Origin of the sequence: Paraburkholderia sp. RL17-368-BIF-A (assembly GCF_046054045.1) — a bacterium.
GTDB lineage: Bacteria > Pseudomonadota > Gammaproteobacteria > Burkholderiales > Burkholderiaceae > Paraburkholderia > Paraburkholderia graminis.
In genome coordinates this window covers 1-55,889 of record NZ_JARESN010000019.1, presented here as the reverse complement: position 1 = coordinate 55,889, position 55,889 = coordinate 1, and the positions used below count along the sequence as shown (strand labels likewise).

The 55,889-nt window shown below is 63.1% G+C and carries 51 protein-coding genes and 1 pseudogene; 28 read left to right on the top strand and 24 right to left on the bottom strand.

What is annotated here, in order from left to right:
- Positions 1–83: 83 nt before the first annotated feature.
- On the top strand, positions 84–467 hold the full coding sequence (locus P0D87_RS26375; RefSeq protein WP_029967247.1) for a hypothetical protein: 384 nt from the start codon (positions 84–86) through the stop codon (positions 465–467).
- 183 nt (positions 468–650) lie between these two features.
- On the opposite strand, the gene P0D87_RS26370 is transcribed toward P0D87_RS26375, so the two are convergent.
- Positions 651–1,364 carry a Crp/Fnr family transcriptional regulator gene (locus tag P0D87_RS26370; protein ID WP_053859778.1) on the bottom strand — a complete coding sequence of 238 codons (714 nt, stop codon included), beginning with the start codon at positions 1,362–1,364 and terminating at the stop codon, positions 651–653.
- Between the two features lie 110 nt (positions 1,365–1,474).
- Between P0D87_RS26370 and P0D87_RS26365 the strand changes: the two genes are divergently transcribed.
- On the top strand, positions 1,475–2,014 hold the full coding sequence (locus tag P0D87_RS26365) for an Mpo1 family 2-hydroxy fatty acid dioxygenase (RefSeq protein ID WP_053859777.1): 540 nt from the start codon (positions 1,475–1,477) through the stop codon (positions 2,012–2,014).
- A gap of 49 nt (positions 2,015–2,063) precedes the next feature.
- Here P0D87_RS26365 and rarD read toward each other — a convergent pair whose 3' ends face one another.
- On the bottom strand, positions 2,064–2,954 hold the full coding sequence (gene rarD, locus P0D87_RS26360) for an EamA family transporter RarD (protein ID WP_006047431.1): 891 nt from the start codon (positions 2,952–2,954) through the stop codon (positions 2,064–2,066).
- Between the two features lie 465 nt (positions 2,955–3,419).
- On the opposite strand from rarD, the gene egtD reads away from it, so the two are divergent.
- Complete coding sequence (gene egtD, locus P0D87_RS26355) at positions 3,420–4,400, top strand: L-histidine N(alpha)-methyltransferase (protein ID WP_006047432.1); 981 nt, start codon at positions 3,420–3,422, stop codon at positions 4,398–4,400.
- Between the two features lie 133 nt (positions 4,401–4,533).
- On the opposite strand, the gene P0D87_RS26350 is transcribed toward egtD, so the two are convergent.
- Complete coding sequence (locus P0D87_RS26350; RefSeq protein WP_006047433.1) at positions 4,534–4,827, bottom strand: acylphosphatase; 294 nt, start codon at positions 4,825–4,827, stop codon at positions 4,534–4,536.
- A gap of 125 nt (positions 4,828–4,952) precedes the next feature.
- Here P0D87_RS26350 and hpnA point away from each other — a divergent pair, with 125 nt between their 5' ends.
- Both hpnA and P0D87_RS26340 read left to right on the top strand, forming a co-directional pair.
- Positions 4,953–5,963: a hopanoid-associated sugar epimerase gene (hpnA, locus tag P0D87_RS26345; protein WP_053859776.1), complete on the top strand. Its 1,011-nt coding sequence runs from the start codon at positions 4,953–4,955 to the stop codon at positions 5,961–5,963.
- A 93-nt stretch (positions 5,964–6,056) separates the two neighbouring features.
- Positions 6,057–6,578, top strand: a complete 522-nt coding sequence (locus P0D87_RS26340; RefSeq protein WP_053859775.1) for a hypothetical protein — start codon at positions 6,057–6,059, stop codon at positions 6,576–6,578.
- 81 nt (positions 6,579–6,659) lie between these two features.
- Here the strand turns inward: P0D87_RS26340 and P0D87_RS26335 are convergent, their stop codons facing one another.
- Positions 6,660–7,841 carry a glycosyltransferase gene (locus tag P0D87_RS26335; RefSeq protein WP_053859774.1) on the bottom strand — a complete coding sequence of 394 codons (1,182 nt, stop codon included), beginning with the start codon at positions 7,839–7,841 and terminating at the stop codon, positions 6,660–6,662.
- Between the two features lie 341 nt (positions 7,842–8,182).
- Here P0D87_RS26335 and ispH point away from each other — a divergent pair, with 341 nt between their 5' ends.
- Together ispH and hpnH are read left to right on the top strand one after the other, a co-directional pair.
- The gene (ispH, locus tag P0D87_RS26330; RefSeq protein ID WP_006047437.1) at positions 8,183–9,127 is read left to right on the top strand and encodes a 4-hydroxy-3-methylbut-2-enyl diphosphate reductase; all 945 of its coding nucleotides are present in this window, start codon (positions 8,183–8,185) and stop codon (positions 9,125–9,127) included.
- A gap of 10 nt (positions 9,128–9,137) precedes the next feature.
- Positions 9,138–10,292, top strand: coding sequence for an adenosyl-hopene transferase HpnH (gene hpnH, locus P0D87_RS26325; protein ID WP_006047438.1), 1,155 nt, complete (start codon positions 9,138–9,140; stop codon positions 10,290–10,292).
- A 77-nt stretch (positions 10,293–10,369) separates the two neighbouring features.
- Here hpnH and P0D87_RS26320 read toward each other — a convergent pair whose 3' ends face one another.
- Complete coding sequence (locus P0D87_RS26320) at positions 10,370–10,975, bottom strand: MlaC/ttg2D family ABC transporter substrate-binding protein (protein WP_006047439.1); 606 nt, start codon at positions 10,973–10,975, stop codon at positions 10,370–10,372.
- A gap of 349 nt (positions 10,976–11,324) precedes the next feature.
- Between P0D87_RS26320 and hpnN the strand changes: the two genes are divergently transcribed.
- Both hpnN and P0D87_RS26310 read left to right on the top strand, forming a co-directional pair.
- Positions 11,325–13,940 carry a hopanoid transporter HpnN gene (gene hpnN, locus P0D87_RS26315; RefSeq protein WP_053859773.1) on the top strand — a complete coding sequence of 872 codons (2,616 nt, stop codon included), beginning with the start codon at positions 11,325–11,327 and terminating at the stop codon, positions 13,938–13,940.
- 2 nt (positions 13,941–13,942) lie between these two features.
- Entirely contained in the window at positions 13,943–14,986 is a 1,044-nt protein-coding gene (locus P0D87_RS26310) for an MlaA family lipoprotein (RefSeq protein ID WP_053859772.1), read from the top strand.
- Positions 14,987–15,341: 355 nt separating this feature from the next.
- Here the strand turns inward: P0D87_RS26310 and P0D87_RS26305 are convergent, their stop codons facing one another.
- From P0D87_RS26305 to P0D87_RS26275, 7 genes are all read right to left on the bottom strand, one after another.
- Positions 15,342–16,091 (bottom strand): phosphorylase, encoded by a 750-nt coding sequence (locus P0D87_RS26305; RefSeq protein WP_053859771.1) that lies wholly within the window; start codon positions 16,089–16,091, stop codon positions 15,342–15,344.
- 3 nt (positions 16,092–16,094) lie between these two features.
- Complete coding sequence (shc, locus tag P0D87_RS26300; RefSeq protein ID WP_053859770.1) at positions 16,095–18,146, bottom strand: squalene--hopene cyclase; 2,052 nt, start codon at positions 18,144–18,146, stop codon at positions 16,095–16,097.
- Positions 18,146–19,441: a hydroxysqualene dehydroxylase HpnE gene (hpnE, locus tag P0D87_RS26295; protein ID WP_053859769.1), complete on the bottom strand. Its 1,296-nt coding sequence runs from the start codon at positions 19,439–19,441 to the stop codon at positions 18,146–18,148. Before hpnE ends, shc begins: the two co-directional genes overlap by 1 nt.
- A 4-nt stretch (positions 19,442–19,445) precedes the next feature.
- Positions 19,446–20,294 (bottom strand): presqualene diphosphate synthase HpnD, encoded by an 849-nt coding sequence (gene hpnD, locus P0D87_RS26290; RefSeq protein ID WP_029967266.1) that lies wholly within the window; start codon positions 20,292–20,294, stop codon positions 19,446–19,448.
- Positions 20,295–20,504: 210 nt separating this feature from the next.
- On the bottom strand, positions 20,505–21,443 hold the full coding sequence (locus tag P0D87_RS26285; protein WP_006047446.1) for a sensor domain-containing diguanylate cyclase: 939 nt from the start codon (positions 21,441–21,443) through the stop codon (positions 20,505–20,507).
- Complete coding sequence (locus P0D87_RS26280) at positions 21,440–22,063, bottom strand: chemotaxis protein CheC (RefSeq protein WP_006047447.1); 624 nt, start codon at positions 22,061–22,063, stop codon at positions 21,440–21,442. Before P0D87_RS26280 ends, P0D87_RS26285 begins: the two co-directional genes overlap by 4 nt.
- The gene (locus P0D87_RS26275) at positions 22,056–22,424 is read right to left on the bottom strand and encodes a response regulator (RefSeq protein ID WP_006047448.1); all 369 of its coding nucleotides are present in this window, start codon (positions 22,422–22,424) and stop codon (positions 22,056–22,058) included. Before P0D87_RS26275 ends, P0D87_RS26280 begins: the two co-directional genes overlap by 8 nt.
- A gap of 675 nt (positions 22,425–23,099) precedes the next feature.
- Here P0D87_RS26275 and P0D87_RS26270 point away from each other — a divergent pair.
- Together P0D87_RS26270 and P0D87_RS26265 are read left to right on the top strand one after the other, a co-directional pair.
- Positions 23,100–25,382, top strand: a complete 2,283-nt coding sequence (locus tag P0D87_RS26270) for a hybrid sensor histidine kinase/response regulator family protein (RefSeq protein WP_053859768.1) — start codon at positions 23,100–23,102, stop codon at positions 25,380–25,382.
- 218 nt (positions 25,383–25,600) lie between these two features.
- Positions 25,601–26,710 carry a hypothetical protein gene (locus P0D87_RS26265; RefSeq protein ID WP_053860786.1) on the top strand — a complete coding sequence of 370 codons (1,110 nt, stop codon included), beginning with the start codon at positions 25,601–25,603 and terminating at the stop codon, positions 26,708–26,710.
- Between the two features lie 94 nt (positions 26,711–26,804).
- Here P0D87_RS26265 and P0D87_RS26260 read toward each other — a convergent pair whose 3' ends face one another.
- A complete protein-coding gene (locus P0D87_RS26260) occupies positions 26,805–27,359 on the bottom strand; it encodes an NADPH-dependent FMN reductase (protein WP_053859767.1) in 555 nt (184 codons plus the stop codon).
- Between the two features lie 279 nt (positions 27,360–27,638).
- Between P0D87_RS26260 and P0D87_RS26255 the strand changes: the two genes are divergently transcribed.
- Positions 27,639–27,845 (top strand): hypothetical protein, encoded by a 207-nt coding sequence (locus tag P0D87_RS26255; RefSeq protein WP_408637078.1) that lies wholly within the window; start codon positions 27,639–27,641, stop codon positions 27,843–27,845.
- A gap of 130 nt (positions 27,846–27,975) precedes the next feature.
- Here P0D87_RS26255 and P0D87_RS26250 read toward each other — a convergent pair whose 3' ends face one another.
- Positions 27,976–28,107, bottom strand: a complete 132-nt coding sequence (locus tag P0D87_RS26250) for a hypothetical protein (protein ID WP_006047453.1) — start codon at positions 28,105–28,107, stop codon at positions 27,976–27,978.
- Positions 28,108–28,559: 452 nt separating this feature from the next.
- Between P0D87_RS26250 and P0D87_RS26245 the strand changes: the two genes are divergently transcribed.
- Together P0D87_RS26245 and P0D87_RS26240 are read left to right on the top strand one after the other, a co-directional pair.
- Positions 28,560–29,168: an RNA polymerase factor sigma-70 gene (locus P0D87_RS26245; protein ID WP_029967272.1), complete on the top strand. Its 609-nt coding sequence runs from the start codon at positions 28,560–28,562 to the stop codon at positions 29,166–29,168.
- Positions 29,155–29,358, top strand: coding sequence for a zf-HC2 domain-containing protein (locus tag P0D87_RS26240; protein ID WP_029967274.1), 204 nt, complete (start codon positions 29,155–29,157; stop codon positions 29,356–29,358). Before P0D87_RS26245 ends, P0D87_RS26240 begins: the two co-directional genes overlap by 14 nt.
- A 64-nt stretch (positions 29,359–29,422) precedes the next feature.
- Here P0D87_RS26240 and P0D87_RS26235 read toward each other — a convergent pair whose 3' ends face one another.
- Entirely contained in the window at positions 29,423–29,713 is a 291-nt protein-coding gene (locus P0D87_RS26235) for a DUF1272 domain-containing protein (RefSeq protein ID WP_006047456.1), read from the bottom strand.
- Between the two features lie 186 nt (positions 29,714–29,899).
- Positions 29,900–30,259 carry an arsenate reductase (glutaredoxin) gene (arsC, locus tag P0D87_RS26230; protein ID WP_053859766.1) on the bottom strand — a complete coding sequence of 120 codons (360 nt, stop codon included), beginning with the start codon at positions 30,257–30,259 and terminating at the stop codon, positions 29,900–29,902.
- A gap of 1,171 nt (positions 30,260–31,430) precedes the next feature.
- Between arsC and parA the strand changes: the two genes are divergently transcribed.
- On the top strand, positions 31,431–32,093 hold the full coding sequence (parA, locus tag P0D87_RS26225) for a ParA family partition ATPase (protein ID WP_006047459.1): 663 nt from the start codon (positions 31,431–31,433) through the stop codon (positions 32,091–32,093).
- Between the two features lie 25 nt (positions 32,094–32,118).
- Positions 32,119–33,177: a ParB/RepB/Spo0J family partition protein gene (locus tag P0D87_RS26220; RefSeq protein WP_029967283.1), complete on the top strand. Its 1,059-nt coding sequence runs from the start codon at positions 32,119–32,121 to the stop codon at positions 33,175–33,177.
- Positions 33,178–33,274: 97 nt separating this feature from the next.
- Here P0D87_RS26220 and P0D87_RS26215 read toward each other — a convergent pair whose 3' ends face one another.
- Complete coding sequence (locus P0D87_RS26215; protein ID WP_006047461.1) at positions 33,275–34,624, bottom strand: replication initiation protein; 1,350 nt, start codon at positions 34,622–34,624, stop codon at positions 33,275–33,277.
- A 1,839-nt stretch (positions 34,625–36,463) separates the two neighbouring features.
- On the opposite strand from P0D87_RS26215, the gene P0D87_RS26210 reads away from it, so the two are divergent.
- Entirely contained in the window at positions 36,464–37,669 is a 1,206-nt protein-coding gene (locus P0D87_RS26210; protein ID WP_053859765.1) for a DNA-binding protein, read from the top strand.
- 68 nt (positions 37,670–37,737) lie between these two features.
- On the opposite strand, the gene P0D87_RS26205 is transcribed toward P0D87_RS26210, so the two are convergent.
- The 3 genes from P0D87_RS26205 to P0D87_RS26195 form a co-directional block, all read right to left on the bottom strand.
- Positions 37,738–38,820: a tyrosine-type recombinase/integrase gene (locus tag P0D87_RS26205; RefSeq protein WP_053859764.1), complete on the bottom strand. Its 1,083-nt coding sequence runs from the start codon at positions 38,818–38,820 to the stop codon at positions 37,738–37,740.
- Positions 38,821–38,875: 55 nt separating this feature from the next.
- Positions 38,876–39,277, bottom strand: coding sequence for a DUF2471 family protein (locus P0D87_RS26200; RefSeq protein ID WP_029967289.1), 402 nt, complete (start codon positions 39,275–39,277; stop codon positions 38,876–38,878).
- A gap of 102 nt (positions 39,278–39,379) precedes the next feature.
- The gene (locus P0D87_RS26195) at positions 39,380–40,018 is read right to left on the bottom strand and encodes a helix-turn-helix domain-containing protein (RefSeq protein WP_029967291.1); all 639 of its coding nucleotides are present in this window, start codon (positions 40,016–40,018) and stop codon (positions 39,380–39,382) included.
- Positions 40,019–40,148: 130 nt separating this feature from the next.
- Between P0D87_RS26195 and P0D87_RS26190 the strand changes: the two genes are divergently transcribed.
- Both P0D87_RS26190 and tdh read left to right on the top strand, forming a co-directional pair.
- A complete protein-coding gene (locus P0D87_RS26190; protein ID WP_053859763.1) occupies positions 40,149–41,363 on the top strand; it encodes a glycine C-acetyltransferase in 1,215 nt (404 codons plus the stop codon).
- Positions 41,360–42,391: an L-threonine 3-dehydrogenase gene (gene tdh, locus P0D87_RS26185; protein ID WP_006047467.1), complete on the top strand. Its 1,032-nt coding sequence runs from the start codon at positions 41,360–41,362 to the stop codon at positions 42,389–42,391. The genes P0D87_RS26190 and tdh overlap by 4 nt, the downstream gene beginning before the upstream one ends.
- Positions 42,392–42,432: 41 nt before the next feature.
- Here the strand turns inward: tdh and P0D87_RS26180 are convergent, their stop codons facing one another.
- Complete coding sequence (locus tag P0D87_RS26180; protein ID WP_029967296.1) at positions 42,433–43,083, bottom strand: YceI family protein; 651 nt, start codon at positions 43,081–43,083, stop codon at positions 42,433–42,435.
- Between the two features lie 108 nt (positions 43,084–43,191).
- Here P0D87_RS26180 and P0D87_RS26175 point away from each other — a divergent pair, with 108 nt between their 5' ends.
- The 3 genes from P0D87_RS26175 (at position 43,192) to P0D87_RS26165 (ending at position 45,223) form a co-directional block, all read left to right on the top strand.
- Positions 43,192–43,884 (top strand): TetR/AcrR family transcriptional regulator, encoded by a 693-nt coding sequence (locus P0D87_RS26175; protein WP_053859762.1) that lies wholly within the window; start codon positions 43,192–43,194, stop codon positions 43,882–43,884.
- 30 nt (positions 43,885–43,914) lie between these two features.
- Positions 43,915–44,394, top strand: a complete 480-nt coding sequence (locus P0D87_RS26170; protein WP_053859761.1) for a nuclear transport factor 2 family protein — start codon at positions 43,915–43,917, stop codon at positions 44,392–44,394.
- Positions 44,395–44,623: 229 nt separating this feature from the next.
- Positions 44,624–45,223 (top strand): hypothetical protein, encoded by a 600-nt coding sequence (locus P0D87_RS26165; RefSeq protein ID WP_321175881.1) that lies wholly within the window; start codon positions 44,624–44,626, stop codon positions 45,221–45,223.
- Between the two features lie 14 nt (positions 45,224–45,237).
- Here the strand turns inward: P0D87_RS26165 and P0D87_RS26160 are convergent, their stop codons facing one another.
- Positions 45,238–46,038, bottom strand: a complete 801-nt coding sequence (locus P0D87_RS26160) for a YkgJ family cysteine cluster protein (RefSeq protein WP_053859760.1) — start codon at positions 46,036–46,038, stop codon at positions 45,238–45,240.
- Between the two features lie 250 nt (positions 46,039–46,288).
- On the opposite strand from P0D87_RS26160, the gene P0D87_RS26155 reads away from it, so the two are divergent.
- The gene (locus P0D87_RS26155) at positions 46,289–47,506 is read left to right on the top strand and encodes a diguanylate cyclase domain-containing protein (protein ID WP_053859759.1); all 1,218 of its coding nucleotides are present in this window, start codon (positions 46,289–46,291) and stop codon (positions 47,504–47,506) included.
- Between the two features lie 244 nt (positions 47,507–47,750).
- Positions 47,751–48,074: pseudogene (locus P0D87_RS26150) on the top strand (response regulator).
- A gap of 692 nt (positions 48,075–48,766) precedes the next feature.
- On the opposite strand, the gene P0D87_RS26145 reads toward P0D87_RS26150, so the two are convergent.
- The gene (locus P0D87_RS26145; RefSeq protein ID WP_053859758.1) at positions 48,767–49,525 is read right to left on the bottom strand and encodes an SDR family oxidoreductase; all 759 of its coding nucleotides are present in this window, start codon (positions 49,523–49,525) and stop codon (positions 48,767–48,769) included.
- An 81-nt stretch (positions 49,526–49,606) separates the two neighbouring features.
- On the bottom strand, positions 49,607–50,569 hold the full coding sequence (locus tag P0D87_RS26140) for a GlxA family transcriptional regulator (RefSeq protein ID WP_029967308.1): 963 nt from the start codon (positions 50,567–50,569) through the stop codon (positions 49,607–49,609).
- 228 nt (positions 50,570–50,797) lie between these two features.
- On the opposite strand from P0D87_RS26140, the gene P0D87_RS26135 reads away from it, so the two are divergent.
- The 4 genes from P0D87_RS26135 to P0D87_RS26120 all read left to right on the top strand — a co-directional run bounded on the left by P0D87_RS26135 (position 50,798) and on the right by P0D87_RS26120 (position 55,427).
- Positions 50,798–51,736, top strand: coding sequence for a LysR family transcriptional regulator (locus P0D87_RS26135; RefSeq protein WP_053859757.1), 939 nt, complete (start codon positions 50,798–50,800; stop codon positions 51,734–51,736).
- A 119-nt stretch (positions 51,737–51,855) separates the two neighbouring features.
- Entirely contained in the window at positions 51,856–53,049 is a 1,194-nt protein-coding gene (locus tag P0D87_RS26130) for a CaiB/BaiF CoA transferase family protein (RefSeq protein ID WP_053859756.1), read from the top strand.
- Positions 53,046–54,035 carry a hydroxymethylglutaryl-CoA lyase gene (locus P0D87_RS26125; protein ID WP_244231044.1) on the top strand — a complete coding sequence of 330 codons (990 nt, stop codon included), beginning with the start codon at positions 53,046–53,048 and terminating at the stop codon, positions 54,033–54,035. The genes P0D87_RS26130 and P0D87_RS26125 overlap by 4 nt, the downstream gene beginning before the upstream one ends.
- Positions 54,036–54,095: 60 nt before the next feature.
- The gene (locus P0D87_RS26120) at positions 54,096–55,427 is read left to right on the top strand and encodes an MFS transporter (protein ID WP_053859755.1); all 1,332 of its coding nucleotides are present in this window, start codon (positions 54,096–54,098) and stop codon (positions 55,425–55,427) included.
- The last annotated feature ends 462 nt before the right edge of the window (positions 55,428–55,889 follow it).

The window sequence follows — 55,889 nt, the reverse complement described above, 5'->3', positions numbered from 1 at the left end:
GCGTTAAACCGGCAGCGCTGAACAATTCAGCCGCGATCAGGAATCCAAACAGGAATCCACCGGTTCAACAAGGAGTCAAAACCATGAAGACGCTTTTCGCCGCTCTCGCTTCCGCTCTGCTCGTGTCGACCGCTTTCGCTCAAACGGCGGCACCCGCAGCGTCTCAATCCGCGCAGCCCGCGCAAACGCAGCCCGCCGGCCAGGCGAATCTGAAGGCAAGCACCGCCGTGCAAACCGGCGCGTCGGACGACAGCGCGGCCACGGCCAAAGCGCCTTCGGCAACGACCGCGAAGTCGCATGTGAAGACGTCCTCGAAGCACGTCACGAAGAAGCATAAAGCCGTGAAGAAGACGCCGGCCGATTCGAGCGCTGCGAAAGCGAAAACGAAAACGGACGGCACGCAGCAGACCAGCACCGCGCCGGTGAACGCCGACGGCGCAAAGACCGGCACGACCAAAACGCAATAACACGTGTACGGTTTCGGCGCGCACCGGCCACGCATGTATTAAAAGCTAGAAGCAGATAATCGAAGCCGGGCGAAGCCGTTCAGGGAGGGGCGAATCGTATGATTCGCCCTTTTTTCGTGGCGTTTTTCAGCGGGGCAATGGTTGTGTGGCAATCGCGCTATGCCTGCACATGCGCGCACGCCATTAACCCTGTTTCGTGTTCGACTGCGCAAACTCGGCAAGCCTGCGTGCATCGACGATTTCTATTTCCGCGTAGCCAAGCCTCAACGCGCCCTGCGTTTCAAACTGCTTCAGCACCTGATTGATCGTTTGCCGCGACAGCGCGAGCATCATCGCGAGATCTTCCTGCGGCACGCCGATAACACGCCGCATGACGCCCGCGTCGCCATAGCCGCCCGCCATCAGCAGCAAGCGCCGCGCGACGCGTTGCGCGGCCGGCAGCAACGCGGCTTCTTCTATTGCATCGAAGGCGAGACGCAGCTTTTGCGTGAGCAGCAAGCCGAACGTGTGCCAATAGGCAGGCTTGCGTTCGAGCAGCGCGGCGAGTGCGGCGCGCGGCACATGAAACAGTTCGGTTTCGCGCTCGGCATACGCGTCGTGCGTTCGCGGACGATCATCGAACAGCGCGATCTCGCCGAACCAGTTCACTGGCTCGATGACAGCAAGCAGCGCTTCCTTGCCGCTCACACTCGCGGCGCCGATCCGCATCAGACCGCTCAGCACGCAATAGAGGCCGTCGTCGGCATCGCCGCGCGTGAAAAGACGCTCGCCGGCTGCGAGGCGCTCGACTCGTCCGCCGTCGGTCAATTGCGTCTGCAACGCGGCCGGCGCCGAGCGGAACCATGCGCTGCGTGCGAGCCGCGTGGCGAGCTGAGTCGGAGGAAGAGCTTCGGTCATTGAATGTGAATCGCGCCTGTGCCGATTGTCGATTGCCGATTGTCGGCTACCCGATGGTTTCAAATTTCGATCGCCGCGATTATGCTGACTTTGACCGAGGAGCGGCATCCATGAGAACGCTGACGCAACAGCTTACGCAGTATGCGGCTTACCATCGCGACCGGCGCAACATCGCCACGCATTTCATCGGCATTCCGCTGATCGTGCTGGCGTTGGCGGTGCTGCTGAGCCGTCCGTCGTTTGTGCCGGGCGGGTGGCCGTTCGCGTTATCGGCGGCGTGGCTGTTGTTCGTCGCGGCCACGCTCTATTACCTCGTGCTCGACGTGCCGCTCGGTTTGATGATGGCCGTGGTGTCCGCGCTGTGCATCGCATTCGGCGAGTGGATCGCCGCGCAGTCCACGTTGGCCTGGCTCGCAACGGGTGTTGGGCTTTTCGTGATCGGCTGGGTGTTCCAGTTTATCGGGCACGTTGCCTACGAGCATCGCAAGCCGGCTTTTATCGACGATGTAATTGGCCTCCTGATCGGGCCGCTGTTTGTGTTGGCCGAAGCACTGTTCGGCATCGGCTGGCGGCCTGCATTGCGTGAGGCGATAGAACGCGAGGTGGGGCCGACGCGCATCAACGAAGACCGCGCCGCGGCACACCGATAACACGCGCCGCCTTGCCTCATGAACCGTGCGGCTTCAGTCTTTTAATCTTTCAGCCGAAGCGCAAGAACCGCATGCTATGCAGTGCCGTCAGCGCGACGGCGATCCATATCGGCACATACGTGGCCAGTTGCGCGGCGCTCAACGTTTCGCCGAGCAGCGTGATCGACACCAGCACCAGCAACACCGGCTCCACGTAGCCGAGAATCCCAAACAACGCGACCGGCAACAGACGGCTTGCCGTCAGATACGAAGCCAACGCGAGCGTGCTCAGCAGGCCAAGCCCCGGCAGCAGCAGCAACCACATGTCGATGCGCCCGGAGATAAGCGGCAACGATCCTCCGCTGACGACAAACGCGACCGCGGCCGGCAGCAACAAGATCATTTCGACGGTGAACACCGCAAGCGAATCGTATTGGATTTTGCGGCGCAACACGAAGTACGGCGGATAGCCGAGCGCGACCAGCAGCGTCGGCCACGAGAATGCGCCCGTCACCCACAATTCGTGACCGACGCCGACGGCCGCGCTGACGACAGCGGCCCACTGCAAGCCGTCGAGGCGCTCGCGATAGTAGAAGCGCCCGACCAGCACCATTACGAGCGGCAAGAGGAAATAGCCGAGCGACACTTCGAGCATGCGCCCATGCAGCGGCGCCCACAGAAAGACCCATAGCTGCGCGCCGAGCAGCGCGGCGGCCGCGATCATCGCGAGGCCGAGCGTGGGTTGCGTCACCATCCGGTAAAGAAGCTGCCGCAGAATCGGCATGCGTTTGCGCAACGCGACGAGCAACAACGCGCCAGGCACGGTCCACACGATACGCCACGCGAAAATGTCGAGGCCGCTAAGCGGCGCGAGCAGCGTCGCGTATGCCGACAGCAACGCGAACATCGCACACGCGCTAATCGATAAGGCAATGCCGCGCTTCGGCGAATAGGCGTTCATTGCGCGGCCCGTCGCGCGGGATGGCGGCGCATCGCTATAGTTGTTGTCATTCGATGTGAAAGTCGGTGAGCGGCAGCGCTTACGTGCCGCTTTTTTGCTTTTGATCTGACGATGCAAGCCGGGCATTCTAGCCGGATTATCGACGTGGCATTCGCGGCATCGTTGCGCGCGTTCTGCGCTTTTTCGCGTTGCAGCGGCAAATTAATCCGTGCACATCTCGCGTCGATGAACTAGAACATAACTTCACGCGCGCGGGCGGTAACGCCCGCGCGTCTGCATCCGCAACGCAGCACTCCGTCGCTCAAGCGCGAAACTTGCTTCGGGATCATCCTGCAGCGTTTGCAACATCCACGAGCCGGGCCGGCTTTTCCGGACCTGCTTCCTTCGCAGCACGCATCGCACACTCGCACGCGTGCCGGCGTCCCGCACGAATCCCGCAAACCGAATGTGACTACTGGAGCCAGCATGACCCAGCCAGCCATCTCGCACGACGCATCGCCAGATCTACGCTCAGCTTTCGCCGCCGACGTCCGCGCCGGCCTCACCCATTCGCCGCAGAAAGAGTTGCCCTCCAAGTATCTGTACGACGAAGTCGGCTCCGCGTTGTTCGAAGTGATCACCGTGTTGCCCGAATACGGCGTGACGCGCGCTGAAGAACGGCTGCTCGCCAAGCATGCCGCGGACATCGTCGAGCATCTGCCACATGATGTGACGGTCGCGGAACTGGGCAGCGGAAGCGGCCGCAAAACGCGGCGCATTCTTGAAGCGCTGTGTAAAAAGCGCCCCACTTCTTACTGCCCGATTGAAATTTCGCGCAGCGCGTTGCAGTTGTGCAGGCGCGAACTGGGCGACATCGAACGTATTTCGATTGTGGGTTACGAGCGCGATTATCTGGCCGGTCTCGCGGAAGTCAGCAAGAAGCGCGCGGCCGACGAGCGGCTACTCGTGCTGTTCCTCGGCAGTACGATCGGCAATTTCGGCCGGCTTGCGGCGACGCGTTTTCTGCGCGACATCCGCAACATGCTTGCGCCCGGCGATGCGCTTCTGCTCGGCACCGATCTCATCAAGCCGACGCCCACATTGATTGCCGCTTACGACGACGCGATCGGCGTGACCGCGTCGTTCAATCTGAATCTGCTCGCGCGCATCAATCGCGAACTGGGCGGCGATTTTCCGCTCGACGCGTTCGAGCACGTCGCGCGTTTCAATCCGGACGCGCGCAGCATCGAAATGCATTTACGCGCGAAACGCGACGTGAGCGCGCATATCGCGGCCGCGAAGCTCACCGTCACGCTAAAGGCAGGCGAGACGATCTGGACCGAAAGCAGCCACAAATATCGCGCCGATGAAATGCCCGCGATCGCCGACGACGCGGGTTTCGCGTGCAGCCATCAGTGGGTGGAAAACGAGTGGGGATTCGCAGAGAGCCTGTTGGTGGCGCGCTAGGCCAGGCTGGGCGCTTAAGGCTTTTCATAACGCTGCGGATTTTTCAACGCAGCCAGTCGAAGCGGCGCGCGATGCTAAAAATCGCGCGCCGTTTTTTTGCGTCAGACGGCGCCGCGGTTGAGCCTCTTACCGCTCAGTGCTGCTCGAAACGCTCGTAGCGTTTTTCCGTCGCGCGTTCTTCGCCGCTCACTTCGGTCACGCGCGCGGCCGGCGGCCCGTGCCGCAGCCACGACAGCATCCGGTCGACCTGATTCGCCGCGCCCTGCAACATGGCTTCGACGGAGCCGTCCTCGAGATTCGCCACCCATCCCTTGATGCCGAGCGCATGCGCCTGGCGCACCGTCGCGTGACGAAAGCCGACGCCCTGCACAGTGCCGCGCACGCGCACGTAATACGTTTCGATCCGCTCATCCAGATCCGGGGCCATGCCGTTCTCTCCTCACAATCTTTCAAGCCGGCATTCTAGTCGGGTCGCGGCGACCCTGCTTGGGCGACAGCGGCCGCGCGCGCCACGTACAATCCCCCGACTGTCACGCAGGAAACGGAAACAGAATGACCGAACAGAATCGCGATCTCGTGCTCGTGACCGGCGCATCCGGCTTCGTCGGGTCGTCGGTGGCGCGCATCGCGCAACAGAAGGGCTTCAAAGTGCGCGTGCTGGTGCGCGCCACCAGTCCACGGCAAAACGTCGAATCGCTCGACGCGGAAATCGTCGTCGGCGATATGCGAGACGAAGCGTCGATGCGCAACGCGCTGCGCGGCGTGCGCTACCTGCTGCACGTCGCCGCGGATTACCGGCTGTGGGCGCCGGACCCGAGCGAGATCGAGCGCTCGAATCTGGAAGGCACCGAGGCCACCATGCGCGCGGCGTTGAAGGAAGGCGTCGAACGCATCGTGTACACGAGCAGCGTGGCGACGCTCAAGGTGACCAACTCCGGCAATTCCGCGGACGAAACCTCGCCGCTCAAAGCCGATCAGGCCATCGGCGTGTATAAGCGCAGCAAGGTGCTGGCCGAGCGCGCGGTCGAGCGCATGATCGCCCAAGACGGGCTGCCGGCGGTCATCGTCAATCCGTCCACGCCGATCGGTCCGCGCGACGTGAAGCCGACGCCGACCGGCCGCATCATCGTCGAGGCGGCGCTCGGCAAGATCCCGGCTTTCGTGGACACCGGCCTGAATCTCGTGCATGTCGACGATGTCGCCGCAGGCCACTTTCTCGCGCTCGAACGCGGCAAGATCGGCGAACGCTATATTCTCGGCGGCGAAAATCTGCCGCTTCAGCAGATGCTCGCGGACATCGCGGCGCTCACCGGCCGCAAGGCGCCCACCGTCAGCTTGCCGCGCTGGCCGCTGTATCCGCTTGCCGTGGGCGCGGAAGCCGTCGCCAGGTTCACGAAGCGCGAACCGTTCGTGACCGTCGACGGACTGAAGATGTCGAAGAACAAAATGTATTTCAGTTCCGCGAAGGCCGAGCGCGAACTCGGTTATCGAGCCCGACCGTATCGCGAGGGTTTGAGCGATGCGCTCGAATGGTTCCGGCAGGCCGGCTATCTGAAGCCGTAGCGCAAGCATTTTGTTACAACGTCGCTGTGGTTGCGAAAGGTAAAAGCCTGCGCGCAGCAGTTAAAATCGTGGGTCTTACCAGAGAAACCTCGCATGAATCTTCACGAACAGCTCGGCGCGCTGGAAGTGGGCGTCGATCAGCTCATTCAGGCTGTCGTGGCCCCGCCGGCCGAGAATATCCCCGAGACACGCAACGAGAACGCCGCGCATGAGGTGGCGGAGCAGGCTGCGTCCGTAGCGGACGAAGCCGAAGCAGAAACTGCGGTGAACGAAGCCGCCGCAGAGCCGGTTCCGCCCACGCTCGAAATCAATCGTCCGGCGCAGAACGAAATCACCATGACGATCGGCGGTCAGACCGTCGCGCTGCGTGCCGAGCAGATCGGACAACTGATCGAGGAACTGTCGAACGCGCGCGCGTCGATGACGCCGGAGCCGCCGCCAGGCATTCCGCCGGGCTGGCGTTTCGTGTCGACGAAGAATCCGGTCATGGCCGTGCAGAAGCAGTCGAACGGCGACCGTCTGCTAGTCATGCGCCATACCGGTCACGGCTGGGTGCCGTTCACTTTTTCGCCGGATATGGTGATTCAGCTTTATATGCTGCTCACGAAGGGCTAAATGACGAAGCGGCGCGTGTGCGCCGCTTTTTCGTTACCGCCCTGCACTGCTTCGTGCGGCCCGATGCGGGCCGCACCCATCTCAACGTTCCTGCACCGGCGCCTGAACCCGCGCCTTCCATTGCCCGCCTTTCCCGCGCCAGTAGCGCACCGCCGACGCGAACGTCGCGCCGACATAAAACAGCGCGATGAGCGGCAGAAACGGCGCCCACAGCGGCGAGCGGCGGTAATAGCTGAGCATCGGCGCATACGCGCAGCACATGGCCGCCCAGGCGAGCCATGCGGGCCAGCCGGTCGGCCCGAGCACCAGCGCGGCGACGGGCGGCACGAGGTAGATAACCGTCATGCCGGCGAGCGTGCCCGCGAGCAGCACCGGCGAATAATGCAGTTGCGTGAACGCTGTGCGCGCAATCATGTTCCAGATGTCGCGCCAACTGTCGTAAGGGCGCAGCGACACGCTGCGCGCCGCCACGTCGAGCCGGATTGCGTGACGCCCGGCGCCGCGATGTTTGATGCGCGCGGCCAGACTGCAATCGTCGATCAATTCAGCGCGGATCGATTCGATGCCGCCCGCTTCCTCGAGCGCGCTGCGGCGCACGAGCATGCAGCCGCCCGCCGCAGCCGCCGTGCGATTACGCGGGTTATTGACCCACGCGAACGGGTACAGCTTCGCGAAGAAGAACACGAAGGCCGGAATCAGCGCCTTCTCCCAGAACGAATCGCAGCGCAGGCGGACCATCAGCGAGACGAGATCGCGGCTTTCGATGTCGGCGCGGATCACGAGTTGCGTGACGGCGTCGGGCGGATGACCGATATCGGCGTCCGTCAGCAACAGAAAATCCGCGGGCAAGCCGAGCGTGCGTACCGCCTCGATGCCTTGCGACTGCGCCCACACCTTGCCCGACCAGCCCGGCGGCAACGGCTTCGCGCTCAGCACGGTCAGGCGGTCCGGGCATTGCAGCTGCAATGCCGCCGCGCGCGCGGCGTCGGCGGTGCCGTCGGTGCTGTGATCGTCGACGACGATCACGTGAAACTCGCCGGGATAGTCCTGCTCGAGCAGCGTCGTGACGGCTTCGGCAATGACGTCGACTTCATTGCGGGCGGGCACCACGGCGGCCACCGCGGGCCACGCGTCGCGCGGCGCGGGCGTGAGCGGCGCGGCCGGCCGCGCGCGCCAGAAGCCGCCCCGAGCGAACAGCAGCACGGCCCAAATCAGCAGGGACAAACAGGAGAGAAAAAACAGAATTACCGCCACCAGGCCCATTAAGCGTTACCCTCGATTTCCAGCAAGCGTCGCAATCATTTTTAATGTGGGCGCGAAGCGCTCCACGGGACGACGTAGTTTAAGGGTTCCGCCAAAGCGATGCAGCGTGCAATTATTGCCGCCCGAATTATCGGCGCGCGGATTGAAAGTGCCGCGTGCGCCCAACACTGTGGCGGGGCCGCCAAAGCAAAGCTGGCCTGATAGCGTTAGAATGCGCGTTTGGTTTTGCTGTACCCGGCACGTCGCCGGAGCTCAAGACGCTAACTAATTAGATGGTCGCGGCGATAAAGTCAGAATTTCCGGCTTCTTCGAAACCCGCGTCAGTCGGAGTCCGCCAACATATGCGAGTCATCCTTGCCCAACCCCGCGGCTTTTGCGCGGGCGTTGTTCGTGCAATCGAGATTGTCGATCGGGCGCTGCAGCAGCACGGCGCGCCCGTGTACGTGCGCCACGAAATTGTCCACAATCGCCACGTGGTCGACAATCTGCGTCAGAAAGGCGCGCGCTTCGTCGAAGAACTCGATGAAGTGCCCCAAGGCGCCGTGGCGATTTTCAGCGCGCATGGCGTCGCCCAAACGGTCGAACGCGACGCGGAAGCGCGCGGCCTCGACGTGCTGGACGCGACCTGCCCGCTCGTCACCAAGGTTCACGTGCAGGGGCGCCAATATGTGGCCGCCGGGCGCACGCTGATCCTGATCGGCCATGCCGGGCATCCGGAAGTGGAAGGCACGATCGGCCAGATTCCGGGCAAGGTCCTGCTGGTGCAGAGCGAAGCCGAGGTCGAGCATCTGAACCTGCCGGTCGATACGCCGCTTGCCTATGTCACGCAAACCACGCTGTCGGTGGACGACACGCGCGGCATTATCGACGCGCTGCTGCGCCGGTTTAACGACATCGTCGGGCCGGACACGCGCGACATCTGCTACGCGACGCAAAACCGCCAGGCCGCGGTGCGCGAGTTGAGCAAGCAGGTCGACGTATTGCTGGTGGTGGGCGCAACCAATAGCTCCAACTCGAACCGGCTACGCGAAATCGGCAGCGAAAGCGGCGTGGCGAGCTATCTCGTCGCCGACGGTTCGGAGGTGAAGCAGGAATGGTTTGCGAATGCGCAGACCATCGGCATCACCGCCGGTGCTTCAGCGCCGGAAGAAATGGTCAAGAACGTAATTGATGCGCTGAGCGCAATGGGGCCCGTCGACGTCACGACAATGGCGGGCCGTGAAGAGAAAGTCGAATTCAAGTTGCCATCGAAGCTGATGCAACCACTCGCGGCACGCGAAGTTTAAGGAGGACGTCTTGTCTATTCCGCTGCTACAGAAAGTCCGGGTCGGCGCATACATCATGCGTCAGCACCTTTCCGGCAACAAACGCTACCCGCTCGCACTGATGCTGGAGCCGCTGTTCCGCTGCAATCTCGCCTGCAATGGCTGCGGCAAGATCGATTATCCGGACCCCATCCTGAATCAGCGTCTGTCGCTGGAAGAATGTCTTGGCGCAGTCGACGAATGCGGCGCGCCGGTGGTGTCGATTGCAGGCGGCGAGCCGCTCCTGCACAAGGAAATGCCGCAGATCGTCAAGGGCATCATCGCGCGCAAGAAGTTCGTGTATCTGTGCACGAACGCGCTGCTGATGGAAAAGAAGATGGACGACTACGAGCCGAATCCGTACTTCGTCTGGTCGGTTCACCTGGATGGCGATCAGCAGATGCATGACCATTCGGTGTCGCAAGACGGCGTGTACGACAAGGCGGTCGCGGCCATCAAGGAAGCGAAGCGCCGCGGTTTCCGCGTCAACATCAACTGCACGCTGTTCAACGACGCCGTGCCCGAGCGCGTGGCCGCGTTCTTCGACACGGTCGGGCCGATGGGCGTGGACGGCATCACCGTCTCGCCCGGCTATGCGTATGAGCGCGCGCCGGATCAGCAGCACTTCCTGAACCGCGACAAGACCAAGCATCTGTTCCGCGAGATTTTCAAGCGCGGCAACAACGGCAAGAACTGGTCGTTCAGCCAGTCGGCCATGTTCCTCGACTTCCTCGCCGGCAACCAGACGTACGAATGCACGCCGTGGGGCAACCCGGCGCGCACGGTGTTCGGCTGGCAGAAGCCGTGCTACTTGGTGGGCGAAGGCTACGTGAAGACCTTCAAGGAATTGATGGAAACCACGGACTGGGACAAGTACGGCACGGGCAACTACGAAAAGTGCGCCGACTGCATGGTCCACTGCGGTTTCGAGGCGACGGCCGTGATGGATACGGTTGCGCATCCGCTGAAGGCGCTCAAGGTGAGCTTGCGCGGCCCGAAGACGAGCGGTGCTTTCACCAAAGACATTCCTTTGGACAAGCAGCGCCCGGCCGAGTACGTGTTCTCGCGCCACGTCGAGATCAAGCTGGAAGAGATCAAGGTGGCGGGCAAGGGCAAGAAGGTGCAGACGGCTACGGCTGCGCACTGAGCGTTGGATCGAATAAAAAAGCGCGGTGGCTTTAGAGGCCACCGCGCTTTTTCTTTGCAGCTTTCTTTGCAGTGCAGTTATCCCGCGCTGCGCGCGTTATGCGCGGTCAGGAACTTGATCAATCCGTCGACGCCGCCTTTGGCCAGTTGATCGGCGAACTGCGTCTGATACACCTGGATCAGCCACGCGCCCATCATGTTGATGTCGTAGATCTTCCAGCCGGACGGTCCCTTGGTCAGCCGGTAGTCGATTGCGTCGTCGCCGCCATTGCTGAGCACGTGCGATTGCACGACGATGTCTTTCGCGCCGCCCGGCGCGTTGACCGGCAGAAACTTGAACTTCACGTCCTGATCGCGCAACTGCGAAAGCGACGAAGCATAAGTGCGCACGAGCAACAGCGTGAACTGCTCGTAAAGTTGCTTCTGCTGTTCGGGCGTGGCCGTGCTCCATGCCTTGCCCACCGCGATACGCGTGGTGCGCTGAAAGTCGGTTGCCGGCACGAAGCGCGTCTCGACCAGTTGCGTGATCTTCGACATATCGCCGCCGCGTGCCTGCGGATCGGCCTTCATTGCCGAGACCGTGCCCTCGACGGCACTTTTTACCACGGCGTCGGGCGCAGTTTGCGCATAGGCAGCCGTCGACACAACGGCCGCAGCCAGAAAAGCAGATAGATAACGTTTCATACGCTCAGGCAACCTGGAAAAAGTGTGCGCCGCCCGCTAGCCGCGAAGCAGCGAACCAGCAAGCACAACGGATAAGCAAGCTGGCGGCGAAAGCTGGATAGACCAGTATACCGAGATTGCGTTCCCGCCCCATCGAGCGATGCCGGCGAGCAGTGCCATCCAACGGCGCGTCCGGGAGCCGCATTTGCTACCGCCCTTGCTGCCGGCCATGCCGCGCACGCCGGCGATGCCGACGCGACTACGCGCCGCCGACGCGCATTGCCGTCGAATGCGGTCCGGTTTGCTCCGGCTCTGTATACTTGTGCACTTTCCTGAAAATGCCACCCGTGATAAGGCCAGCTCCGCCTACATGCTGAAGTCATCTATCGTTCGCCTCGTCGCCTACTCGGTGCGCCATCCGCTGCGGATCATCGCACTGTCGATCGTGCTCGCCGTCCTGAGCGGGATCTATGTCGCGCATCACTTCAAGATCAACACGGACATCAGCCGTCTCATCGAAACGGACAAGCAATGGTCCACGCTCGAGCACGCGATGGACCAGGCCTTCCCCGATCGCGGCGAAACGGTGCTGGTCGTCGTCGAGGCGCGCGCGCCCGAATTCGCCGACGCTGCCGCGAATGCGCTCACAGCCGCACTGAAGGCCGAGACGAAGGAATTCGTCGCGGTCTCGCAGCCCGCCGGCGGGCCGTTCTTCGAACACAACGGCCTGCTGTTCCCGTCGACGGAAGAAGTCATGTCGACCACCTCGCAACTGGTGCAGTCGCGCCCGCTCGTGAACACGCTCGCGCACGACCCGAGTCTCACGGGACTCGCCGGCACGCTCACCACGAGCCTCTTACTGCCGCTGCAAATCGGCCAGGTGAAGCTCTCGGACATGAGCCGCCTGTTGTCGCAAAGCGCCAACACGCTCGATCTCGTGCTGGCCGGCAAGCCTGCTGCTTTCTCGTGGCGCGCGTTCGTCGATAAGAGTGCGGCCACCAATCCGGCGCGCGCATTCGTGGTCGTGCAGCCGGTCGTGAACTACGATGCGCTCGAGCCGGGCGCAAGCGCGTCGAAGGCGATCCGCGATACAGCCGCTTCGCTGCATCTCGACTCGCGCTATGGCGCGAGCGTGCGCCTGACCGGCGAACAGCCGCTCGCCGACGAAGAATTCGCGTCGGTCAAGGACGGTGCAGTGCTCAACGGCATCGGCACGTTCGTCGTCGTGCTGGTGATCTTGTGGCTCGCGCTGCGCTCGGGCCGCATGATCGCCGCGGTCTTCATCACGCTCTTCGTCGGGCTGGCGATTACCGCGGCGCTCGGCCTCATGATGGTCGGCGCGCTGAACATGATCTCGGTTGCGTTCATGGTGCTGTTCGTCGGGCTCGGCGTGGACTTCGGCGTGCAGTTCGGCGTCAAGTATCGTGAGGAGCGCAATCGCGACGACCGGCTGTCCGCCGCCCTCGCCCATACCGCGCACAGTATCGGCGTGCCGCTCACGCTCGCGGCGGTCGCCGTCGCGCTCAGCTTCTTCTCGTTTCTGCCGACGGCGTATCGCGGCGTGTCCGAGCTTGGCGAGATCGCCGGTGTCGGCATGTTCGTCGCGTACCTGACCAACATGACGTTGCTGCCGGCATTGCTGAAGATCTTCAATCCGCCGGGCGAGCCCGCATCGCCTGGCTTCAAACAGCTTGCTCCCGTCGACGACTTCCTTGCTCGTCACCGCAAGCCCGTGCTGATCGGCACGTTGATCGTCGTGATCGGCGCGACGCCGCTGCTCACGCGTCTGCACTTCGACTTCAATCCGCTGCATCTGAAAGATCCGCATACGGAGTCGATGGCCACGCTGTTGTCGCTGAAGGATTCGCCCGAGGCCGCGGTGAACAACGTGCATGCGCTCGCGCCCTCGCTTGTCGACGCGGACCGCATGGCCGAGCGCTTGCGCGCGTTGCCCGAAGTCGGCCGCGTGACGACGCTCGACACGTTCGTTCCGGCGCAGCAGCAACAAAAGATGATGCTGATCGCAAGCGCCGCGCAGCAACTGCTGCCCGCGCTTCAACAGCAGCCCGCGCCGCAAGCCACGGACGCCGTGCGCGTCGCGGCGCTCAAGCGCGCGTCGAACCAGCTCTCGCTCGCCGCCGACGATCACCCCGGCCCCGGCGCGGCCGAAGCCAAACACTTGTCGGACACGCTGCAAAAGCTCGCCGCCGCCGATGCCGCCACGCGCGACCGCGCGGAAAACGCGATGTCCGAGCCGCTCCGCATTGCGCTCAAGCAACTCGAAAACCTGCTGCAGCCGACTGAAATCACGCGCGACAATCTGCCGAAGGAAATTTCGAAGGGCTGGGTCTCGAAAGACGGCCGCGCGCTCGTCGACATCGCGCCGAAAGTAAAACCGGGCGCCGATCCGAACGACGACGTCGCGCTCGCCCGCTTCGCGCATGCGGTGAAGAAGGCGGAGCCGGGCGCGATCGGCGGGCCGATTTCGATCCTGCATTCCGCGGACACGATCATCAAGGCGTTCCTGCAGGCTGCCGGCTGGGCGCTGCTGTCCATCGCGATCCTGTTGTGGGTCGCGCTGCGGCGCCTCGGCGACATGTTGCGCACGCTGGTTCCGTTGCTCGTGTCGGCGCTCGTCACGCTCGAATTGTGCGTGGTGTTCGGCATGCCGCTGAACTTCGCGAATATCATCGCATTGCCGCTGATGCTCGGCGTCGGCGTGGCCTTCAAGATTTACTTCGTGATGGCGTGGCGCAATGGCCAGACCGGCCTGTTGCAGTCGAGCCTGACGCATGCCGTGCTGTTCAGCGCCGCGACCACGGCGACGGCGTTCGGCAGCCTCTGGCTATCGCATCATCCGGGGACGTCCAGCATGGGTCGCCTGCTGGCGCTTTCGCTCTTTTGCACACTCATCGGCGCCGTGGTTTTTCAACCTGTGCTGATGGGCAAGCCGCGCCCACGTCGCGCGAAGCACCAAGGAATATAAGCATGAAACTGCGTACCACTGTGCTGGCGCTCGCCGCCACCGGCCTCATATCGGGCTGCGCGACCGGTCCTGAGCGCAAGCCAGGCGATCCGTTCGAGCCGATGAACCGGGCGGTGTTCAACTTCAACGACGGCCTCGACCGCTACGTCGCGGTGCCCGTCGCGAAGGGCTATCAGAAGGTGACGCCGCAGCCGCTGCGCACGGCCGTGAGCAACTTCTTCTCGAACCTCGGCGACCTCAGCAACGCCGCGAACGCGCTGCTGCAATTGAAGATCACCGACGCGACCGAGGACATCATCCGTTTCGCGTTCAACTCGACGTTCGGTCTTGGCGGCCTGCTCGATTGGGCGACGCCCGCCGGCTTGCCGAAGCATCACCAGGATTTTGGACTGACGCTTGGGCATTGGGGCATTCCGTCGGGACCGTATCTGGTGTTGCCGCTGTTCGGCCCGAGCACGGTGCGCGACAGCATGGGGCTGGTGGTGGACGTGAAGTTCAATCCGTTGAACTACATGGAGCCGGCGGTGCGTAATCCGCTGTATGTGCTGCAGTTCGTGAGCGTGCGCTCGGATCTGCTCGGCGCGACGGATCTGCTGCAACAGGCGGCGTTGGACAAATACTCGTTCGTGCGCGACGCGTACACGCAGCAACGGCGGGCGCGTCTGCGCGGCACGAGCGATAACGCCGCGCCGCTGCCGGAATACGACGATGAGGGCGACTCGGGCGCCGCGACGGTTCCGGCGAAAGGCGCTGCGGCAGGCGCGCCGGCCGCGCTGCCGAACTACGCGGACCCGGGCGATACGGCGGGGACGCCGGATGCGGCGTCTGGTGCGGCTACGGGCGCGCCGGCGGGGGTGCCGGCGGGAGTGCCGGATTACACGGACCCGGGGGAGGCGCCGGCGGGTGGTGCGGGTGGTGCGGCGACGGGAGCGAATAGTGGGGCAACGGCACCGGCTGCGGCCTCCGCGCCGGGCACGACCACCCCGGCTCCGCAGTCTGCGCCTGCTGATAATAAACAGCCGGCTTCAGCGCCCGCCGCGCAATAACAGCCACCGGCGAGTCTTGGTCCCGAGGTGGGCGGAGATAGGCAAGCAGTCCGCTTATAAAGTGCCGCAGGCAGTCGGGCGGCAGATGGGTGTGCTCAGGCGGGCGAGGATAGCAGAGCAGTCGGATCGAAGTGGCGGCAGGTAGGCGTGCCGCCGCAGGTGGGTTCGCCGCAGGTGGGTTCGCCGCAGGTGGGTTCGCCGCAGGTGGGTTTGCGGCAAGTAGGCGTCATAGCTGAACGTCGCAGATAAGCACTGCGCGGCGGGGCGAGCAGCGGCTGGCCGTGCCAGAACTGTGCGGATGCGGCGCGGGCGACCGGGGCAAAACTACTGGCCCAGCCGCCCTCACCGCTCGCAGTCAAGCCACGCGCATATCCAACGCACGAGCCGCGCCAAGCGCATGCCGCGCCTGCACCAGCGAAACCCGCGCCGCACGAGCATCTATCGCCACCTGAATCAGCGCGCCAATCTGCGACGGCTGCCTCAACAGCTCACGCAAAATCGGCGCGAGCGCAGTGCTACCGTCGTCGCGCAGTCCCGCAGTCGCCGCCGACGGCAACGTGCGCCACGCCGGATCGACAATCGCGCGGCACACGGCGAACGGCAAGCCACGCGCCGCGGCCATCGCGCCGGCCAGATGCGACTCCATATCCACAGCCAACGCGCCCGTCGACCGATGAAGCGCGCGCTTGTCATCGGCGGACATGAGCGGTGCGGCCACCGCGGCCATTGGACCGCGCCGCAAACGCGACGCGAGCGGCGCGGTTCCGAGCGCGGCGGCGAGCCGGTTGGCCCAGGCGGCATCGGTCGGAACACGGCCGAACGGGCCGACGACTGCGTCGGCGATAACCAGCGCGCCCGGCTTCAGATCCGGCGCGAGACCGCCCGCCGTCCCGAAGCTGACGATGCCCGAGCAACCGCGTGCCACCGCTGCGCTCAGCGCGCGCTCGAGCAGATCGGCGCGTGCCGCATACACGACTTCGACGCCCTCGCCGCGCGCAATCCGCGCCTCGAAGGCCATGCCCGTCACGACGATCACCGGCAGATCGCCGGAGCCGGAGCGTGAGCCGGCATCCGCATCGGCGGACCGCCCTGTTGAACGAACCATCCGTTACATCCCGACCGCGACGCGCGTGAGCCCGTTGCGCTTCAGATGACGGTACCGCGCCAGCGCCCACAGCGGGAAGAACTTGCGATAACCGTGGTAACGCAGATAAAACACGCGCGGGAAGCCCGTCGCCGTAAAGCGCGTCTCGTCCCACAGACCATGCTCACGCTGTTCGCGCTGCAAGTACTCGATGCCGCGCGCCACAGCCTCGTGATCGACCTCGCCCGCCGCCATCAAACCCATCAGCGCCCATGCCGTTTGCGACGCCGTGCTCGGCGCGCGCTCGTAGCCGCGATAGTCGAGCTTGTAGCTCTCGCCGCCCTCGCCCCAACCGCCGTCTTCGTTTTGAATCGACAGAAGCCATTGCGCGGCGCGCCGGATGCGCGGATCGTCGTGCGGCAGGCCGGCCGCGTTCAGCGAACACAGCGCAGTCCACGTCCCGTAGATGTAGTTCAGGCCCCAGCGGCCGTACCAGCTACCGTCGGCTTCCTGCTCCTTCAGCATGTAGTCGAGCGCGCGTTGCGCCGGTTCGCTGTTCTGCGGGAATTCGCCAAGCTGCGCGAGCATCGACAGGCAACGGCCCGACACGTCCGCGGTCGGCGGATCGAGCAATGCGCCGTGATCCGAGAACGGAATGTTGTTCAGGTAGTACTGCGTGTTTTCGGGCTCGAATGCGCCCCAGCCGCCGTCGCTGCTCTGCATGCCGACGACCCATTCGCGCGCCCGCGCAATCGCCTCGCGATCCGCGCCCGAGTGCGTGAGCGCTTCCGAGCGATGCATGGCCATCGCGACCACTGCCGTATCGTCGACGTCGGGGTAATACGCGTTGTTGTACTGGAACGCCCAGCCGCCGGGACGCACATTGGGCCTGCGCGAAATCCAGTCGCCGCGCACATCCAGAATCTGCAGCGGACGCAGCCACGCAAGGCCGCGCTCGGCCGCCTGCTCGGCGCGCGCGTCGCCCGTTTCGAGCAGCGCATGCGCGGCGAGCGACGTGTCCCATACCGGCGACAGACACGGCTGGCAATACGCTTCGTCGTCCTTGATGACGAGCAGCTTTTCAATCGACCGGCGCGCGATCGCACGATTCGGATGATCGGCCGGATAGCCGAGCACGTCGTACATCATCACCGAGTTGGCCATCGCCGGGAAAATCGCGCCGAGGCCGTCTTCCCCGTTCAGACGCTGATCGACGAACGCCACCGCCTCGCGCACCGCGCGCTCGCGCGTGGCTTTGGGGAACAGGCCGTCGACCGCTCGCAGCACCGTGTCGACGACACGGAAAAAGCCGAACCAGCCGACGTGCTGATGCGGCGCGCGCGCCGGCATGCCGGTGTTCACCGGTGCGCCGCGGAACAGTTCGTCGATGCGCACGCGGCGCGGATTGCGCGCGAGCGGCCGCTTGGCGTTGAGCACGAGCAGCGGCACGATGACCGTGCGCGCCCAGTACGACACCTTCGACAGATGGAACGGGAACCACATCGGCAGCAGCGTGATTTCGACGGGCATCATCGGCACCGCGCGCCATGACACCACGCCGAAGAGCGCGAGCAGGATGCGCGTGAACACGTTCACGGTTTCCGCGCCGCCGTGCGCGAGAATCGCTTCGCGCGCGCGGACCATGTGCTCGGCATCCACGGGATCGCCGATCATCTTCAGCGCGAAGTACGCCTTCACGCTTGCGCTGATGTCGATGGCGCCGTCGGTGAAAAGCGGCCAGCCGCCGTTCGGCAACTGGATGCGGCGCAGATAGCGCGCGATCTTCTGCTCCAGCTCCACGTTCGGCGTCTCGCCGAGGTAATGGACCAGCAGCACGTATTCGGCGGGGATGGTTGCGTCCGCCTCGAGTTCGTAGACCCAGTGGCCGTCCGGTTTCTGCGCGGCGAGAATGGCATCGGTCGCGCGCGTGATGGCGGCGTCGAGCGAAGGAGCCAGTGCGGCGGATGCTTCGGCTGCGGCGGCCGCACTGCTCGCCGCGGCCTGCGCGTTCTGCGCCTCGCCGGCGGTTTCGGGCATGGCGGCGCCCAGCACGTGGGCTTGAGATAAGTCGTTCATCAGCGTTCCATCGGTTGATTCAGCAGCGTATCCGCGGCCTTCTGGCCGGAGCGGATCGCGCCTTCAATCGTCGCGGGCAGGCCGGTAGCCGTCCAGTCTCCCGCGAGCATCAGATTATTCCAGCGAGTGCGCGTGCCGGGACGCAGCGTTTCCTGGTCCGGCAGCGCGGCGAATGTCGCATTCCTGTCGACGACGACTTGCCAGTCCGGCATCGGCGCGGCGGGCAGATTGGCCGCCTGCGCGACATCGGCCCACACGCGCGCCGCAAGCTCTTCGGCGGGCGTGTCGATGAGCGATTCCGCGCCGTGGATCGTCGCCGAAAGACGCCCGTCGAACGCGAACAGCCACTGCGCCGTTCCGTTGACGAGGCCGGTCACGGACGGCAAGCCGAACGGCGGCTCCACCGCGAAATACACGCTGATGGTCGCGGTAAAGCGAGTCGGCGCGCGCAGACCCGGAACCAGCGTCTGCGCGACGTCCGGCGGCACGGCGAGGATCACGGCGTGGTTCGCGTCGAGCGCGATGGTTTCATCGACGAAATTCAGTGCCTTTACGCGGTTCGAATTCGACGTTGCGCTCGCGCTCACGCCGGCGCTTTCGGCGAACACGAGGTTTTCGAGCCGCGAACCCAGTTCGATGGTCGCGCCGCCATGCTGCAGCAGGCGCAACGCCGGGTCGACGAAAGCATGGCTCAGGCCGTTGCGCGCAACCAGCGGACGGCACGCCAGACCGCCGGCAATCAGCGTCTCGCGCACCATCGCCGCGGTGAGTTCCGCCGACGCCTCGCGCGGCTCGACGGCGAGCATCGCGCGAAATAGCGGCGCCAGCAGGCGGTCCCACAGCGGGCCGTTGCTGCGCATGGTCTGCGCGACACTGCGGCCGGGCTTGGCGAACAACAGCGGCACCACGCTCAGATAATCGCCGGGGCCGGTGTTCGGCACGCGCGCGTTCGGGTCGAAGATCCACCACGGCAGCCGTCCCGGCGACATGCGCACAGTCCAGCGCGCCCGCGTGGCGAGGTCGACGAAGGGCAATTCCGGCAGCGCCGGCCCCGTGAGTTCGTCCGCCGAGCCGATCGCCCGAAGGTAGTTCAGCGTGGCCGCGTTGCCCGACATGATCAGGTGATTGCCGCTGTCGATCGTCGCGCCGAGCTTCGCGTCGTAATACGAACGGCACCGGCCGCCGGCCTGCGCGGCCGCTTCGTGCAACACGACTCGCGCGCCGCGCCGCTGCAACTGCACGGCGGCGGCGAGGCCGGCGAGGCCCGCGCCGACCACATGTACGAGCCTCGGCATCGGCTCAGAAAAGCGCGTAGCGCGCGACGATCCACAGCAGGCGCAGCTTCGGCTTGCTGACTTTCGTGCGCGGAATGTCGAAACCGCGCTCGAGGGTCCGCTCGAGCAGCACGCGATACACGCCGGACATGATGCGCGGGGCGCGCACGTGGCTGCGCGGCTCGTGGTCCATGATCGCGTCGGACGCGGCGAAGTGTGCCTTGGCCCGCTCGGCAAGCGTCGCGCAGACGCGCGGCAGCGACGGGTCGTCGGCGATCTGCGCCGGGTTTTCGACCGCGATGCCTTCGCGCGCCAGCAACTCGCGCGGCAGATAGCAACGGTTGATGCCGGCGTCTTCGTCGATGTCGCGAAGAATGTTCGTGAGCTGCAGCGCGCGGCCCAGATGGTGCGCCAGCAAACGGCCCGGCTCCTCCTGCATCCCGAATATTCTCACCGATAGGCGGCCCGCCGCACTCGCGACGCGGTCGCAATACAGGTCGAGCGTGGCTTCGTCGGGCGCGCAGATGTCGCCGGCGGCGTCCATCGCCATGCCGTCGATCATCGCGTGAAAATCCTCGCGCTGCAGATGGAACGTGTGAATGTGCCGCGTCAGCGCGCGCAACGAAGCGCGCGGCGCACCCGCATAGCAGGCGTCGATGTCGGCGCGCCAGCGCTCGAGCGCGGCGGCGCGGTCGGCGCGCGGCAGATCGCTGTCGGCGATGTCGTCGACGGCGCGGCAAAAAGCGTAGACCTGATACATCGCGTCGCGCTGCGCGGCCGGCAGGATGCGCATTGCGAGATAGAACGAGCTGCCGGATGTGGCGGCAGCGGCGTCGATTTCAGTATCGTCCACGACAAGATTGGAAACAGCCAAGACGATCTCCGCAGGAGGGCGCCCGCTGAAAGGCGTTCAGGAATTTTTTATGCCTCGCCGCAGGGCGGGCGGTCCACGCGCGCGGACACGCGCGAAACAGACGGCTGGGATGCCGGAAACGGCGAAAAGTATATCAACGTTTGTCGGACGACGCAGTTTCCGCTGCTGTATACGGGGGCGAGCCGCCAGATCGCCCGGCGACAGACGATGTCACGTCAACGCCACCGAGCGGTTGCGTCCTTGCCGCTTCGCGCTGTAAAGCGCCGCGTCGGCCTCGTTGATCAGCACCTCGTAGGCGGGCAACCCTGGGCGCGCGGCCGCGCCACCCACGCTCGCCGTCACGGGCACGCTGGTGCCCTGCACTTCGACCGGCGTATCCGCGATCGTGCAGCGGATTTTTTCGGCGACGCGCATTGCGTCCTCGAGCGGCGTGCACGGCAGCAGCAACGCGAACTCCTCGCCGCCGAAACGCCCAAACGTGTCCTGCGCCCGCACGACGCCGGCGACGCGCTGCGCCATCACGCGCAGCACCGTATCGCCGACGCCGTGACCGAACTGGTCGTTGATCTTCTTGAAGTGATCGAGATCGAACAGCAGCACCGACATGTCGCCGCCGTAGCGCTGCCAGCGCGTGTATTCGTCGAGCAGACGCGCCTCGAAATAGCGGCGGTTGGCAATGCCGGTGAGGCCGTCGCGATCCGCATACTCCTGCAACTTCGCGACGGCCTCTTCGCGCTCGCGCTGCACGATGCTCACGTGCGTCACATCGGAGATCGTCACGCACACGGCCACCACTTCGCGCTCGCGTGTGAGCGGCATGAACGTGCAGTCCTGCTGCATGTAATCGACACCGCCCGTGATCGGCCGGTCGTGATCGAACTTGAACAGATACGGGCGCTGCTCCCACGAACTGAACGCGAAACTGCCCAACTGAAACACGCTTTCGATCTTGCGCGACAACCACACGCGCGGCAGTTCGGGAAAATGGACGAACAGCGATTTGCCGACCACCTGTTCCGCCGACAAACCGCTGTGGTCCTGCATGAACCGATTCCACATCAGCACGTTCATGTCGCGATCCAGCACGAAAATGCCAAAGCCGACACGCTCCACGACCAGGTCGCTCAACGATTGCGCGGGCGAGCTCATAGGCTGGACAGCAACGCGTCGAGCGCGTCGTTCATGTGGCGGATCGATTCTTCCGCCATCAGCATCACGAGATGCGCGCGGAAGCTCTGATCTTCGAGCGTGAAATTGACCTCGACGAGCAGCGCGACTTCCCATTGCAGCACGCCCGGCTGGAACACTTCGTCGAGCGTCATGGCGTCGCCGAGAAGACCGGGCGCGGAGAACACCGGCGTGCGGCCGAGCTGGTCGAGGATGCATGACACGCACGCGCCGGTCAGCACGTTGGCGACGTCGAACATCAACTCTTTCTGGCTCACCGATTCGTAGGCCGAGCGCGAGTACGGATCGCTCACGAGCGCACACAGATCGTCGACGCTGTCGCTGCGGCAAATCACCAGCGCCTCGCCCTTGATGTCCGAGCGGAAACCCTGGCGCACCGCGCTCACCGGGTCTTCGATCCCGGTCATCTCGCGCAGCGCCTGCGCCGCCTCGCTGACCGCCACCACCCGCACGCGCGGCACCGACAACTCGATGAACGAATCGAGCAGCCGGGCGAGACGCGTCGCGGCTTGACCCATCGCCAGATTGGCGACCTCTTGCAGCGCGTCGCGCTGATCTTCGGTGAGGACTGGCTCAGACATACAACCCGTACTCCTTGAGGATGGGCAGTACCGCCTCGGGCGTCACGGGCTTGGCGATGAACGCCGCGGCGCCGAGCGCGCGCACGCGCGCCTGGGCCATCGGCTGAATATCGGCTGAGACGACGATGACGAAGGTATTCAGATCCTCATGCTGCAATGCCTCGAGCACCTGATAGCCGTTCATGTCCGGCATGGTCAGGTCGAGGAACATCACCGAGGCCTTCCCTTGACGATACAAAGCGAGCGCTTCGCGTCCGTTCGTGGCGTAGGACACGTCGACGTCCCAGTCCGGCGGCAATGCCTTGGTGAGCACCTTGCGGGCAAGCAATGAATCATCGGCGATCACGATAGGCAAAGGCATGGCGGACGAAAGACGGAATGAGCTCGTGCGTGTTAACGGCGGATAGCGGGATCTCTTTAGGGAGAAGTCTGACGGCGCGCGGCGAACCGCGCCGATGCTGGCGGGAAAGCGGAGAACGGCAAGACGTGGAGAAGGCGCGGCGACGCGCGCCTGGCGTAACCATTGCTCGCGCAGGAATGCGCGCGTGTGCGGCGGACGACGGCTATGACCGGCATGTGCTGAGCCTACCCCGTATATGAATCGGCGCGGCTCGCTGAACCTGGCTGATTCCGTGCCGCGCGCGCGTGGTTTCCGCGAACGCCGGCACTCACGCGCGTACGCATGATCCGGTGCCCTCGCGGCGTATGCGTTCGAACATGGCGGACGCATTTTTTATCGTGCGTCGATTCTCGAAGTAAAGCAGCCGAAAAGCAATACACGGTATTCGCGTCGCGCTAACAATATCTTCCTTGGTTGGGCGCTTTTCGAAAACATACGCGCCGCATAATAATCTTTTTTATACCGTTTATACTTTTGTGTACGTTTGCGCTTCTCGATTTGTCACTGTTTTAAAAGGGCGACGAATTACGCATTAAAGCGGCAAGCTCAGTTCATAACGGTAACTTCTACCGCCGTTCTGCGACTATGCTTCTCGTATCCTTTCTTTTTCCGCCTTGAAACACCGAGCGTTTATTAATGACACAAGACCGGTTCGACCCGCATCGAGCGAGCCGCCTTTCCGCTGACGGGCAGGGCGAGGCGGTATTTCCCGCCGTGCCGGAGCAGAATTTTCAGGTTCGGCGCATGACTTTGATCGCGCTGCTTGTCGCCGCGGTCGTGCTGCCGTGCCTTTACGTCGCGGCCATGGCGTTCAGCGACCTGCGCACCCGCGAAGCTGACGCCACCGACATGACGCTGCGCACCGTGCGCGTCGCCGAGGAACACGCGCTGAAAGTGTTCGACATGAACGAAACGCTCGACACGCGCATCGTCGATTTGACGGAAGGCCTCGACGACGACGGCATTCGTGCGCGCGCGGCGGTCATTCACCAGAAAGTGCGAACGATGGGCGGCGGCTATCCGCAAGTGGCCGCCGTGTCGATTTTCGGCCGCGACGGCGCGTTGCTCGTCAGCAGCCGGTTTTATCCCGCGCCGGTGGTGTCGATCGGCGAGCGCGACGATTTCGTCGGCCTTCGCGAGGGACGCGACCTCGAACATGTATCGAAGGTGATGACGGGGCACGTCGCCGGCGAGCAGGTGTTCAACACCGGTGTGGAACGGCGCGCGCCGGACGGCACGTTTGCCGGCGTCGTGTCGGTCGCGCTGCGTCCGAGCTATTTCGACGCGTTCTACCGCGAGCTGCTCGGCGGCAACGACGGCCTGCCGATGACCATGACGCTCGTGCGCGCCGACGGCGCGGTTCTCGCGCACTATCCGCGCCGCCCGCGCGAGCCGGCGGCCGTCGCGGCGGATTCGCCGTTCGCCCAGGCGATGAAAGAGGGACGCCGCGCCGGCGTCACGCGCATGCACTCGAACATCGACGGCGACAACATGATCGTCGCGTTCCGGCACGTCGGCTCGTATCCGGTGTACGTGATGTGCGGTTATCGCGCGTCGGCGATGTGGGCCGCCTGGTATCGGCATCTCGCCGTGCTGTTTCTGACGATATTCACGCCGTCCGTCGCGCTTTGGTGCGTGATCTGGCTGTCGTTGCGGCGGCTCGGCGCCGAAGAAGAAGCGTGGGCGCGCTGGCAAGCGGAAGCGTCCATGCGCCGCTCGATCGAATCGGCATACCGGCAGTCGCGCAAGATGGAAGCGCTCGGCACGCTGGTCGGCAGCGTCGCGCACGACTTCAACAATCTGCTGATGATCCTCTCGGCCAACGTCCAGGTCGCGCGGCGGCGCGGCGCGGCGGGGCTCGACCGCGAACTGTCGGCGATGGAACGGGCGTTGAAAAGCGGCCAGTCGCTCACGCGGCAATTGTTGGGCGTCGCGCGCAAACAGCCGCTTCGCAACGAAACCGTCGCGCTCGAACGCTGGCTGCCGGCGTGCCGCGATCTGCTGCGCGCGTCGCTCGGCGCAAAGGTTTCCCTGGTGATGGATATCGGCGTCGATATCTGGCCGATGCGCGTGGACGTCGCCGAACTGGAACTCGCGCTCATCAACATCGCCGTGAACGCGCGCGACGCCATGCCCAACGGCGGGCGCTTCACCGTGCGCGCGACCAACATCACGTTCCGTCATGAAGACGGCTTCCCGCTGACGGGCGATTTCGTGCAGTTGTCGCTGGAGGACACCGGCGCCGGCATGGCGCCCGAGGTGCTCGCGCGCGCCTTCGAGCCGCTTTTCACGACCAAGGCGAAGGGCATGGGCACGGGGCTGGGCTTGCCGCAGGTGTTTGCGTTCTGCGAGCGCTCGGGCGGGCTGGCCGCGATCGACAGTGCGGTCGGCGCGGGCACCTCCGTGCGGCTCTATTTGCCGCGGGCGACGGAAGAGGCGACTGTCGACGGCCCGATCGAAACCGGCGCCGACGACCCAGCCGCACAGCACGCGCTGCGCATTCTGCTGGTCGAGGACAACGAGGAAGTGGCGGCCGGCACCGAAGCGCTGCTGCAGATGATGGGCCACCACGTCACCTGCGTATTGAATGCGGACATGGCGTTGGGCCTTCTGGACGACGCCCACACGCGGCAAATGCGCACCGGTGAGCCGCTGCCGTTCGACGTCGTGCTGTCGGACATCCATATGCCGGGAAGCCTGAACGGCATCGATCTCGCCGAGGCGATCAGGGCGCTCGACTCGAGGCTGCCGGTCATTCTCGTGACCGGCTACGCGGAAGAGCTCGATCGCGCGCGGCACGTCAATGTGCGGGTGCTTTCCAAACCGTTCGACATCGCGCTGCTCGAAAGCTTGCTGAAGACAATCCAGCATGAACTCGCTCAGAGCGGCCTCGATCCGGCGGCGCATCACGTCCAATAAGCGGTTCGCCGGCGGCTTTTTGCCTCTTCCTCTCGTTACGCGGAATTGTAAAAAGCGCGGTCGACGCGGCCACGGCGGGTCGACAAAGCGTTTCGCTCACGCCCACGGCGGCGGGCGGGCCGTGCATCACCGCGTTCCGGCATGAACGTTGCGGCATCCGACAGGTAATGGGGATGGCGCGCGCTGCGCTGTCCGTCGTAGCCAAACGGGAGGCAGCCATGCGACATACCGTGATTGGTTTATTCAACACCTACGCTGAGGCCGAAGCCGCCCGCGACACCTTGGTGCAGACCGGTTTCGCGCGGGAGACGATCGAATTGCAGGCAAACGCCGAGCCGTCGGTCGGCTCGGCCACCGACGAAGTCGCCGGTTCGGGCGTGCTCGCAAACATTGAGCGGTTTCTGGCGAGCCTCTTCGCGAGCGGCCCGCGCGCGCCGGAGACGGCGCGTTACAGCGAAGCGCTGCGTCGCGGGGCGGTGCTGGTCGTCATCGACGCCGCCAGCGAATCGCACGCGGAACTCGCTCGCAACACGCTGACGCGGCTCGGCGCGACGGACATCGGCGAGCGCTCGCCGGATTGGGGCACCCAAACCGGCACCGAAAGCGCGCGCGAGCATTCGCTGCTCGACGAACTCGGCATCGGCACGCCTACGCCCGGCGCCACACGCGGCTCCGAGGTCGGAACGACGGGCGTCGGGAGCCGGGACACGATGACATCCCCGAGGACCGGAACGACGACGCCGCCGGCCGCTGGCGTGGCGACGCCCGGCAGCGCGGCTGCGAATGCCGCCGCCGCGCGGTCGGATGTAACGGCCGACCCGCTGTATTCCACGCCACCGCGCAGCACTGACGCCGAACCCTTCGTGCCGCCGCCGCTTGGTGAGCGGCCGACCGCCGATCCGCTCGGCGAACCCGTGCGCGATCCGCTGGCCGGCGATGTCGGACGCAGCGCCATTGCCGCGGGCTCGGCGCCGGGTTCGGGCGCGGTGATGCAGCCGTCCGAAGTCGTGTCGGGCACCGCTCAGCCGACCGCGGGCCTGAGCGGCCAGATTCCGAACGAATATCTGGAATACGAAGAAGACTTCCGCACGCATTACGACGAGCAGTACGCCGCCGACGACTCGCGTTATGAGGATTACGTGCCGGCCTACCGCTACGGCGCGGAGATCGGCAAGGACGTGCGTTATCGCGATCGAGCGTGGGATGACGTCGAGCCGGAAGCGCGGCGTCATTGGGAATCGACATCGGCCGAGAACAGCACGTGGGAGCGCTTCAAGCTCGCCGTGCGTCACGGCTGGGAGCGCGTGACCGGGCATCATCACGTGTGAACCTGCAGCGGCGCGCCGTGAAGCGATGGCGACGCCGCTGCATTTGATATCGGCTGATGTGGGCAGCTTGTCTTGCGAAGCGTAGGTGCCGGCGTTAGGCGGCGGTATGCCGCTTCACCCACGTCACGTAGCGGTCGACGAAACTTTGCAGGAACTTGCGCGTGCCGTCGTTGAGAATTTCGCCCTTCTCGTTGATGACCGCCGGGTCGTGCTTGATGAACACCTCGGGCTGGCCGAGCGTGGCGACGTCCAGATAGGCAAGCACATTGCGCAGATGTTGTTGCGCGAGAGCCGAACCGGTCGCGCCGACCGACGTGCCGATCACCGCGCCCGGCTTGTTGCCCCAGGAATTCTTGCCCCACGGGCGCGAACCCCAGTCGAGCGCGTTCTTGAGCACGCCGGGAATCGAGCGGTTGTATTCGGGGGTGACGAACAGCAGGCCATCGGCGGCTTCCACGCGCTGCTTGAGTTGCCTGGCGACTTCGGGGAAGTCGGCGTCGTACTCCTGGCTGTAGAGCGGCAATGAACCGATGTCGATGAATTCGAAGGTGAAGTCGGGCGGCGCGAGAGAAATGACGGCTTGCGCCAACTGGCGGTTGAACGACTCGCGGCGCAGGCTGCCGACGACGACTGCGATATGTAGGGCCATGATTCGCTTCCTTGGATTAGGCGCTCGAGGCGCGAAGGGTACGAACTGCTCATCATAGGCAAAAAGCCCGGTGCAGGTGCGTGGTCGAGCGCCAGAGCGGTGAATCGGCGGAAAAGTATGGCGGGTTTGCGCTAGGCCGGTGGATAAGCCACGGCCAGCAAAAGTTATCCACAGATTTACTGAATAACCTTGTGGATAACTGGTACTTTTGCCTTGTCAATCAAGCCTGCCTCCGGCCTATGCCATTTGGAGGCAGCAAGCATTCACGGAGGATCAGCCATGAGTCTGGATCACGCAGGAAAATCGCACGATGAAGCCGTCGCGGCTCGCAAAAAGGAGAAGCCGCGCTCGCTGGAACAACCGGGCGGCGAGATGGCCGTTGACGGCACGCAGGCGGACGCGACGCATAGCAGCGGGAAGCTGTCGGAGCGCGGCAAAGAGGTGTGGCGGACCGGCGCCGGCATGGACGGCAACGGGAAGTCGTAGCGGTCTGTTGTGCGCTGTGCGCTGGGCGGCGTGGGTTGCCGCGCTGGTGTTGGATGTGACAAGGGCGCCTTTTAATGGGCGCCCTTTTTTGTTTGCGTCGGCTCGGGGTTCGTGTAGCCGGCGCCGGCCATCAGTTGCCGAAGAACACGTTGCAGTAGGACGCCGGGCCGTTGCACTGCGACGGAGCGGCGGCCTCGGCTGCGCCCGAAGCGGCGGCGAACAGTGCGATGGAAGCGATCAGGGCGGACAGAATGCGTTTCATGGTGCTACTCCTCAGGGTGTTGGCAGCGATCTCGGTCGATCGACGGACGAAGAATAGCCATTCGGTGTCCGCGTAAAAATGGGGAAGACCGGAAGACATCTTTTCGCTTTTTGAAATGATCGGTGCCGGCGCCGAGCGTTCTTTGGGGCCGCGCCGTTGCCTGCCTGCGTTTGCCGGCGGCCTTACGGCTTTCGATATCAGCACGGCGTCCGGTTTTCGATCTCCGCAATAATCAATTTCCGTTCGTCATAAACCGGCGGCGCGGCGCGACAGAACCCTTTGAATCACTCGATGGGGAATCGCGCATGTCCATTACTCATTCGCTTGGGCCGCAACCTACGGCAGAATGGCGCACATCTTCGAACCTCGTACGAGACAGACGCCCGGCTTATGAGCGACAACTATTCAAACGACACCCTGCGCGTGCCGCGAAATGTGCCGCGGAGCTTTTCGTGGCGCAGGTGAGCGGCGCCGCACTCGACGATCGCGCTTACCTGACGCGACTTCGCCGGGACCTGGTGCGTTTCGCCCGCCTTCAGTTGCGCGATGCCGCCGCTGCCGAAGACGCCGTCCAGGAAGCGCTGGCGGCCGCCTGGACGCAGAGCGACCGGTTTGCCGGGCAATCGGAGCATAAGACGTGGGTATTCGGCATCCTGAGGCACAAGCTCGTGGATACGTTGCGGGCCCGGCAACGCACGGTGAATCTCTCGGCGCTGGAGTCCGAACTCGAGGACGAGGCGCTGCTGGATCGCGAGTTGTTCAAGGACAACGGCCATTGGTCGCAGCAGACCAAGCCCCGACCGTGGCCCACACCGGAAACGGCGCTGCGTCAGCAACAGTTCTGGACTTTGTTCGAGATGTGCCTGGAGCATCTGCCTGAGCACATCGGCCGCGTTTTCATGATGCGTGAATTTCTCGACCTCGACACCGACGCTATTTGCGCCGAATTGCAGATGACCGCGAACCATTGCAGTGTGCTGATTTATCGCGCGCGACTGCGCTTGCGGACGTGCCTGAGCGAGAAGGGTCTATCCAGCGAGGACGCCAATGGGGAAGTGTAAGAACATCACTCGCCTGTTGTCCGATGCACTCGATCGTTCCTTGACGACCGGCGAATGGGTCGCCATCCGGCTGCATTTGCCGACGTGCAGCGGCTGCCGCAACTATCGCAAACAGATCCGACTGCTGCGTGAAGCCGCCCACACGATGAGCGGCATTTCGACGTCTGGCGGGGCGAGCGGCGACGATTGACGTCGCGTTGGCTTGCCTTGGCTTGTCTCGCCGTGCCGGGTGATGCCCGTTGCGACTCGGAGCGTTACCGTTCGCCGGGCGGCGTGTTGTGATAGTGCTCGAGGAATTGTGCGTGCGCGGCTTCGTCGATTGAGACGGGGCTTCGTTCATCGCGCGCCGGATGTTTCGCTAATTGCGCGCGCGTGCGTATCGGCCGATGCTGGAAATTGCCGCCGCAGTTCGGGCACACGTTGCGCAACGTGGTGAGTGCGCATACTTCGCAAAAAGTGCATTCGTAGGTGCAGATCATCGCGTCGGACGCGTTCGGCGGCAGCGACTTGCCGCATCCTTCACAGGACGGTCGTAGTTCAAGCATTCGGACTCCGCATCAAGTTCTTTCGGTTCGCGCGCTGACGAACCTGGCTGGCATTGAGCGCAGCGCCAGTGTAGGTGGCACGGCGTTTTCGCAACTGACAGCGCTGCGTCAATTGCTGCCAGAGTGATTGGCGTTTGCAAGTTGCGTTCGTGCTTTGCCTCGCGACTGGAGCAGGCAGCAACGGCGTCAGACGAACAACGCCGCTACGTTTTCGGGTGGCCGGCCTATCACGGCTCGTCCATTCCGTACCACGATCGGTCGCTGCAGGAGGATCGGATGCGCGGCCAATGCTTCGTATAACTGAGCGTCCGAAAGCGTCACATTGGAAAGACCCAGTTCCTTATATTCGGGCTCCGAGTCGCGGATCATGTCGCGGACGGGACAGCCGAGTTGTCGATTCAGCTCCTGCAATTCGGCGACTGTGAGCGGTTGCTTCAGATATTCGATGATTGTTGTGGATTCTTCGTCGCGGTTGTATTGCGCGGTGATTAGCTCGCAGGTCGAGCGCGATTTTGAGCAACGGGGGTTGTGGTAGATGGTGATCATCGTGCGGTGAGTAAAGGAGGTGGGTGAGCCAGTCAGTCGTTTCGTTCCGGGGATGGGGCTTGGCCTGATTTTAGCCGCTCGGGTCGGAGAGGTTGGGGTTTGTGAGCGTGGGTTGGGTGTCGGCGGTGCGAGGCGCGGACTGCTAACGACGCGAGCGCCAGGAGATTTGTGCGGATCCGGGACGCTTCGTGGCGATGGCCGGCGGGGCTTCGCTAGATGCGTCGTTGAGCAACTTTTCTAGCCGGCTAATGCGCGCAGGACTGTCTTGCAGCGATTGACTGTCCGTTTGTGCGATAGAGCAGGCGGTGTTTCTTGGTCGTCCGCTGGCGGGTCCCCAAAGCTTGTGCCTTTCTGCACGCCGCTGTCAGTTTTCGTCCTTGCGGCTTTTGCGATACGTGAGAGAGGCGCCGTTCGCGCGGACCGCGGTTTATGCGCATAAACTGCTCCGCGCTGGCGTTAGCTCTAGCCTCACCCAAGACAGTTGTTACGTCTAGTTCGCAGGGTTGGTAGTCAGGCTTCGCCTCGCACGGGACACTGCATTCTGCATGGCGATCGTCGAGTCGTCCCTCGTCCCTTGTCCCTCGCAACACGTGGCCCACGGACCTACCAATCGCGTCGACCCACAAAGACACGCGCAAGCACTCCGGGATAGACGCGAGTTTATGCGCATAAATCGCTTCGGGCGCTTCGGAACGAACCCACTGCATTGCGCCCACGCCCCACGCTGCCAAGCCCACGCGCGCGTCTCGCGTCTCGCGTCTCGCGTCTCGCGTCTCGCGTCTCGCGTCTCGCGTCTCGCGTCTCGCGTCTCGCGTCTCGCGTCTCGCGCCCACGTCTCGCGTCTCATGCCTCGTGCCCATGCCTTATCCGCAATACGAGATCGCACGGGCAAGCCGACGCATGAGCCCACCGTGGCACGCGTCGCATTCATCGCCAGCGACGCCCCAATCGATCTTTGGGGACCGGCACGACGTCGACGGGTACGAGGCGCATCCGCACAGCACAAACTGCGAAGCGTTTCTCCCCAACCTCCGAATCGCCACATTCACCGGCCTTCTTTATGCGCATAAACCTAACCCGATCGGCCATTTCTATCTCTTTACACAAGAAACGATTGAAATGCGAAATCATCCAGGTAAAATCCTTTTGCGTCTAAAAAAGGAGGTGAACATTGGCAGCGGAAATCATCGCGGTAACTCAACAGAAGGGCGGTGTCGGGAAGAGCACAATCGCGATGCACCTCGGGGCAGCTTTTCATGAGAAGGGGAAACGGGTCCTCGTCGTCGACGCCGACGGCCAGAACACTCTGATCCACTGGGCGAGCGCCTCATCCGACGGTGATACCGGCATCCCGTTCCCCGTTGTCAACCTCTCCGAAGCCGGAAGCCAGATCCACCGCGAGATCAAGAAGTTCGTGGCCGACTACGACATCATCGTCGTCGACTGTCCGCCTTCCATCACCGAAAAAGTGTCGGGCGTCGTGCTACTGGCGGCAAGCGTCGCCGTCATACCGACGTCGTCATCGCCGGCCGATTATTGGTCGAGCATCGGCCTCGTCAAACTCGTTCAGCAGGCGCAGGTCATGAACGAAGACCTGCGCGCAGTATTCCTCCTGAACAAGACGGAAGAGAAACGGATGCTCACGCGTGAACTAAAGCGCGCGTTGGAGGAGCTTGGATTTCCTCTCCTTAAGACCCAGATCCCCACGCGCGAAGCCTACAAGCAGGCGATGGCGTTGGGTCAAACAGTGCTACAGATGAGCGATCGGGGCGCCAAGCTCGCCGCGATCGAAGTACGGGCGTGTGCGAATGAGATCGCCGCCTTGCTCCCGTGAAGTTTATGCGCATAAAGGACCCTGAATGAAACCCTCCCAATTCGCCAAAGGCTTTCAAGCACGTCCTGATACGACCAGCAGCGAGAAACGAACTGCACTTGACCGCCTGAACGCCATCGACGGTCTGGTGAAGAACAACGTCGCGAAGTCCCAAGACGGGACGGCGCGGACCTTATCGTCCGTGATCCCGCAGGCACACACCGACCTCGACACCGTTGATACGGAGAACGAGTCCGCCGCCTATCGCGCGTGGAGAATGGAACACGGGTACCGCCCCGGCCAGGTGATCGAACTCGCGTTGAAGACCATCAAGCCGAGCCCGTTCAATCCGCGGCATTTTTATCTGAAGTCGTCGATAGCCGAACTGGCCGTCAATCTGGCGAAGCAAGGGCAGCAGCAGGCAATTCACGTCATTCCCGACTACGACAATCCCGGCACCTACTTCGTCAGTGACGGGGGCCGACGCGTGCGCGCACTGAAGGAAGCAAACAAGGAATCGGTGAAGGCGATCGTTATCGACCTGCCAATCGGAATCCAGAGCTATAAGCTCGGCTACGACCTCAACGTCCAACGCGATTCACAGACCGTATTCGACAATGCAGTCGTTTGGAAACGCTTTCTGGAGGATCGCCATTTCCAGAGCCAGAAGGAACTCGCCGAGCACCTTGGCCTCGACGAGTCGACGGTTGCAGTCGCCTTGTCGATCGCCAAATTGCCGGAAGCGGTCATGCACGAGATGGTCGCGCGGCCGGATCGTTTCGGCTCCAACATGGCTTATCAAGTGGGCCGCTACCACACCGCGCGCGGTGCCGACGCGACGCTGCGCCTCATCAACAAAATCATCTCCGACGACCTGAGCACGCGGCAGGTCGCCGACATCGTCAAAGGCAGGGCAACCACGCAGGAAAGCACCAAGCCCGCGGGTCGCCAGCGCTACGCGCAGCGGCTGGAAATCAAGCTGGACGGTGTATCGGTGGGCGACCTGAAGTCGTACGGAGATGATCGGATCGAGTTGCGCCTGAAGGGTCTCACGCGTGAAAAGCGCGACGACATTCTTCGCCAGATCGAGAAGATGTTGAAGTAATAGACGCGGAACGAAGCGGCGGCACAACGGCGCAAGCCAACCGCCGCCGCCAGCAATCAGAGCGGGATGCGGCGCGGCGCGGCGAGGCGCGGCGCAATCAGGCCGCGCGCGACTGACTCAGCGTAAAGGCGAGCAGATCGCCATCGGTCGGTTCGCCCCAGGTCTTGCGAGCGAGCCAATCGAAGAAAGCGGTTTCCACAATCTTCGAGTCCAGTCCCCGGCGGCGCCAGTCGTCGCGCATGTGAGCGCCGAGCCCCGGCAATTCTTCTTCCTCGAAAGACTGCCGCGCAATCTCGCGTTCCGACTCGCCCTGCTCGTCATAGAGCTCGCGCGCTTCCCGGCGACGATACGCGGAATACTCGCCCAACAGTCGCGCCTTCAGGTCGTCTGCGGGGGCCGCCACTGCAGCCTTCGCACTGCCGACGGACGGCACGGATTCGACCGGCGGTGCGTAGCCCTTCTTCAGCGCGTCCTTGAAGAGCGCCGGCGCGCTGCGGACCGGCGGCAACGACGTACTACGCATGCGCTGCTCAGTCATCTGCAGCGCCGCGCGGATACGGTTCTCCTCGCTGTCCGCGTAAAGCGTCTGAGCCTCTTTGAGCGGGATGCCGATCTTGACCATCCGGTCGACCAGCGTGCTGTCGAATACGTTCGGATGCTCATCGAGCGCGAGCATCGGCTGCTTGCGCTCGGTCACGCGGAACTGGATTTCGGCGACGCGCCGGCCTTCGCGGTGCTCGATCAATTCGACGAAGATGTTCGTGACGGCATTAACCTCGGCGATCGCCGGGCGCAAGTAGTCGCGCTTGAAGTATTTGTACTCGCGCTTCGCTTCGTCGCCGGCTTCCGTGTCGGGCGTGCCCGACAGGATCGGGCGCCACCATTCCCACGATTCGCGCATCGTCAGATGGCTCGGATTAGTCAGATAGCGCACGCAGATTTCGTACAGCGCGAGACCCGCGCTGCTGCGCAACTGGCTCTGGAATTGCAGGCTCAGGCGCGCATACTGGACCGGATCGAGCAGCTTCTTCTTGATCTTCGGCGCGAACGAGAACTCCACCCAGACCCGCCGCGTAGTCGGATCTTCGAGAATTTCGGCGTCGGCGATCAGCGTGGAGATGCCCCACTTGCGGCCGGGCTTCTGGCTGGACGTGCCGGTGCTCCATTCGACCTGAACCGACACCATGCGGCGCAGGTGTTCCTTGACGAGCGCGGTGTCGTTGGAATCGAACGCGGAATTGGCGACGATGTCGGACAGCAACGCGCGGTAGGTATCGCCCGATTCGTCGGCCTGTTGTGCAACGGCGAGCAGCACGTTGAACAGCTTGCGCGTCAGCAGCGTGATCTTGCCGCTCTTGGGCTGAATCGCGATCGCCTCGACGGCCTTGCGCAACTCCGCCGAGCTCGGGCTGACTACATCGGTTTTCTTGGCGCGCTTCGTGGCCATGCGTCTGGTCAAGGAGTGATTTGGCGAGAGCATACCGACTGTGGTGATACGCGTCTATAGCGCGGCTCTCACCGTTGCGGGTGAAGGCAGTTTACGCGACGCGGCTCACCTCGGGCGACTCCCGAAAACCCTCACCTGACCATTTGACGCGAGATTCCGGCGATCCTTTAGCGTCGCGGCTTGGGAAAAAACCCGCGCTTTTTGTGCGGACGGAAAGGGGAACTCGATGGTCCCGAATCTTCTCACCTTAAAAATTTTTGGGTTTTGGACCGCGACGCTTGTCGTCCACGGTCGCGGCGCTGGCAAGCGGGACGCAGACAGATCGACGACGCGAATACTGCGATCTCGGCGGGCAAGCGCACCCCTTTACCTATGCGTTCGCGGAGCGCCGCGGCCAGCTCAGTCCAGTTGTCCGGCGACGCATGCGATCAGTAGTGCGCGTAGCTTCCCGCAAAAGCTCACCATTAAGTGCGTTCAGCGCTCCGGATGACGCGGGTTCCAGCAACCCAGGCTATCGGTATTGCTTCAAAACAGTCCCGGAAGTCCTCACCTTTGGCATCGGCGATGCGCTGGCGCAGTTGCCAAACCTTCCTCCCGAAAAGCCTCACCTTTCGGCTAACCCAGAAATTTCCCCTTTGTTGTCAGTGACTTACCTCGAACACAAAGGAACCACCGTGCACTGCGCGCGGCTCTGCGTCTCCCGTAAAACCTCACCTTAATGCCAAATTGCCTCTGTCCAGGAGCCTTGGTGCAGCGCAAAACGCTCCCGAAAACGCTCACCTTTCAGATCCAACTCGCTCCGGCCCGATGAAGATCAAGCCCCGTCCACAGGACATTTGCGGACCATGAAGTCGGCTGCTTTCCTGCATTCGCTCACCTTTGGGCGAAAAACGCGGCCGAAAATCTCCCGAAAAACCTCACCTTTGCCTGTCGGCACCCGGATTTTGACCAGCCGTGGCAAGCCCCTGGCTGCAGGTCCCGTATTTCCTCACCTTTACATCGAGCGGTCGCCGCCGACCTCCCCCTCGTGGCAAAAACGCGTCGCTTGCATTGCCGACGCTCCCGAAAAAGCTCACCTACGCCAGTCGACTGCACAAAATCAAGGCAAAACAGGCTACCGATCCCCGTAAAACCTCACCTTGCATCCGCGTTTTCTCCTGTCTTGGCTCACCTCGAGGTTTTTGGACCCCCGAACAGGGGCAAAAACAGCGTGTTGCGACCGTCCTGTAAACACTCACCTTGGCTCCGCCGGCGCGAGAGATTGCTTTCTAGCGCAGCCGGGCGCTCGCGAATGATGAGCTCCCGCAAAATCTCACCTTGTGCCGGTACTCACTGCAAGGACGCTTCCCGAACCCGCTCACGATGTTTCCCGCACCGGCTCACCACTGTCCCCGAACCTCATCACTCGTGCATCCCGCAGGATCTCACCTGGCTTCCCGGAAAGCTTCACCTTGCCGCCGGGAAACCCTCGCCAGGTAAGGCTTTGCCATGGCGTTAACGTTTTTAACCTAGGTTCAAGGGTGTTTACTTTTATTACTCTCTAGTCTCGAACCCGCGAGTCCTCCGGAAAGAGCCACATCCCCAACCACCTTCCGAAGCTTGCGCATCGTGAAACAGTGCCTAATGAAAGAAAAAGTGGATAATCAGCCGCCAGAACAAAGACTTACATGACGTTCTTCGTTTTGTTTCACGGAAAAAACCAGCACGCACGACGCAACGGACAGGAAGCGCAGGCTACCAAGCATAAAAAGGCTCTGCCACAGCCAGTACACAAAAAATCGTAGCGCATGATACGTAACTTGTTATGATCGATACACTTCACGACTCGCAGAGGCCTAAATGAACCTGGACGACGAACGTCGAGCCCTACGCGAAGAGCTGGACGCGATGCGAACCAAAGGCGCTCGACGGCAAGAACTCTCACTGCACGCCTGCAAGCGGCTGTTCTTCGATCTCGGTATACGTCCGTCGATGGCAGCCGTGCGCGATCTGACCCAGACCGGCAGCGCCAGCGACATCCCGAAAGACATCGACCACTTCTGGGAGCGCATCCGCAACGTCTCGCGTGTGAAGATCGGCGGCGGCGCAATCCCGAAAGCTTTGGAAGAGCGTGCCGGAGAACTCTTGGGCGCACTCTTTGAAGAAGCGGTCGCACAAGCACGCACCTCATTGGATGCCGAGCGCGACGAAGCACGCGCCCAAATCGCCGCGGCCGAGCAGCGTGCGCGCGACGCGGAAATCCGCCGCGACGCCTCCGAAGAAGCCATCAAGCGCAGTGAGCAACGGGCGGAAGCCGCGTGGGAACGCATCCGGGCGCTGGAAGCCGAGCTCTCCGCCGTCGCCACGCACGGCACCGCCCATCAGGAAGGACTTCAGGCAGCGGTGCGCCGGCTCGAACACGAAAATCAGACACTTCAGCAACGCGTCGACACCGAGCAGGCGACAAACGCGACGCTGCGCGATCGCATCGACGCCTTACATGTCGAGCTGCGCCAGAGCACCGAGCACTATGCCCAGCAGATCAAGGACGCCGTCGCGGAAGCCGAGCGCCGCGTCAAGCCGATGCTGGTCGAACTGGACTCGTTGCGCAGCATGGCCGCGACCTATCAGTCGGGTGTGCGCGACGCCAGTCGCAAGGAGTTCGAGTTCATTCAGCAACTTGCCGCGGCGAAAGCGCGCGGCGACCGGCTGGATGCGCAACTGCGCGAACAATCGGACGAGATCGACGCGCTGACGAAAGAACTCGCGAGCCTGCGCAGCCAGCAGGGCATCGATCCGGCGATCGGCGGTTTGCTGTACTCGCTCGTGCAAACCGGCCGTCTCACCAGCGACGAGTTACGCGTCATCGGCACCGCAGCCGATGGCCACGTGAGCTTGCCGCTGCGTTGTCCCAAGTGCGAAGAAGGTGAGCCGGAGCTCTCGCAAGTCGATCACCAGTTCGAATTACAATGTCCGGAATGCGATCACTCGTCCGGGCCGGGCGATTCACGGCTGGAAGCCGTGAGCCGGTTTTTGTCGCGCGGCTCTTTGTCCGCTCCGGCCTGAAGCAAGGAGCCGAGGAGCCCGAGAGCCCGCAAAGGTGAGGAAATTCGGGACCTGAAACGTGAGAAGTTTCAGGATTCGGCCGAGTCCGCTTTCCTCGTAAAACGCCCGTCGGTGCGAGCTTCGGGTAGGAGCGGCGCGGCCGGATCGGGTTCCTCGGTGACGCGTGAATTCTGCTGTTCCATCCACGTTTGCCACGCGCGATACAGACGATTCGCGGACACGGCCTGAACAAATCCGAGCCATTGTCCGACCAGCTCCGCTTCCACGCCGCTCTCGAACAGATCCGCGGCAAACGTGTTGCGCAAGGTGTGCGGACTGGCGCGCGAGGTGCGCGACGCCGCGATCCCTGACGCCTCCACGAGCGCATCCACTGCGCGAAGCATCGTGGCTTTATGCATCGGCCTGCCGGAAGGCGACGCGGCAAAAACGAGATCGCCAGCGAGCCCGACCAAACGCCGCTCGGCCAGCCAGGCGTCGAGAATCGCGGAAGCGAACGGCGCGAGCCGTGTCCGCCGGACCAGCATGGGATTGGTCGAATCGATCGTTATCCACGGCGAGCCTGGCGTCGCGCAACTAACCGTAAGCGCGGCGGCCTCGCCGGTCTTCAGTCCGCCGCCGAGAAACACCGCGATCAGCGCGCGGTCGCGCCGTTCTTTCCAGCGCTGCGCCCGTGAGAGCGCCTGCACCGGCGAAAACAGATGCGCGATCAGCGCGGCGCGTTCGGCGTGATGAAGGAATCCGGTCGGCTCGTTGTCGCGCGCGTTGCGCCACGCAGCTTCGCCATCCTGAGCGATGAAGCGGGCAGGATTGGTCGACGATGCCTCGACTTCGCGCACATGATCCAGCACCCGCTCGATAAGCCGCAGATAGCGTACGCGTTGCGGCTTGCGAATCTCGAGCCCGGCGACGAAATCGGCGATGGTCTGCGTATCGACGGTGACGAGACTCTTTTGGCGCGCCCTCAGCCACTCGAGGAAAAGCCCCCACTGCGCCTGGTACACCTGCGCCGACGAGCGCCTGAAATGCTGCCGGGCGAGCCATGCGTCGAACGCGACTTGCGGATCGCGGCGCCAGTCTTCGCGTTGCTGATCGAACAGATCGGTGGACGATTGGGGACGCGGCACCGGGTCGGACAAATGAGGAGGCGACATGCGCTATCTATCGGTTAGTTGCGCATATTGTAGACGTGGTGCAAGCGCAGCCGGCTTAATCGCCCCAGGCTTGCACTCGCTTGTGGACAGCAGCGCCTTCGGAGGTACGTTGCGCGGCGCGGCGAGCGGCTTCCTCGTAAGCCGAGACAGCAAACGCGAACACGGCGGGCAGCGCGGTCGACATGCCGAAGTCCACGGCCTCGTCAGTCTCGGGATACGGCAAATCCGACGGACGTTGAAACAGACCGAGCATGAGCGCGTCATGCCGGCTGGCAAATCCGAGGTCGGCGAGCGCCTCGGCTTCAATCGCGTGAAGCAGGCGCCAGGTGAGCGGCACTTGCTGCACGATATAGCGCCCGGCGATGTTGCGGACGATACGTTCGAGATCGCGCGCCGCGGTTTGATAGCGCAGCGCAGCCAGAGCGTGGTCGGTCGGGGCGGTTTTCAGGTCGTTCATTATCGGCTCCAGTCGATAGCCTGTACTGTACAAACATACAGTATCCGGCGCAACCTCGCGCAAGCCCCGATTCCGCGTAGACGCCTCTTGCTGCTCGATGCCTCAGCCGTGAATCACCACCAGCAACGCCTTTGCCTCGCCTTTGCCGGCATTGCGGATAGCGTGCGGCTCATCGGCGACGTAGCGCGCCGTGTCCGCAGCCTTGAGCCGTTTTGTCGTCCCTGCGGCCTCGATTTCAATCGACCCCTGTAGCACCGTGAGATGCTCGCGCGTGCCCGGTTCGTGCGCGTTGGACACGAGCGCACCGCCCGCCTGCAGCGTCAATTCGTACCACTCGAATTTGCCGGCCAGCTCGATCGGCCCCCACACGCGCAACTGGTATTTCGCGTCGTGTCCGCTTAACGTAGGAATCTCGTGCGGACCGGCGACGGCGATCGCCTCCGGCGTCTTTTGCGGGGCGAACAGCGAATCCAGGCTCACGCCAAGTGCATTGGTCAGCCGCCAGGCGACTGCGATCGTTGGATTCGCCTTGTCACGCTCGATTTCAGAGAGCATCGATTTCGACACGCCTGCCGCACGCGACAGATCGTCGAGCGTCATGCGCCGCTCGGCGCGCAGACGCTGAATCTGTTCGCCGACGCGCGGCGGCGCCGCGATTGCCGGAGCCGCGATTGCACTCGGAGTGGGTGCCGCGCCGGCCGCCGCACGGCGAATACCCGAACTTGCCATTTCCTGACCCATCGTTTAGAGTTGTTCGATATACCGGATTTTAGTTCGAAAAAACGAAAATATCCGATAAAACTGACAACCGACTATAGCAGGCCGTCGCCTGTTCGCCCACGTCGGTCTCACCCATTCAGGAGCCCGGTTCATGCGTGACTCATTTCTCGCCCATCTGCGCGGCACGCTCGAGCAGATTCGCGCCGACGGCTTTTACAAGAGCGAGCGCGTTATCGACAGCCCGCAATCGGCCGATATTCGTCTCGCCGACGGCGCCGAGGTGCTGAACTTCTGCGCGAACAATTATCTCGGTCTTGCGAACGACGCTCGCCTTATCGAGGCCGCGAAGCAAGGGCTCGACAACGACGGCTTCGGCATGGCCTCGGTGCGTTTTATTTGCGGCACGCAGACGGTCCATAAGCAACTCGAGCAGGCGCTCGCCGCGTTTCTACAAACCGACGACTGCATTCTCTACTCGAGCTGTTTCGACGCGAACGGTGGCCTGTTCGAAACGCTGCTCGACGAGAACGACGCAATCATCAGCGACGAGCTGAATCATGCGAGCATCATCGACGGCGTGCGGCTTTCGAAGGCCAAGCGCTTTCGCTACAAGAACAACGATCTCGCGGACCTCGAAGCCAGACTGAAAGAGGCGGACGCGGCCGGCGCACGCTTTAAGCTCATCGCGACAGACGGCGTATTTTCGATGGACGGCATCATCGCCAATCTCGCCGGCATCTGCGATCTGGCCGACCGCTACGGCGCGCTCGTGATGGTCGACGACTCGCACGCCGTCGGCTTTATCGGCGAACACGGACGCGGCACGCCGGAACATTGCGGCGTGCTCTCGCGCGTCGACATCATCACGGGCACGCTCGGCAAGGCACTCGGCGGCGCATCGGGCGGCTATATCGCCGCGCGTAAGGAGATCGTCGAATTGCTGCGTCAGCGCTCGCGGCCGTATCTGTTCTCGAACACGCTGACGCCGAGCATCGCGGCGGCGTCGCTGAAAGTGCTCGAACTGCTCGCCAGCGACGAAGGCGCGCAACTACGCGCACGCGTGCGCGAAAACGGCGCGCACTTTCGCGAGAAGATGAGCGCGCTTGGTTTCACGCTCGTGCCGGGCGAACATCCGATCATTCCCGTGATGCTCGGCGACGCGCAGCTTGCTTCCAGAATGGCCGATGCGCTGTTGAAGGAAGGCGTCTACGTGATCGGCTTTTCATTCCCCGTCGTGCCGAGAGGCCGCGCGCGCATCCGCACGCAAATGAGCGCGGCGCATACGACGGAACAGATCGACCGCGCCGTCGATGCGTTCGCGCGCGTCGGCCGTGAGCTTGGCGTGATCCAGGCGGAGGGCGCATGAAGGCACTCGCAAAACTCGAACGCGCGCCGGGTCTCACGCTGACCGATGTGAAGCTGCCGGAAGTCGGCCATAACGACGTGATGATCCGCATCACGCGCACGGCGATCTGCGGCACGGACATTCACATCTGGAAGTGGGACGACTGGGCGCAAAAAACGATTCCGGTGCCGATGCATGTCGGCCACGAATATGTCGGCGAAATCGTGCAAATGGGCGAGGAAGTGCGCGGCTTTTCGATCGGCGATCGCGTGTCGGGCGAAGGCCACATCACTTGCGGCTTCTGTCGCAACTGCCGCGCGGGACGCCGGCATTTGTGCCGCAACACGGTGGGCGTCGGCGTGAATCGCGAGGGCGCGTTCGCCGAGTATCTCGTGATTCCGGCGTTCAACGCGTTCAAGATTCCGCCTGAAATCTCCGACGACCTCGCCGCGATCTTCGATCCGTTCGGCAACGCCACGCACACGGCGCTGTCGTTTAACCTCGTCGGCGAAGATGTGTTGATTACCGGCGCGGGGCCAATCGGCATCATGGCCGTGGCGATTGCGAAGCACGTCGGCGCGCGCAACGTCGTGATTACCGACATCAACGATTACCGGCTCGACCTCGCGCGCAAGATGGGCGCGACGCGCGCGGTGAACGTGTCGCGCGAATCGCTGCGCGACGTGATGGCGGACCTGCACATGGCCGAAGGCTTCGACGTCGGCCTCGAAATGTCCGGCGTGCCGAGCGCTTTTACGAGCATGCTCGAAGCGATGAACCACGGCGGCAAGATCGCGCTGCTCGGTATTCCGCCGGCGCAGACCGCGATCGACTGGACTCAGGTGATTTTCAAAGGCCTCGAAATCAAGGGCATTTACGGCCGCGAGATGTTCGAGACCTGGTACAAGATGGTGGCGATGTTGCAAAGCGGGCTCGACTTGTCGCCGATTCTCACGCATCACTTCAAGGTCGACGATTACCAGCAAGCGTTCGCGACCATGCTCTCCGGCGAAAGCGGCAAGGTCATTCTCGACTGGACGGCCGCCTAAGCATCACAACGCTTATCGTTTTGCACACGCCCGCGATGCGCTCACGCGCCCGCGGGCGTTTTGCCGAATTCAGCCTGAATTCGCACGTGAATGTCGTCGCCCACTGCGGGATACCACGTCGCGAGGCCAAACTTCGCGCGGCTGAACTGTCCTTCCGCGGAAAAACCGAGCGTGTCTTTTTTCGTTAGCGGATCTCGCGCGAAACCGTTGAACGTGACATCCAGCGTGACGGGTTGCGTTACACCATGAATGGTCAGATTGCCCGTCAACGTGCCGCGAGATTCGCCGGTGCGCTCGAACTTCGTACTCACGAAACGAATCTCCGGATAGCGCTCCACGTCCAGCAGGCTTGCGCTTTTTACCATCTTGTCGAGCAGCGGCACGTTCGTGTCGATGCTCGCGGCGTCGATTGAAACCGACACGCTGCTTTGCTCGAGACCGCCTTCATTCCAGTTCAGTTGCCCTTTCTTGCGATCGAAGCGCATGGTGAAGCGCGAATACTTGAAGTGTTCGACGTCGAACGTAATGCTGCAATGATCCAGGTCGAGGTCGTAGCGCCCGACCGGCACGCGCGCTTCGTTCTGGCTGACCGAATGCGTCAGCACTTGCAGCGGCGTGCAGGCCATTGATGTAAGCAGCATTGCGGCGAGTAAAGCGCGTACGGCAATGCTGCGGGCAGTGAACGCATTCATCAAGTGAGTTCCGGTTGTTTGCTGGCAACCAGGATAACAGGTGCCGCGCGCGTCGTGCAAAAAGCGGCAAGACTTGACGAGGGAGAATGATCGTTCTACCCTTCGCACATGGCTACGGATACTCTCATGGAAAAGGCATCGGCGGCTGGCGCGCGTGAGCGTCTGCTGGACGCTGCCGAAGCGTTGATCTACGCGGGCGGCATTCATGCAACCGGCGTGGACGCGATCGTCAAGCAGTCGGGCACCGCGCGTAAGAGCTTCTACACGCATTTCGAATCGAAAGACGCGCTCGTCGCGGCCGCGCTCGAGCGGCGCGACGAACGCTGGATGAACTGGTTTGTCGAGGGCACGCAGCGGCGCGGCAAGAGCGCGCGCAAACGGCTGCTCGGCATGTTCGACGTATTGCGCGAATGGTTCGCGTCGGAGGACTTTCACGGTTGTGCGTTTCTGAACGCGGCCGGTGAGATCGCTTCGGCGGAAGACCCGATTCGCATCGTCGCGCGCGAGCACAAGGAGCGCTTGCTGGCTTTCGTGCGGACGCAATTCGACGAGTTCATTGCCGAGACACAATTGGACGCGAGGCGCGCCGCGCGTTTGTCGCGGCAGTGGCTCGTGTTGCTCGACGGTGCGATCGCCGTTGCGCTTGTGAGCGGCGAGCCCGATGCGGCGCTCGACGCGCAGGCCGTCGCTGTCACCTTGCTCGACGCACAATCAGCCGGCAACGGGAACACGCCCGCACGCAACAAAACTTCAAGCCGACCTTCACGCAAGTCCCCGCCGACGAGGCGACCCGCATCCTGACTGCCCACCTGACCAAAAGCGAGGTATCTCATGACCGATCCGATGGAAACCCGTCCGCCGCTGCCGCCCTTTACGCGCGAAACCGCCATCCAGAAAGTTCGCGCCGCGGAAGACGGTTGGAACACGCGCGACCCTGAACGTGTGTCGCTCGCCTATACGCAGGACAGCGTGTGGCGCAATCGCGCGGAATTCACGCATGGGCGCGCGGAAATCGTCGGCTTACTGCGCCGCAAATGGGCGAAGGAACTCGACTATCGCTTGATCAAGGAACTGTGGGCGTTCACCGATAACCGCATCGCCGTGCGCTTTGCCTACGAATGGCACGACGATTCCAACAACTGGTTCCGCTCGTATGGCAACGAGAACTGGGAGTTCGACGAGCATGGATTGATGGCGCGCCGTCACGCCAGCATCAACGATCTGCCGATCCGCGAAGCGGACCGTCTGTATCACTGGCCGCTCGGCCGCCGTCCCGACGATCACCCTGGCCTTTCCGACCTCGGTCTATAAACACTCTGCCTGCAACGTGAAAACGCGTGAAAATGCGGCGCGCGTCTTCACCGCTTTGCCATCGGTCCTCCATTAGAGTTGTGTTGACGCTTGCCGGCACGTCTTGTGCCCGCAAGCCCGAGTGCGTCTTCAACATCGCGCGAGTGGCTTGCGGTACAGTGCGCGACGGGCGGCACGCACCGATATGAGAACAGCATCGCGCCGGCGTTCGACTGGCGATGGAGAGGACATGCATCTTCGGCAGATCAGCAGGCGGATGACCACGCAAATCGGCAGGCAAAGCAGCCAGCACAAAAGCCAGCACACCGGCCAGCACACCGGCCAGTTCAAAACGCACCTTTGCCGCGTATTGTTCGCGTTTGCCGCGAGCGTCGCCGGCACATCCGCGGCGCATGCGGGCAACTGGTGCGAGGGCGGCGTATGGGTCGACGCGATGCTCGGCTCGTATCACATCAATCCCGACCCAGACAAACACTTCGAGCAGTTCAACCCCGGCCTCGGCGTCGAGTGCTGGCTCAACAATCAATGGGCGCTGACGGCGGGCGGCTTTCGCAATTCACTGCGCCGGCCGTCGTATTACGGCGGCGGCGTCTGGTCGCCGGATTTTCTGCACTGGGGCATTGTCCGCATCGCGGCGATGGGCGGCATCATCTCCGGCTATAACTACGGCAACTGGGGACTCGGCCGCGATCACACGATCGGACCCGTGCTCGCGCCGCTCATCATGGTCGAATACAAGCGTGTCGGCGCGAACTTCATCGTGATTCCGCCGATCCCTTCCGACGATCTTCCCTTCACCATCGGCTTTCAGGTGAAGGTCAAGTTTTAGTGCTTATTCACCTTTCAGTGAGCGCCGCTTTCGTGAGTCCCACTCCCCGAGACATCGTCCGGGAAAAAGCCCAAGAAGGTAGCGCCCTTTGCTTCCCAAGCCGACGTTCTCGATACGACCGCATCAACTGAATCCAATGCGTTCGCCGTCTCACTTCGGTTCGAGACAAATTGCCAGGAACTTGCCGTGGCCGTCTTGACCATTTGCGCCGACTCAAGAGCGCTTAAGAGACTGGATCGGTCTGGCGTGTGAACAACGAACCCTTCGTTGCTCAAGGCCGCACTGCCGATTCCGAGCGTTGTGCAGAGGGCGGCTTTCGCCCAGACATCGGCAGCATCCGTGTTGCGCGACTCAGTGACTAGCGCGGCGATCTGCGCGTCGACAATTTGTCCTTGACGCAACAGTGGCGAGCTCGCACCCGTCCAGGCCTCTGGCGGACACGCTTTCTGCGCTGGCTCCATAGAAATGAACGGGTTAATTTCCGCAGGATAAATACGGCATACCAGAGGTCGACTTTCGTAAGCTCCGCATCGCATATCTTCCAGCAGGTTCGGACATGGACCATCGAATGCTGCAACGATGACAACGACCACTCGTACGGGCAGAGAACCGCTTGTAGCCGCAAACGAGCGCCGGCGCTTATGTGCCGCGACCAGATTGTCTTCCGGCGGCTCTTCCGGCCACGGCAGCGCTTCAACAAATAGCTGAACGTCGTGGCCTCGCTTGAGCCACGCGATTGCTTCGGATACGGTCAGCGGCAACCGAAGGTTGTGACAACATTTGCCGCACATCGTGCAGTCGAAGTCGATATCCATCCGTCAAGCTCCTTTGGCCAAATCATTCTTCCCGTGTTGCGTTTGATAGTTCGAACGTTATCGCGCTATCCAACACGGGTGATGTTGGGCTTAGTCGGGGCTGCCGCAAAAACCTGACACTGCTTTTCAAAAAAATTGTTATGCGGTCGCATCACCGGAATAGCCGACCCAGAGACGCTTCGCGAGAGCCTGTCACGGCTCTCCAGTATCATTGCACCCTTCCACCATTCCCACCGCCCTGGAGCCTCTCGTGCCCGCGCGTTTGTTCCGCTCCGCGAAAGCCGACCGTAACCGTTTCATTGCGCTCTACATCAGCATGGCCATTGGCTTGCTCGTCGCAGCCGGTCTGTTCGTGTACGAAGCGAAGATCATTGTCGCCGACGGTCTGCGCGACGAGGAAGCGTTCGCCGTGCTCGGCGCCGCGAATCGCGTGCTGCACGATCTCGAGAACGCGGAGACCGGCCAGCGCGGCTATCTGCTCACCGGCGATGAAGCCTACCTCGTGCCCTATCGCCAGGGCATTCGCGATCTCGACGACACCGTTTTGCGTTTGCAGCAGACAGCAGGCAGCGACGAAAAATCGCTCGAACTCGTGCGCCGTGTCGAGCATGCGAAGACCGACAAGGTGGTCGAACTCGCGCGCACCATCGAACTGGCTCGCAGCGGGAATCGTGTGGCCGCCATCCAGCTCGTGCAGACCAACGAAGGCAAGGCGTATATGGATGGCCTGCGCCAGGACCTCGGCGAACTGCTGAACGAGTGGCGCGAAAGACGCAAGGTCGCCACGCAGGATGCGCATCGGCGCCTCGTGTTCGGCAGCGCCGCGCTCGTTGCCATTGCCGTGCTCGTGTGCTGCCTGATGGGTTACACGGTGTATGTCCAGCGTCGTGCGTTCGCGAGGGTGCACGCGTATTCGAACATGCTCGATCAACAGGCCGCGCAGGATACGCTGACGGGACTTCCGAACCGCCGCCGGCTGCTGTCCGCCATCGACGCGCTCTCGGGCAACGAAGCCGAGTCGCGCCGAATCGCGCTTCTGTACCTCGACATAGACGGCTTCAAGAAGGTCAACGACGCGATGGGCCATAGCGCCGGCGACGTGTTGCTGCGCCGGCTTGCAGAATCGCTGCGGGCCGCGACGCGGCAGAGCGACACGCTCGCTCGTGTCGGCGGCGATGAGTTCGTGCTGCTCGCAACCGATTGCGGCGACGACGCCCAATTGCGTGAACTGGCCGAGCGTCTTGTCTCAGGTGTGCGAGCAATCGGCGACAAGGAGTACGGCGGCCGTTTTGCGATTGGCGTGAGTATCGGCATCGCCACGTTTCCGGACAGGGTGCAGAGCATCGCAGGCTTGCTCGACGTCGCCGATGCCGCCATGTACGCGGCCAAACGCAGCGGGCGTTCGACTTATAGCTTCGGCAGTTCGTCGGCTGCGGGGCTGTCGAACGTCATCAAGCTGACGCGATAACGTATCGCGTGAGTCCGCACGTTGCTTGCGGATATCGCCAAAGGTGAGCCGTTCCAGGATGGTGAGGAATTCCAGGAGACGGCATCACCATCGACGTCTTCAAATCCAAAGGTGAGATGTTCCAGGAGATGACGCGACGCGTGCAATGGTGAGTCGTCCCAGGATTCACGCCGCACCTTTGCTGCATTTCACCCGACAGCGTGCGTAAAGGTGAGGAGTTCCAGGAGGTCGCCGCAAAGGTGAGATCGTGGATGAGTCCAGTACTGTGCGCGACGAAGTGGCTGGTTTTCTTTCGGAACCGGAACGGTCTCGGCATCGACATGAGCGATGCATGGCAAAGCATCAAGGTCGTTGATCAGCGACGTAGACACGCCGGATATAGCCGGCCTCACGATGGTCGAAAAAATTCGCGGGAGCTCGCGAACAAGACCGTCAACGTCATCATGCTCACAACCGAAAGCAGCCCGGCAATGAAAGAACGCCGCAAGGCTGCGGCGTCAAGGGCTCGATCGTGAAGCCGTTCAAGGGCGACGCGGTGCTGGAGACGTTTCATAAGCTCGCGAACTGACGCTTGCGCGCCACGCCGTCAAAGGTGAGGGTTTTCGGGAGTGGTTCGGCTGGTGACTTTCGCGCTTTGATTCGCACGCGTTATCGTCGCGGAAATGGGCGAAATCCGCTAAATGTCCGCCTGGTGCGGGGGCCAAAGCTGTGTCGTCCCGGGGCTACATCTGCTTTAAGGTGAGGGAATTCGGGAGCACTTCGACGCTGCGGCGATCCGTGAGCGAATCGAACGCGTGCGCCTCACCGTCCATATCGAGTCGGACGGTTCGCGGTTTGCGAGTCATTTTTTCACCGCACCCCACATCGACGTCTTACCTGGGTATCCCGATCATTCGCGTGCTTCTAAAGGTGAGAGTTTTCGGGATTCGCCTCTTTCGGGGTCGTCGGCCCACGCCCAGCAAGGCTTTGCGGGCGGTCCGCAAGCGCTTAAGGTGAGGGTTTTCGGGAGTTGTGAAACTGCTCCCTTCGGCCGACCTCCGATAGCTGCGTGCCAAAGGTGAGGCTTTTCGGGAGCGCGCTGTTCTTGCGCAGGTGGCGATGCAAGCCGCAGCAGCAGCGCGGTAAAACCACTGCATATCAAGCGCAATTCGCGCGACGCGCCGCTGCAAAAAGCACACGAATCATCGCCGCCCGCGCCCAAAGGTGAGACTTTTCAGGAGCCGCGATAGTGACTGTGCACCCCAGCGCATCAACAGCGCATCACGCCCGCTTCCCAACCTCGCGAATATCAGCCACCGGCGTTTCACCAAATGCATCGCTGAACGCATAGTCGAGCAATTGAGCCGCAGCTTGCTCGGGCGTCGAAAGCTGACCGTTGCGCTTCAAGTCCTCGAACTTCTCACGCATTGGAAACTGTTCGACGCCGGTGCTGCGAATCTCCGCCTGCATGTTCGTATCGATGACGCCCGGCGCGAGACTGCAAATACGCAGCGCGCGAGTGGCGTCGAGTGCGACGGCGCGCGCATGATGGTCCAGCGCGGCCTTCGTCGCGCAGTAGATGCTCCAGCCGGCGTAAGCGTTGCGCGCCGCGCCGCTCGAAATATGCATGATGCGGCGGTCGCTCACATCGGGGCTTGCCGCGGCGAGCGCGCTTGCGAGCATCAACGGCGTGGCGACGTTCAGGCTCACTGCGCTGGCAATGGCCGCTGCGTCCTGCGCGTCGATTGGACCGATTGGCTGCACCATGCCCGCGTTGTTGATCAGCAGCACAGTGTGCGCGCCGCTGACGAACGCGCGCAGTGCATCGGTCGCCGTCCATTGCGCAACACGCGACGTGTCAGCGAGTTCGAGTTCAACTTCATCGAGCAGCGCGGGAAAGCGCTGTTTAAGCAACGCATGACGCGAGCGCGACAAACCGAGCACCGCGACATCGCGCTCAAGCAGTTGCGCGGCGAGCGCCGCACCGAGGCCGCGCGTATGGCCGGTGACGATCGCGCGAATGGGAGAAGAGGGATTCATGTCGTTCCTTGAACATTGCTCATGCAGGCCGTTATCTTCTCACGCATGTTTCGCACGCGCAGCGGCGCCGCTCGCGCGCTTTCAGGCCGCGCGAAAGCGCTCGCGGTATTGCATCGGCGTGACGCCGATTCTCTTCACGAAGACGATCCGCATGCGATCCGCGGTGCCGAAACCGCAATCGTAGGCAATCGCTTTCAGCGCGGCGCCGCTGCTTTCCAGCAGCTTGCGCGCGGCATCGACACGCGCGCGCTCGACGAATTCATGCGGCGTCACGCCGGTTTCCTGCACGAACACGCGCGCGAAATTGCGTGAGCTCATGCCGGCGACATCGGCGAGTTGCTTGACTGTAAAACTCTCGTGAATGCGCTCCATCACATGCGCCTGGACTTTTGCAACCGGCGATGTTTCGTCGACGGGTGCCGTGAGATACGGACTGAATTGCGACTGTCCGCCCTGGCGCTGTGCGAACACGACGAGCCGCTTTGCCACCGCGAGCGCGATATGCGCACCGTGATCTTCGGCGACGAGCGCGAGCGACAGATCGATACCCGCAGTCACGCCCGCGGAAGTGACCAGTTGCCCGTCGCGCAGATAAATGCGGTCGTAGTCGACGCGCGCTTTCGGAAACTGCGCGGCGAGTTGGGCCGCGTGCTGCCAATGCGTCGTGACGTTGCGCGCGTCGAGCAGACCGGCATGGCCGAGCGCGAAAGCGCCCGTGCAGATGGAGCCGTAACGGCCGCATTGCGGCGCGATGTTGGTCAACCAGTCGAGCAAGGACGCCTCGGGCGGAGCGCCTTCGGGGAGCGCGGGGCCGCCCGCGACTAACGCGAGGTCGAACGGTTTGCGAGCGCGCGCGAAGACGGCGTCGGCGATCAGCGTCATGCCGTTGGACGCGCGCAGCGGTGCTTGTTGCGCGCTCAGAAGCGTGACTTCGTAGCGCGCGTCCGGCGCGATGAAGCGGTTCGCTTCTGAGAAGACGTCGACGGGACCGGCGACGTCGAGCGCCTGCACGCCAGCAAAGATCGCGATCGCGACGGTGGGCATCGAATGATTCCTTTCACGATAAGCAAACCGCGGCAGTGAACGCGGTGCGATTGGCAGCGTTCTACGGCCTCGCGCGATTGTTGGGGAAAACGCGGTGGCCCAGCATACCAAACGCGCTTTGACGCTGCACGGCGAGGCCAAACAGCCTCGCATAGTCGTCGCGCAAGCAATGATTCACGCGCCGCATATGGGATGATTAGCCACTGACCGAACTTCCGGCGCCGCGCCATGGTGATTAAAAACCTTCTCCGCAAGCTCGACCTGACCACGCTTCAACTGTTTCTCGCCGTCTACGAGGAAGGCACGCTCACGCGTGCCGCGGAGCGCGAGGCCATTGCCGTTTCCGCTGCGAGCAAGCGGCTGCTCGAACTGGAACAGGCCGTGGGCGCGACGCTCTTTCAGCGCAACGCGCGCGGCATGACGCTAACGCCGGCCGGCGAAACGCTGCTGCATCATGCGCGGCGCGTGATGCGCGACATCGAAAACATCGGCATCGAACTAGCTGGCCATGCAAGCGGCGTACGCGGCTATGTGCGGATGATGGCGAACCTGTCTGCCATCGTCGAATTTTTGCCTGAAGATTTGCGCGCGTTCCAGTTGCTGCATGAGCGCGTGAAGCTCGACCTCGAAGAGCGGCCGAGCGGCGGCGTCGTCGAAGCGGTGGACGATAGCCTCGCCGATCTCGGCATCTGTTCCGCCGATGCCGACACGCGCGAGCTGCACGTCGAGCACTATCGCCGCGATTCGCTGGTGCTCGTGATGCGCGGCGATCATCCGCTCGCCGCGCGCACGAGCGTGGCGTTTGCCGAAACGCTCGACGGCGATCACGTCGGCCTGCACGCCGCGAGTTCGATCAATGCGCGAACGCATATCGCCGCGCGCGTCGCCGGCAAGCCGTTGCGCTTGCGCATCCATGTGCCGGGCTTCGACGCCGTTTGCCGGATGGTGCAGGCGGGAATGGGCGTCGGCGTGTTGCCGCGCAAGGTCTATGAACTCATGGGACGGCCGCTCGGGCTCGTCGGCGCGCCGCTCGAAGACGACTGGTCGGAGCGCAGCCTCGTGCTGGTCGTGCGCGATGTCGATGCGCTCTCGCCCGTGAGCCGTTTGCTGTTCGATCATTTGCGTTCGATAGAAGCCTCCGAAGCCACGCAAACGCCGGCGGCATGAATCTGCGCCGCGCTTGAGCGTTCGTCGTTCGCGAACGGTCGTTGGCGAATTGCGGTTGGACGCGGCCGCCGCACGCCTGCAAGCTGTCTCCCAACAGAAAACCACTTCGGAGACAGCACATGGGTGGACCCCTTCAAGGTATCCGCGTCGTTGAAATCGGAACGCTGATCGCCGCGCCGTTTGCCGCGCGCCTGATGGCCGAGTTCGGCGCGGACGTCGTCAAGATCGAAGCGCCGCAAACTGGCGACCCGCTGCGCAAATGGCGCAAGCTGCACGAAGGCACGTCGCTCTGGTGGTATCTGCAGTCGCGCAACAAGAAGTCGGTGTGCGTGAATCTGAAGTCGCCGGAGGGCGTCGAGATCGTGAAGCGGCTCGCGGCCGAGGCCGATGTCGTCATCGAAAACCTGCGTCCTGGTGCGCTCGAAAAGCTCGGCATCGGCTGGGACGTGCTGCACGCGATCAATCCCAAACTGACGATGGTGCGTATCTCCGGCTATGGCCAGTCGGGCCCATACCGTGACCGTCCGGGCTTCGGCGCGATCGGTGAAGCGATGGGCGGCATTCGCTACACGACGGGCGAGGTGGACGGCGCGCCGGCGCGCGTCGGCGTGAGTCTCGGCGATTCGCTTGCGTCGCTGCATGGCGTGATCGGCGCGTTGATGTCGCTGCTGCGTGTGAAGACAGGGCAGGGCGACGGGCAAGTGGTCGACGTGTCGCTCGTCGAAAGCGTTTTCAATCTGATGGAAAGCCTGGTCCCCGAATACGATCTGCTTGGCCACGTTCGCGAGCGAAGCGGCGGGGCGCTGCCGGGCATCGCGCCGTCCAACACCTATCCCACCGAAGACGACGGCTATGTCGTGATCGCCGGCAACAGCGATCCGATTTTCCGGCGCCTCATGCAGGTGATAGGCCGCGCCGATCTCGCCGACGATCCCGCGCTCGCGCACAACGACGGCCGCGCCAAACACTGCGCGATGCTCGACGAGGCGATCGCCGCATGGACCTCGCATCATTCCACCAACGACGTGCTGGCCGCGCTCGAACGCGCCGAAGTGCCGGCGGGGCGCATCTATTCCGTCGCGGACATCGTCGCCGATCCGCACTACCAGGCGCGCGACATGTTGTTGCAGGCGCAACTGCCGGGCGGCGCCTCGGTGAAGATGCCGGGCATCGTGCCGAAGCTGTCGGAGACGCCAGGCGAAGTGCGCTGGCAAGGCCCCGCGCTCGGTGAACATACGGGAAGCGTGCTGAGCGAACTCGGTTTCGCGAGTGAAGAGGTCGAGCGGCTGCGCCGCGAAGGAGCCGTGCAATGACACATGCAACGACACATGCAACGAACGGTGCAACGAACCGCGAATTGAACTCACAAGTCGCCGACAAGCTCATCGTGCAGGAAGTCGCGCCGCGCGACGGCTTGCAGATCGAACCGACGTGGGTCGACACCGCCGACAAAATCCAATTGATCAACGCGCTCTCGACGGCGGGCTTCACGCGCATCGAGGCCGGCTCGTTTGTCTCGCCGAAAGCCATTCCTGCGTTGCGCGACGGCGAGGCCGTGTTCCAGCAGATCGAGCGGCGCGCGGGCGTGATCTACGTCGCGCTCGTGCCGAATCTCAAGGGCGCCGAGCGCGCGCTCGCCGCGAAGGCGGACGAACTGAATCTCGTGATGTCCGCGAGTCAGACGCACAACCGCGCCAACATGCGCATGAGCTGCGAGTCGTCGCTGGCGGCGTTTGGCGACATCGTGCGTCACGTGAAGGGCGCGGGCGTGCTGTTGAATGCGTCCGTCGCGACGGCGTTCGGCTGTCCGTTCGAAGGCACGATCGACGAGGACCGCGTGGTCAGCATTGTCGATACGTACCGCGAGATGGGCATTGAGGGCATCACGCTCGCCGATACGACCGGCATGGCGAATCCGCGCCAGGTGGCGCGGATTGTCGAGCGAGTGCTGCAACGCGTGCCGTCGTCGGCGCTCACGCTGCATTTTCACAATACACGCGGACTTGGGCTCGCCAATGTACTGGCCGCCTACGAAGCCGGCGCGCGGCGCTTCGACGCCGCGTTGGGCGGTCTCGGCGGATGCCCGTTTGCGCCCGGTGCGTCGGGCAACATCTGCACTGAGGACCTCGTGAATCTGTGCGACGAAATGGGTATTCCCACGGGAATCGACCTCGAGAAACTGCTTGCGCTGTCGCGAGCGTTGCCGGCTTTGCTGGGCCACGACGTGCCCGGGCAAGTGGCGAAGGCGGGGCGCAATCGTGACCTGCATCCCGTGCCGGACTACGTGCTGCAAATCTGACTTTCCCTGATCCACTAAACGACCGGACGGCACAGCCGAATCCGGCATTGGAGACGAATCATGAGTGACCTCGGCGCAATCGCAACCGGCGGCCGTGAACAGAGCGCGGACGGCGCGGCGGCCATCATCCGCAAAGTGGCATGGCGGCTGATGCCGCTCATCATGATCTGCTATCTGTTTGCGTTCTTCGACCGCATCAACATCAGCTTCGCGAAGTTTCAGTTGCAAAGCGATCTCGGCTTGTCGGACACCGCATATGGTCTCGGCGCGAGTTTGTTCGTGATCGGCTATGTGTTGTTCGAGGTGCCGAGCAATCTGTTCCTCTACAAGGTCGGTGCGCGGCGCTGGATTGCGCGCATCATGATTTCGTGGGGACTCGCGACCGCGGCGATGGTGTTCGTCAACACCGAATGGCAGTTTTACGGCCTGCGCTTTCTGATCGGCGCGATGGAAGCCGGCTTCGCGCCGGGCGTGCTGTACTACCTCACGCTGTGGTTTCCGCCGAGCTATCGCGGACGCATTACGTCGATGCTGTTTCTCGCGTCGGCGTTTTCGGGGCTGGTCGGCGCGCCGCTGGCGGGGCTTGTGATCGGCCATATGAACGGCGTGCTTGGCATGCCGGGATGGCACTGGCTGTTCCTGCTCGGCGGCCTGCCGTGCGTGCTGCTTGGTTATCTCGTGCTGAAGCTGCTGAAAGATCGCATCGACGATGCGAACTGGCTGTCGCCCGCGGAGAAGTCATTCCTGTCTGAGCAGATTGCGCAGCAGAGCCGTCATCCTGAGACTGGGCATTCGTTCATCGGCGCGATAAAGACGCCGGGATTTCTCACGCTGGGGCTCGTCTATTTTCTGATTCAGGTGGCGTCGTATGGATTGAATTTCTGGGCGCCACATTTGATCCGCGTGGCAGGTACGCATAATCCGACGCTGATCGGTTTGCTGACAGCCGTGCCTTATGTGTGCGGCGCGATCTGCATGGTGGTTGTGGGGCGCTTGTCCGATGCAAGCGGCGAGCGTCGCAAGTTCGTGTTCGGTTTGCTGGTGATGTCGGCGATCGGATTCTTTGCGGCCGGTTTCTTCGACAAACAGACGGGCTTCCTGATCGTCGCGCTTGCGGTGATGGGCGGGGGCGTGGTGGCGTCGATCCCGGCATTCTGGGCATTGCCGCCGAAGCTGGTGACGGGGGCGGGCGCGGCGGGCGGCATCGCGTTGATCAACACGCTCGGACAGCTTGGCGGGATCGTGAGTCCGATCATGGTGGGACGCGTCAGGGATCTGACTGGGAGTACGACGCCGGCTTTGTATGTGATCGGGACGATGAGCGTGATTTGTGCGTTGATTGTGTTGCGGGGGTTGCCGGAGTCGCTTCGGGCCAGGGATGGGGTGCGGTAGGGCGTTTGAGGTGTAGTGCGTTTCTATGTGGGACGACGCGCACTTTGGTGCGCGTTTGCGCAGTTGGGGGGAAATCGAGCCGCGTCAGGTAGTTGGTGCGGTTTTCGGCGGGTTATCCAGGAGTTGTTCCAAAATAGCGCGGATAACCGCACATCGTTCCGGCGACTTCGGTCGCCCTTTTCCGTTTGACAACAGACTACGGACTTTCAGACACATCTGATTGAAGTGAATCACCCCGCCAGGTAAAAACGCGTGAAGAGCTGAAATGGCTCCAGATCGCGGCCAGCCTGAAGTTTGCAGTCCTCATGTACCCGGCCGCGTCTCCCACAATCAGCAAGGACGCCGGGTCATGGCAGACCTGCAAGACGCGCTGCGTGCCATAACCGGGCGCCAGGCATATTTTCTCGACGTACCCGGCACGGACAGCGCGGCGGCGCTGTCGGTCGTGTCGTTCACGGCAAT

What these genes read in the sequence shown, in the direction of transcription:
- P0D87_RS26260 (WP_053859767.1), bottom strand. Translation starts at nt 27,359, where the DNA reads ATGGCCCTACATATCGCAGTCGTCGTCGGCAGCCTGCGCCGCGAGTCG.
- P0D87_RS26270 (WP_053859768.1), top strand. Translation starts at nt 23,100, where the DNA reads ATGACACAAGACCGGTTCGACCCGCATCGAGCGAGCCGCCTTTCCGCT.
- P0D87_RS26375 (WP_029967247.1), top strand. Translation starts at nt 84, where the DNA reads ATGAAGACGCTTTTCGCCGCTCTCGCTTCCGCTCTGCTCGTGTCGACC.
- rarD (WP_006047431.1), bottom strand. Translation starts at nt 2,954, where the DNA reads ATGAACGCCTATTCGCCGAAGCGCGGCATTGCCTTATCGATTAGCGCG.
- P0D87_RS26135 (WP_053859757.1), top strand. Translation starts at nt 50,798, where the DNA reads ATGGTGATTAAAAACCTTCTCCGCAAGCTCGACCTGACCACGCTTCAA.
- P0D87_RS26145 (WP_053859758.1), bottom strand. Translation starts at nt 49,525, where the DNA reads ATGAATCCCTCTTCTCCCATTCGCGCGATCGTCACCGGCCATACGCGC.
- P0D87_RS26130 (WP_053859756.1), top strand. Translation starts at nt 51,856, where the DNA reads ATGGGTGGACCCCTTCAAGGTATCCGCGTCGTTGAAATCGGAACGCTG.
- P0D87_RS26140 (WP_029967308.1), bottom strand. Translation starts at nt 50,569, where the DNA reads ATGCCCACCGTCGCGATCGCGATCTTTGCTGGCGTGCAGGCGCTCGAC.
- hpnA (WP_053859776.1), top strand. Translation starts at nt 4,953, where the DNA reads ATGACCGAACAGAATCGCGATCTCGTGCTCGTGACCGGCGCATCCGGC.
- tdh (WP_006047467.1), top strand. Translation starts at nt 41,360, where the DNA reads ATGAAGGCACTCGCAAAACTCGAACGCGCGCCGGGTCTCACGCTGACC.
- P0D87_RS26335 (WP_053859774.1), bottom strand. Translation starts at nt 7,841, where the DNA reads ATGGGCCTGGTGGCGGTAATTCTGTTTTTTCTCTCCTGTTTGTCCCTG.
- P0D87_RS26200 (WP_029967289.1), bottom strand. Translation starts at nt 39,277, where the DNA reads ATGAACGACCTGAAAACCGCCCCGACCGACCACGCTCTGGCTGCGCTG.
- P0D87_RS26235 (WP_006047456.1), bottom strand. Translation starts at nt 29,713, where the DNA reads ATGCTTGAACTACGACCGTCCTGTGAAGGATGCGGCAAGTCGCTGCCG.
- P0D87_RS26250 (WP_006047453.1), bottom strand. Translation starts at nt 28,107, where the DNA reads ATGAAACGCATTCTGTCCGCCCTGATCGCTTCCATCGCACTGTTCGCC.
- P0D87_RS26275 (WP_006047448.1), bottom strand. Translation starts at nt 22,424, where the DNA reads ATGCCTTTGCCTATCGTGATCGCCGATGATTCATTGCTTGCCCGCAAG.
- P0D87_RS26205 (WP_053859764.1), bottom strand. Translation starts at nt 38,820, where the DNA reads ATGTCGCCTCCTCATTTGTCCGACCCGGTGCCGCGTCCCCAATCGTCC.
- P0D87_RS26285 (WP_006047446.1), bottom strand. Translation starts at nt 21,443, where the DNA reads ATGAGCTCGCCCGCGCAATCGTTGAGCGACCTGGTCGTGGAGCGTGTC.
- P0D87_RS26215 (WP_006047461.1), bottom strand. Translation starts at nt 34,624, where the DNA reads ATGGCCACGAAGCGCGCCAAGAAAACCGATGTAGTCAGCCCGAGCTCG.
- P0D87_RS26195 (WP_029967291.1), bottom strand. Translation starts at nt 40,018, where the DNA reads ATGGGTCAGGAAATGGCAAGTTCGGGTATTCGCCGTGCGGCGGCCGGC.
- P0D87_RS26265 (WP_053860786.1), top strand. Translation starts at nt 25,601, where the DNA reads ATGCGACATACCGTGATTGGTTTATTCAACACCTACGCTGAGGCCGAA.
- arsC (WP_053859766.1), bottom strand. Translation starts at nt 30,259, where the DNA reads ATGATCACCATCTACCACAACCCCCGTTGCTCAAAATCGCGCTCGACC.
- P0D87_RS26165 (WP_321175881.1), top strand. Translation starts at nt 44,624, where the DNA reads ATGCATCTTCGGCAGATCAGCAGGCGGATGACCACGCAAATCGGCAGG.
- P0D87_RS26305 (WP_053859771.1), bottom strand. Translation starts at nt 16,091, where the DNA reads ATGGTTCGTTCAACAGGGCGGTCCGCCGATGCGGATGCCGGCTCACGC.
- hpnE (WP_053859769.1), bottom strand. Translation starts at nt 19,441, where the DNA reads ATGCCGAGGCTCGTACATGTGGTCGGCGCGGGCCTCGCCGGCCTCGCC.
- P0D87_RS26240 (WP_029967274.1), top strand. Translation starts at nt 29,155, where the DNA reads ATGGGGAAGTGTAAGAACATCACTCGCCTGTTGTCCGATGCACTCGAT.
- P0D87_RS26180 (WP_029967296.1), bottom strand. Translation starts at nt 43,083, where the DNA reads ATGAATGCGTTCACTGCCCGCAGCATTGCCGTACGCGCTTTACTCGCC.
- P0D87_RS26255 (WP_408637078.1), top strand. Translation starts at nt 27,639, where the DNA reads ATGAGTCTGGATCACGCAGGAAAATCGCACGATGAAGCCGTCGCGGCT.
- P0D87_RS26190 (WP_053859763.1), top strand. Translation starts at nt 40,149, where the DNA reads ATGCGTGACTCATTTCTCGCCCATCTGCGCGGCACGCTCGAGCAGATT.
- shc (WP_053859770.1), bottom strand. Translation starts at nt 18,146, where the DNA reads ATGAACGACTTATCTCAAGCCCACGTGCTGGGCGCCGCCATGCCCGAA.
- P0D87_RS26280 (WP_006047447.1), bottom strand. Translation starts at nt 22,063, where the DNA reads ATGTCTGAGCCAGTCCTCACCGAAGATCAGCGCGACGCGCTGCAAGAG.
- P0D87_RS26160 (WP_053859760.1), bottom strand. Translation starts at nt 46,038, where the DNA reads ATGGATATCGACTTCGACTGCACGATGTGCGGCAAATGTTGTCACAAC.
- P0D87_RS26365 (WP_053859777.1), top strand. Translation starts at nt 1,475, where the DNA reads ATGAGAACGCTGACGCAACAGCTTACGCAGTATGCGGCTTACCATCGC.
- P0D87_RS26210 (WP_053859765.1), top strand. Translation starts at nt 36,464, where the DNA reads ATGAACCTGGACGACGAACGTCGAGCCCTACGCGAAGAGCTGGACGCG.
- P0D87_RS26340 (WP_053859775.1), top strand. Translation starts at nt 6,057, where the DNA reads ATGAATCTTCACGAACAGCTCGGCGCGCTGGAAGTGGGCGTCGATCAG.
- egtD (WP_006047432.1), top strand. Translation starts at nt 3,420, where the DNA reads ATGACCCAGCCAGCCATCTCGCACGACGCATCGCCAGATCTACGCTCA.
- hpnN (WP_053859773.1), top strand. Translation starts at nt 11,325, where the DNA reads ATGCTGAAGTCATCTATCGTTCGCCTCGTCGCCTACTCGGTGCGCCAT.
- P0D87_RS26220 (WP_029967283.1), top strand. Translation starts at nt 32,119, where the DNA reads ATGAAACCCTCCCAATTCGCCAAAGGCTTTCAAGCACGTCCTGATACG.
- ispH (WP_006047437.1), top strand. Translation starts at nt 8,183, where the DNA reads ATGCGAGTCATCCTTGCCCAACCCCGCGGCTTTTGCGCGGGCGTTGTT.
- P0D87_RS26370 (WP_053859778.1), bottom strand. Translation starts at nt 1,364, where the DNA reads ATGACCGAAGCTCTTCCTCCGACTCAGCTCGCCACGCGGCTCGCACGC.
- P0D87_RS26175 (WP_053859762.1), top strand. Translation starts at nt 43,192, where the DNA reads ATGGCTACGGATACTCTCATGGAAAAGGCATCGGCGGCTGGCGCGCGT.
- P0D87_RS26125 (WP_244231044.1), top strand. Translation starts at nt 53,046, where the DNA reads ATGACACATGCAACGACACATGCAACGAACGGTGCAACGAACCGCGAA.
- P0D87_RS26170 (WP_053859761.1), top strand. Translation starts at nt 43,915, where the DNA reads ATGACCGATCCGATGGAAACCCGTCCGCCGCTGCCGCCCTTTACGCGC.
- P0D87_RS26350 (WP_006047433.1), bottom strand. Translation starts at nt 4,827, where the DNA reads ATGGCCCCGGATCTGGATGAGCGGATCGAAACGTATTACGTGCGCGTG.
- P0D87_RS26320 (WP_006047439.1), bottom strand. Translation starts at nt 10,975, where the DNA reads ATGAAACGTTATCTATCTGCTTTTCTGGCTGCGGCCGTTGTGTCGACG.
- P0D87_RS26120 (WP_053859755.1), top strand. Translation starts at nt 54,096, where the DNA reads ATGAGTGACCTCGGCGCAATCGCAACCGGCGGCCGTGAACAGAGCGCG.
- P0D87_RS26310 (WP_053859772.1), top strand. Translation starts at nt 13,943, where the DNA reads ATGAAACTGCGTACCACTGTGCTGGCGCTCGCCGCCACCGGCCTCATA.